General features: G+C 72.3%; 50 protein-coding genes (1 of these 50 running past the window's edge). 25 read left to right on the forward strand and 25 right to left on the reverse strand.

Annotation, left to right across the window (positions count from 1 at the left end; genetic code table 11):
- Positions 1 to 74 precede the first annotated feature (74 nt).
- The 4 genes from IE153_RS25155 to IE153_RS25170 form a co-directional block, all read right to left on the reverse strand.
- A complete protein-coding gene (locus IE153_RS25155) occupies positions 75 to 1,715 on the reverse strand; it encodes a peptide ABC transporter substrate-binding protein (protein ID WP_189592092.1) in 1,641 nt (546 codons plus the stop codon).
- Between the two features lie 605 nt (positions 1,716 to 2,320).
- On the reverse strand, positions 2,321 to 4,228 hold the full coding sequence (typA, locus tag IE153_RS25160; protein WP_189592093.1) for a translational GTPase TypA: 1,908 nt from the start codon (positions 4,226 to 4,228) through the stop codon (positions 2,321 to 2,323).
- A gap of 236 nt (positions 4,229 to 4,464) precedes the next feature.
- Positions 4,465 to 5,139, reverse strand: a complete 675-nt coding sequence (locus tag IE153_RS25165; protein ID WP_189592094.1) for a hypothetical protein — start codon at positions 5,137 to 5,139, stop codon at positions 4,465 to 4,467.
- Positions 5,140 to 5,252: 113 nt separating this feature from the next.
- Positions 5,253 to 7,394, reverse strand: coding sequence for an ABC transporter family substrate-binding protein (locus tag IE153_RS25170; RefSeq protein WP_189592095.1), 2,142 nt, complete (start codon positions 7,392 to 7,394; stop codon positions 5,253 to 5,255).
- Positions 7,395 to 7,682: 288 nt separating this feature from the next.
- Here IE153_RS25170 and IE153_RS25175 point away from each other — a divergent pair, with 288 nt between their 5' ends.
- From IE153_RS25175 to IE153_RS25190, 4 genes are read left to right on the forward strand one after another with little or no spacing between them, the layout of a single operon-like run.
- Positions 7,683 to 7,973, forward strand: coding sequence for an Rv0250c family protein (locus IE153_RS25175; protein ID WP_031103292.1), 291 nt, complete (start codon positions 7,683 to 7,685; stop codon positions 7,971 to 7,973).
- Between the two features lie 57 nt (positions 7,974 to 8,030).
- Positions 8,031 to 8,867: a succinate dehydrogenase subunit SdhC gene (gene sdhC, locus IE153_RS25180; protein ID WP_189592096.1), complete on the forward strand. Its 837-nt coding sequence runs from the start codon at positions 8,031 to 8,033 to the stop codon at positions 8,865 to 8,867.
- 19 nt (positions 8,868 to 8,886) lie between these two features.
- Positions 8,887 to 10,851 (forward strand): fumarate reductase/succinate dehydrogenase flavoprotein subunit, encoded by a 1,965-nt coding sequence (locus IE153_RS25185; protein ID WP_189592097.1) that lies wholly within the window; start codon positions 8,887 to 8,889, stop codon positions 10,849 to 10,851.
- Positions 10,848 to 11,624 (forward strand): succinate dehydrogenase/fumarate reductase iron-sulfur subunit, encoded by a 777-nt coding sequence (locus IE153_RS25190; RefSeq protein ID WP_189592098.1) that lies wholly within the window; start codon positions 10,848 to 10,850, stop codon positions 11,622 to 11,624. The genes IE153_RS25185 and IE153_RS25190 overlap by 4 nt, the downstream gene beginning before the upstream one ends.
- Here IE153_RS25190 and IE153_RS25195 read toward each other — a convergent pair.
- The 9 genes from IE153_RS25195 to IE153_RS25235 all read right to left on the reverse strand — a co-directional run bounded on the left by IE153_RS25195 (position 11,599) and on the right by IE153_RS25235 (position 20,930).
- Positions 11,599 to 12,594, reverse strand: coding sequence for a phosphotransferase family protein (locus tag IE153_RS25195; protein ID WP_189592099.1), 996 nt, complete (start codon positions 12,592 to 12,594; stop codon positions 11,599 to 11,601). The two genes, IE153_RS25190 and IE153_RS25195, sit on opposite strands and share 26 nt — an antisense overlap.
- The gene (locus IE153_RS25200) at positions 12,591 to 13,658 is read right to left on the reverse strand and encodes a glycoside hydrolase family 18 protein (protein WP_189592100.1); all 1,068 of its coding nucleotides are present in this window, start codon (positions 13,656 to 13,658) and stop codon (positions 12,591 to 12,593) included. Before IE153_RS25200 ends, IE153_RS25195 begins: the two co-directional genes overlap by 4 nt.
- A 68-nt stretch (positions 13,659 to 13,726) precedes the next feature.
- Positions 13,727 to 14,302: a GNAT family N-acetyltransferase gene (locus IE153_RS25205; protein ID WP_189592101.1), complete on the reverse strand. Its 576-nt coding sequence runs from the start codon at positions 14,300 to 14,302 to the stop codon at positions 13,727 to 13,729.
- Positions 14,303 to 14,331: 29 nt separating this feature from the next.
- Positions 14,332 to 16,968 (reverse strand): SpoIIE family protein phosphatase, encoded by a 2,637-nt coding sequence (locus tag IE153_RS25210; RefSeq protein ID WP_189592102.1) that lies wholly within the window; start codon positions 16,966 to 16,968, stop codon positions 14,332 to 14,334.
- A gap of 252 nt (positions 16,969 to 17,220) precedes the next feature.
- Positions 17,221 to 17,664 (reverse strand): ATP-binding protein, encoded by a 444-nt coding sequence (locus tag IE153_RS25215; protein ID WP_189592103.1) that lies wholly within the window; start codon positions 17,662 to 17,664, stop codon positions 17,221 to 17,223.
- Positions 17,665 to 17,789: 125 nt separating this feature from the next.
- Entirely contained in the window at positions 17,790 to 18,245 is a 456-nt protein-coding gene (locus IE153_RS25220; RefSeq protein ID WP_189592104.1) for a (deoxy)nucleoside triphosphate pyrophosphohydrolase, read from the reverse strand.
- Between the two features lie 108 nt (positions 18,246 to 18,353).
- Positions 18,354 to 18,548, reverse strand: coding sequence for an SPOR domain-containing protein (locus tag IE153_RS25225; RefSeq protein ID WP_189592105.1), 195 nt, complete (start codon positions 18,546 to 18,548; stop codon positions 18,354 to 18,356).
- Between the two features lie 340 nt (positions 18,549 to 18,888).
- Positions 18,889 to 19,641 carry a GntR family transcriptional regulator gene (locus IE153_RS25230; protein WP_189592106.1) on the reverse strand — a complete coding sequence of 251 codons (753 nt, stop codon included), beginning with the start codon at positions 19,639 to 19,641 and terminating at the stop codon, positions 18,889 to 18,891.
- 146 nt (positions 19,642 to 19,787) lie between these two features.
- Positions 19,788 to 20,930: a DUF4190 domain-containing protein gene (locus IE153_RS25235; RefSeq protein ID WP_189592107.1), complete on the reverse strand. Its 1,143-nt coding sequence runs from the start codon at positions 20,928 to 20,930 to the stop codon at positions 19,788 to 19,790.
- A gap of 83 nt (positions 20,931 to 21,013) precedes the next feature.
- Here IE153_RS25235 and IE153_RS25240 point away from each other — a divergent pair, with 83 nt between their 5' ends.
- Positions 21,014 to 22,297 carry a serpin family protein gene (locus tag IE153_RS25240; protein WP_189592108.1) on the forward strand — a complete coding sequence of 428 codons (1,284 nt, stop codon included), beginning with the start codon at positions 21,014 to 21,016 and terminating at the stop codon, positions 22,295 to 22,297.
- Here the strand turns inward: IE153_RS25240 and IE153_RS25245 are convergent.
- Positions 22,212 to 22,721 (reverse strand): MarR family winged helix-turn-helix transcriptional regulator, encoded by a 510-nt coding sequence (locus IE153_RS25245; protein WP_189592109.1) that lies wholly within the window; start codon positions 22,719 to 22,721, stop codon positions 22,212 to 22,214. The genes IE153_RS25240 and IE153_RS25245 overlap by 86 nt on opposite strands.
- 88 nt (positions 22,722 to 22,809) lie before the next feature.
- On the opposite strand from IE153_RS25245, the gene IE153_RS25250 reads away from it, so the two are divergent.
- The 7 genes from IE153_RS25250 (at position 22,810) to IE153_RS25280 (ending at position 32,827) form a co-directional block, all read left to right on the forward strand.
- Positions 22,810 to 24,921, forward strand: coding sequence for an MMPL family transporter (locus tag IE153_RS25250; RefSeq protein WP_189592110.1), 2,112 nt, complete (start codon positions 22,810 to 22,812; stop codon positions 24,919 to 24,921).
- A gap of 117 nt (positions 24,922 to 25,038) precedes the next feature.
- The gene (locus IE153_RS25255) at positions 25,039 to 26,622 is read left to right on the forward strand and encodes an SDR family oxidoreductase (RefSeq protein ID WP_189592111.1); all 1,584 of its coding nucleotides are present in this window, start codon (positions 25,039 to 25,041) and stop codon (positions 26,620 to 26,622) included.
- 4 nt (positions 26,623 to 26,626) lie between these two features.
- The gene (locus IE153_RS25260; RefSeq protein ID WP_189592112.1) at positions 26,627 to 28,000 is read left to right on the forward strand and encodes a cryptochrome/photolyase family protein; all 1,374 of its coding nucleotides are present in this window, start codon (positions 26,627 to 26,629) and stop codon (positions 27,998 to 28,000) included.
- 122 nt (positions 28,001 to 28,122) lie between these two features.
- The gene (locus IE153_RS25265; protein WP_189592113.1) at positions 28,123 to 29,310 is read left to right on the forward strand and encodes a polyprenyl synthetase family protein; all 1,188 of its coding nucleotides are present in this window, start codon (positions 28,123 to 28,125) and stop codon (positions 29,308 to 29,310) included.
- Positions 29,307 to 30,860: a phytoene desaturase gene (locus IE153_RS25270; RefSeq protein ID WP_189592114.1), complete on the forward strand. Its 1,554-nt coding sequence runs from the start codon at positions 29,307 to 29,309 to the stop codon at positions 30,858 to 30,860. Before IE153_RS25265 ends, IE153_RS25270 begins: the two co-directional genes overlap by 4 nt.
- Complete coding sequence (locus tag IE153_RS25275) at positions 30,847 to 31,830, forward strand: phytoene/squalene synthase family protein (protein ID WP_189592115.1); 984 nt, start codon at positions 30,847 to 30,849, stop codon at positions 31,828 to 31,830. Before IE153_RS25270 ends, IE153_RS25275 begins: the two co-directional genes overlap by 14 nt.
- The gene (locus IE153_RS25280; RefSeq protein WP_229829156.1) at positions 31,823 to 32,827 is read left to right on the forward strand and encodes a Rieske (2Fe-2S) protein; all 1,005 of its coding nucleotides are present in this window, start codon (positions 31,823 to 31,825) and stop codon (positions 32,825 to 32,827) included. Before IE153_RS25275 ends, IE153_RS25280 begins: the two co-directional genes overlap by 8 nt.
- A 58-nt stretch (positions 32,828 to 32,885) precedes the next feature.
- On the opposite strand, the gene IE153_RS25285 is transcribed toward IE153_RS25280, so the two are convergent.
- From IE153_RS25285 to IE153_RS25300, 4 genes are all read right to left on the reverse strand, one after another.
- A complete protein-coding gene (locus IE153_RS25285) occupies positions 32,886 to 34,448 on the reverse strand; it encodes an FAD-dependent oxidoreductase (RefSeq protein WP_189592116.1) in 1,563 nt (520 codons plus the stop codon).
- Positions 34,445 to 35,161 carry a class I SAM-dependent methyltransferase gene (locus IE153_RS25290; RefSeq protein WP_189592117.1) on the reverse strand — a complete coding sequence of 239 codons (717 nt, stop codon included), beginning with the start codon at positions 35,159 to 35,161 and terminating at the stop codon, positions 34,445 to 34,447. The genes IE153_RS25285 and IE153_RS25290 overlap by 4 nt, the downstream gene beginning before the upstream one ends.
- Positions 35,158 to 36,402 carry a lycopene cyclase family protein gene (locus tag IE153_RS25295; protein ID WP_229829157.1) on the reverse strand — a complete coding sequence of 415 codons (1,245 nt, stop codon included), beginning with the start codon at positions 36,400 to 36,402 and terminating at the stop codon, positions 35,158 to 35,160. The genes IE153_RS25290 and IE153_RS25295 overlap by 4 nt, the downstream gene beginning before the upstream one ends.
- Positions 36,403 to 36,544: 142 nt before the next feature.
- A complete protein-coding gene (locus IE153_RS25300; protein WP_189592118.1) occupies positions 36,545 to 37,606 on the reverse strand; it encodes a MerR family transcriptional regulator in 1,062 nt (353 codons plus the stop codon).
- A 162-nt stretch (positions 37,607 to 37,768) separates the two neighbouring features.
- On the opposite strand from IE153_RS25300, the gene IE153_RS25305 reads away from it, so the two are divergent.
- The 3 genes from IE153_RS25305 to IE153_RS25315 all read left to right on the forward strand — a co-directional run bounded on the left by IE153_RS25305 (position 37,769) and on the right by IE153_RS25315 (position 39,956).
- On the forward strand, positions 37,769 to 38,383 hold the full coding sequence (locus IE153_RS25305; RefSeq protein WP_189592119.1) for a sigma-70 family RNA polymerase sigma factor: 615 nt from the start codon (positions 37,769 to 37,771) through the stop codon (positions 38,381 to 38,383).
- Positions 38,384 to 38,479: 96 nt separating this feature from the next.
- Complete coding sequence (locus IE153_RS25310; protein WP_189592120.1) at positions 38,480 to 39,307, forward strand: DUF4397 domain-containing protein; 828 nt, start codon at positions 38,480 to 38,482, stop codon at positions 39,305 to 39,307.
- Positions 39,300 to 39,956: a class F sortase gene (locus tag IE153_RS25315; RefSeq protein WP_229829158.1), complete on the forward strand. Its 657-nt coding sequence runs from the start codon at positions 39,300 to 39,302 to the stop codon at positions 39,954 to 39,956. The genes IE153_RS25310 and IE153_RS25315 overlap by 8 nt, the downstream gene beginning before the upstream one ends.
- Positions 39,957 to 40,234: 278 nt before the next feature.
- Here IE153_RS25315 and IE153_RS25320 read toward each other — a convergent pair whose 3' ends face one another.
- On the reverse strand, positions 40,235 to 40,756 hold the full coding sequence (locus IE153_RS25320) for a hypothetical protein (protein WP_189592121.1): 522 nt from the start codon (positions 40,754 to 40,756) through the stop codon (positions 40,235 to 40,237).
- Between the two features lie 65 nt (positions 40,757 to 40,821).
- A complete protein-coding gene (gene ychF / locus IE153_RS25325) occupies positions 40,822 to 41,910 on the reverse strand; it encodes a redox-regulated ATPase YchF (RefSeq protein WP_030842729.1) in 1,089 nt (362 codons plus the stop codon).
- A gap of 168 nt (positions 41,911 to 42,078) precedes the next feature.
- On the opposite strand from ychF, the gene IE153_RS25330 reads away from it, so the two are divergent.
- On the forward strand, positions 42,079 to 42,672 hold the full coding sequence (locus IE153_RS25330; protein ID WP_189592122.1) for a DUF6542 domain-containing protein: 594 nt from the start codon (positions 42,079 to 42,081) through the stop codon (positions 42,670 to 42,672).
- Positions 42,673 to 42,746: 74 nt separating this feature from the next.
- On the opposite strand, the gene ppgK is transcribed toward IE153_RS25330, so the two are convergent.
- Complete coding sequence (gene ppgK / locus IE153_RS25335; protein WP_189592123.1) at positions 42,747 to 43,493, reverse strand: polyphosphate--glucose phosphotransferase; 747 nt, start codon at positions 43,491 to 43,493, stop codon at positions 42,747 to 42,749.
- Between the two features lie 68 nt (positions 43,494 to 43,561).
- Positions 43,562 to 44,587, reverse strand: a complete 1,026-nt coding sequence (locus IE153_RS25340) for a 4-hydroxy-3-methylbut-2-enyl diphosphate reductase (RefSeq protein ID WP_189592124.1) — start codon at positions 44,585 to 44,587, stop codon at positions 43,562 to 43,564.
- Positions 44,588 to 44,689: 102 nt separating this feature from the next.
- On the opposite strand from IE153_RS25340, the gene IE153_RS25345 reads away from it, so the two are divergent.
- From IE153_RS25345 to IE153_RS25360, 4 genes are all read left to right on the forward strand, one after another.
- Positions 44,690 to 46,084, forward strand: a complete 1,395-nt coding sequence (locus IE153_RS25345) for an APC family permease (protein ID WP_189592125.1) — start codon at positions 44,690 to 44,692, stop codon at positions 46,082 to 46,084.
- A 61-nt stretch (positions 46,085 to 46,145) separates the two neighbouring features.
- Positions 46,146 to 47,354 carry an exodeoxyribonuclease VII large subunit gene (gene xseA / locus IE153_RS25350; protein WP_189592126.1) on the forward strand — a complete coding sequence of 403 codons (1,209 nt, stop codon included), beginning with the start codon at positions 46,146 to 46,148 and terminating at the stop codon, positions 47,352 to 47,354.
- A 9-nt stretch (positions 47,355 to 47,363) separates the two neighbouring features.
- The gene (locus IE153_RS25355; protein WP_189592127.1) at positions 47,364 to 47,609 is read left to right on the forward strand and encodes an exodeoxyribonuclease VII small subunit; all 246 of its coding nucleotides are present in this window, start codon (positions 47,364 to 47,366) and stop codon (positions 47,607 to 47,609) included.
- A 149-nt stretch (positions 47,610 to 47,758) separates the two neighbouring features.
- Entirely contained in the window at positions 47,759 to 48,349 is a 591-nt protein-coding gene (locus tag IE153_RS25360; RefSeq protein WP_189592128.1) for a malonic semialdehyde reductase, read from the forward strand.
- Between the two features lie 67 nt (positions 48,350 to 48,416).
- Here the strand turns inward: IE153_RS25360 and IE153_RS25365 are convergent, their stop codons facing one another.
- Positions 48,417 to 48,941 carry a DUF4245 domain-containing protein gene (locus IE153_RS25365; protein ID WP_189592129.1) on the reverse strand — a complete coding sequence of 175 codons (525 nt, stop codon included), beginning with the start codon at positions 48,939 to 48,941 and terminating at the stop codon, positions 48,417 to 48,419.
- A 126-nt stretch (positions 48,942 to 49,067) separates the two neighbouring features.
- Between IE153_RS25365 and glpX the strand changes: the two genes are divergently transcribed.
- On the forward strand, positions 49,068 to 50,102 hold the full coding sequence (glpX, locus tag IE153_RS25370) for a class II fructose-bisphosphatase (RefSeq protein ID WP_189592130.1): 1,035 nt from the start codon (positions 49,068 to 49,070) through the stop codon (positions 50,100 to 50,102).
- A gap of 171 nt (positions 50,103 to 50,273) precedes the next feature.
- Here glpX and IE153_RS25375 read toward each other — a convergent pair whose 3' ends face one another.
- Entirely contained in the window at positions 50,274 to 50,651 is a 378-nt protein-coding gene (locus tag IE153_RS25375; RefSeq protein ID WP_031103048.1) for a WhiB family transcriptional regulator, read from the reverse strand.
- Between the two features lie 114 nt (positions 50,652 to 50,765).
- The gene (locus IE153_RS25380; protein ID WP_031103047.1) at positions 50,766 to 51,464 is read right to left on the reverse strand and encodes a DUF1707 SHOCT-like domain-containing protein; all 699 of its coding nucleotides are present in this window, start codon (positions 51,462 to 51,464) and stop codon (positions 50,766 to 50,768) included.
- A gap of 166 nt (positions 51,465 to 51,630) precedes the next feature.
- Here IE153_RS25380 and IE153_RS25385 point away from each other — a divergent pair, with 166 nt between their 5' ends.
- The 4 genes from IE153_RS25385 to IE153_RS25400 all read left to right on the forward strand — a co-directional run.
- On the forward strand, positions 51,631 to 53,301 hold the full coding sequence (locus tag IE153_RS25385) for a fumarate hydratase (RefSeq protein WP_189592131.1): 1,671 nt from the start codon (positions 51,631 to 51,633) through the stop codon (positions 53,299 to 53,301).
- A 435-nt stretch (positions 53,302 to 53,736) separates the two neighbouring features.
- On the forward strand, positions 53,737 to 55,140 hold the full coding sequence (locus tag IE153_RS25390; RefSeq protein WP_189592132.1) for a class II fumarate hydratase: 1,404 nt from the start codon (positions 53,737 to 53,739) through the stop codon (positions 55,138 to 55,140).
- An 83-nt stretch (positions 55,141 to 55,223) separates the two neighbouring features.
- Positions 55,224 to 55,916, forward strand: a complete 693-nt coding sequence (fomD, locus tag IE153_RS25395; RefSeq protein ID WP_189592133.1) for a cytidylyl-2-hydroxypropylphosphonate hydrolase — start codon at positions 55,224 to 55,226, stop codon at positions 55,914 to 55,916.
- 322 nt (positions 55,917 to 56,238) lie between these two features.
- Positions 56,239 to 56,914, forward strand: partial view of a SpoIIE family protein phosphatase gene (locus IE153_RS25400; protein WP_189592134.1) — the 5' portion only. It continues 1,469 nt past the right edge of the window; the window shows 676 of its 2,145 coding nt (coding positions 1-676); the start codon lies at positions 56,239 to 56,241; its stop codon lies beyond the right edge, outside the window.

Consider the following 56,914-nt stretch of genomic DNA (forward strand, 5'->3'; position numbering starts at 1 on the left):
GAGGCCTGTGCCTACGGACCGGCGCCGCCGCTCCCCTTGTGCGGGAGGGGCGGCACCGGTCTGCGGTCGTCTGGTTACTTCTGCTTGACCTGGATGGTGTCGAAGATCGGGTCACCGTCCTGGCCGTACTCGATCTTGCCCAGGATGTTCTTGGACTGACCGCTGTTGACCTTGTAGAACCAGAGCGGAATCGCCGGCATGTCCTTGGCGAGGAGCTGCTCCGCGTTCTGGTACAGCTTCACGGTCTCGTCGATCGAGCTGGCCTTGTCCGCCTCGGAGCTCAGCTTGTCGAACTCCTTGTTGGAGTAACCGCTGGTGTTGCCGGCCGCCGTGGAGCCGTACAGGTCGCGCATGAAGTTCGAGTTGACCGGGTAGTCGAGCACCCAGCCACCGCGGTACATGGACTTGACCTGGTCCTTGTCACGGGCGTCGAGGTCGGCCTGGAAGGTCGGCTTCGGGTCGCCGGTGCACTCGACGCCGGTGGACTTGCGGATCGAGTTGCAGACCGCGTCGACCCAGGGCTTGTGGTCCTGGTCGGCGTTGTACTGGATCTGGATCTTGTTGCCCGGGACGCCGCCGTTGTCCTTGATGAGCTTCTTGGCCTGGGCCGGGTCGAACTTGACGATGTCGCCGAGCGCGCCCTTCTTGTAGCCGAGGACGCCCGGGGCGACGTAGGAGTCGGCCGGGGTACGCGTGCCCTGGAGGACGGTCTTGGTGATCGTCTGGCGGTCGATCGCCATGGACAGACCCTGGATGACCTTGGGGTCGATGTCCTTGAACTGCTTGGTGTAGAACGCCGGGACGATCGACTGGACGGCCGAGTACGGCTCGTCGATGGCGCGGTCGCCGAGGTCGGTCTTGTAGTTCGTCAGCGCGGTGGTCGGGACCTGCTCGATCCAGTCCACGTTGTCCGAGCGCAGGTCCGAGTACGCGGCGTCGGCGGTCGTGTAGTTCTTGAAGTCGATGCCGCCGTTCTTGGCGACGTTCGGGCCCTTGTAGCCCGCGAACTTGCGGACCTTGATGAGCTTGTTGTGCTCCCAGGACACGAACTTGTACGGGCCGTTGCCGACCGGCTTCTCGCCGAAGCCCTTCGGGTCCTTGAAGAAGGCCTCGGGCAGCGGAGCCCACACGTCGTAGCCCAGCTTGTACGCGAAGTACGAGACCGGCTGCGTCAGCTTGATCGTGAAGGTGTTGTCGTCGACGACCTTCAGACCCGACATCTTGTCGCTCTTCGGGTCACCCTTCTCCGGGTGCACGTCCTCGAAGCCGACGATGTCCGCGAACCAGCTGGAGTTGGTCTGGTTGTTCTTGATGTTGGCGGACCAGTTCCAGGAGTCCACGTAGGACTTCGCGGTGACCGGGGTGCCGTCGTGGAACTTCCAGCCCGCCTTGAGCTTGACGGTCCACTCCGACGAGTCCTTGTTCGGCGTGACCGACTCGGCGTTGACGTACTCGAGCTTGCCGGTGCCGGGCTCGTAGTCGACCAGACCCGCGAAGATCGTGCGCAGGACACGGCTGCCCTGGCTCTCCTTGGCGTTGGCCGGCTGGAGCGGGTTCTGCGGTTCGCTCAGCTGCGCAGTGACGATGCCGTTCGGGTCGGCCTTCCCCTTGTTCATGTCGTCGCCGGCACTGTCGTCGCCGCCGCCGCAGGCGGTGGCGGCCAGGGCGACGACTATCGCCCCCGCGACCCACTTGGCGCTCTTGGCACCGCGCATGGGTTCCTCCTATGAAGTCATTGGTTCACCGCGAAGGGAGCACACGACACATCACGGCCCCCGCCCGTCGCCGGTGCCGGAATTCGTCGAGTGCCCCCGCGCTCGTGAGTCGCGCCGCTGCCGGCTACTGACCCGTACATCCGAGCTCTACGCGCCTAACTATCTGCCAAACGCCAGGACCGAACCACACTCTCGAGGTCTCGGTTCGATCACAGCTCTCGCCTACATCTTCCAAAATCCGGACAAAGGGTTTGGTGAAAGATCCCTGCGAAACGGACTTGTTACACATCTATCGGTGTCGACTGTCCGCATTCCGGACGCGAGAGTGAGATAAACCGCTTGCGACGTACCGTGGGTCCCGTGCAGGGTGCCACCGGAGTCTGTCGCGCGCTCAAGAAGCTTGCGCGGCAAGGCCGTTACGCGTTCCCCGGGGTCGGGGAGGCGTGGCGCTTCCGGAGCAGGGTAGTGGGAGAAAACCGCCCCTGACGGCTGACACCGGCAAATCGAGGGTTTTCCCTACCCTTCCCCTTCGCGTTCCCCCTCCTTTACACAACGGCACCGGGCACCCCGCTCATGCGGGGTGCCCGGTGCCGTGGTGAAGGGCGTCAGCCGTGCTTGGCGCGGCTCGCGGCGCGGGCGCGCTCGCGGGCGTCCAGGTTCACCTTGCGGATGCGCACGGCCTCCGGGGTGACCTCGACGCACTCGTCGTCGCGGCAGAACTCCAGGGACTGCTCCAGTGACAGCTTGCGCGGCGGGACGATCGCCTCGAACGAGTCGGCCGAGGACGACCGCATGTTCGTGAGCTTCTTCTCCTTGGTGATGTTCACGTCCATGTCGTCGGCGCGCGAGTTCTCACCGACGATCATGCCCTCGTACACCTCGGTGCCCGGGTCCACGAACAGCACACCGCGCTCCTGAAGGTTCGTCATCGCGAAGGCGGTGACGGCACCGGAGCGGTCGGCGACCAGCGAACCGTTGTTACGGGTCTGCAGGGTGCCGAACCAGGGCTCGAAGCCCTCGTGGATGGAGTGGCCGATGCCGGTTCCGCGGGTCTGGGTCAGGAACTCGGTCCGGAATCCGATGAGACCGCGGGACGGCACCACGAACTCCATGCGGACCCAGCCGGAACCGTGGTTCGACATGTTGTCCATACGGCCCTTGCGCACGCCCATGAGCTGCGTGACCGCACCCATGTGCTCCTCGGGTACGTCGATCGTCATGCGCTCGACCGGCTCGTACGTCTTGCCGTCGACGTCCTTGGTGACGACCTGCGGCTTGCCGATGGTCAGCTCGAAGCCCTCACGGCGCATCTGCTCGACCAGGATGGCCAGCGCCAGCTCACCACGGCCCTGCACCTCCCAGGCGTCCGGCCGCTCGGTGTCCAGCACCCGGAGGCTGACGTTACCGATCAGCTCGCGGTCGAGGCGGTCCTTGACCTGACGGGCGGTGACCTTGCGGTCCTTGACGGCCGCCTTGTTGTCGGCGCCCTTGCCGGTGGCGCCTCGGCCGACCAGCGGGGAGGTGTTGGTACCGATGACCATGGAGATCGCGGGCTCGTCGACCGTGATCAGCGGCAGCGCGACCGGGTTCTCCGGGTCGGCCAGCGTCTCGCCGATCATGATGTCCGGGATACCGGCGACCGCGCAGATGTCACCGGGGCCGGCCATCTCCGCCGGCTTGCGGGTGAGCGCCTCGGTCATCATCAGCTCGGAGATGCGGACGTTGCTGACGGACCCGTCGCGCTTCATCCACGCGACCGTCTGGCCCTTGCGGAGCTCGCCCTGCTCGACGCGGAGCAGCGCGATACGGCCGAGGAAGTTGTCGGCGTCCAGGTTGGTGACGTGGGCCTGGAGCGGGGCGGCCTCGTCGTAGGTCGGGGCCGGGATGTGCTCCAGGATCGTGGAGAAGAACGGCTCCAGGCTGGTGGAGTCGGCGGGGACCGTGCCGTTCTCCGGCTTGGTCAGCGAGGCGATGCCGTCGCGGCCGCAGGCGTAGACGATCGGGAACTCGATCTGCTCCTCGTCGGCGTCCAGGTCGAGGAAGAGGTCGTACGTCTCGTTGACGACCTCGTCGATCCGGGAGTCCGGGCGGTCCGTCTTGTTGATGCAGAGGATGACGGGCAGCCGCTGCTGGAGCGCCTTGCGCAGCACGAAACGGGTCTGCGGGAGGGGGCCCTCGGAGGCGTCCACGAGCAGGACGACACCGTCGACCATCGACAGACCGCGCTCGACCTCGCCGCCGAAGTCGGCGTGACCGGGGGTGTCGATGATGTTGATGGTGATGACGTCCCCCCCGTCCTTCGGGTGGTACTTCACCGCCGTGTTCTTGGCCAGGATCGTGATGCCCTTCTCACGCTCCAGGTCGTTCGAGTCCATCATGCGGTCGTCGACGCCTTCGAGCTGGTGCGCGGCGAAGGCGCCGGCCTGCTTCAGCATGCCGTCGACGATGGTGGTCTTGCCGTGGTCGACGTGGGCGACGATAGCGACGTTGCGGATGTCGTGGCGCGTGGCCATATTGCGGCGTACTCCCGGAGTATGAGGAATGCCCTGCGCGGACGTCTGCGGTGCGCGGGCCCTGCCGGGCTCAACATGCCACGGCCGCCTCCCATGGTACGGGGCTGCGGCCGCAGGGGTTAGTCGGGATACGTCGGTGCAGGTCAGGGCAGTTTCGAGGGGCTCGGCGTCGGTGCCGGGGCCCGCTCGGGGGCTGCCGCCCCCAGGCCCCCGCTCTCGGCCTGACGGCCTCGTCCTCAAGCGCCGGACGGGCTGGACGCAGCCGCCCTTTCACAGGAGCGCCGGGCGACCTCCCGGGCCACGGGTGAGTCCGGGCGCACCTCGCAGTCGGTCAGGCCGGCGAAGTCGACCGTCCAGTTCCGGGCGTGACCGGAGACGGTCCTGCCGTCCGGGCAGCGGTAGCGGAAGTCCGCCGCCACCTCCATCACACCGGCGTACTGGATGTACTCGCCCGCGGCGTTGGGCTTGATGCGGTCGGTGTCGAGCTCCGGGGCCGGTTGCCGGACGTCCGTGAACGGCCAGGTCTCGCCCGCCTCCGCCAGGGTGCGCGCGTCGGAGTCGATCTCGCCGGCCTTCTTGCCGAGCGAGAAGAGGATCTCCGCGGGGGACGGGGCGGGCCCGTCGGCGCGCACCGAGGGGCTGGGGGTGTACACCCGCCGCATCGGGTTCCGCAGGGGGCCGCCGCCCTTGCCGAGCCGCTCCAGGTCGGAGACGCCGGTGAGCCGTTCCCGCTCGGTGAGGTGGGACCAGGTGAAGGTGCCGTTCGCGCAGGCCGTCGCCACAGGCTTGTCGGTCTTGCGGCCCTGGTCGGCCTTGGACTCGCCCTCACCCCCCGTACACGCCCCCAGCCCCGTCACCACTATCCCGACGACCAGCCCGGCCATGCAGGCCCGTCCCACCACGTCGCGCATCCCCGGCTCCCGTCCCCCGCGTACGGACGCCCGGCGTCCGTCCCATGATCGTTGCTGGCCTCATGGTGCGGACGCCGGGCGGGGAGCGGCAAGGCGTTTGAGCGTTCTCAGAGCTACCGGGCGGGCGAGCCCTTGGCCGACGGGCCCGACGCGGGCTTCGCGCCCTTCTTCAGGAAGCCCATGTCCTCGTAGACCGGTGTGCCGAAGCCGAAGGCGCCGGTGTTGACCAGGTTCTTGCGGGCCGCGAGGAGCTGGGGGCGCTGGAAGAGGGGGATCGAGCCGGCAGCGGCCCAGATGCGGGAGTCGGCCTTGCGGATCAGGGAGCGGGACTCGCCCTCGTCAAGGGTGGCCACCGCCTCGTCGAAGAGCTGGTCGACCTGGTCGGTGCCGACGCGGGTGTAGTTCTGCTCGACGTTCAGCGAGCCGTCGGCGGCCGGGACGGGCTTGGCGTAGACGGGGCGGGCGTCGGTGGCGGGGAACGCCGTGGCGGGCCAGGAGTACAGGGCGAGGTCGTACTGGCCGGAGGCGATGTGGTCCTTGAAGTAGGACTCGTCGGAGACCTTGGAGATCTCGGTGCCGATGCCGACGCGCTCCAGCATCCGGGAGATACGGTCCGCGACCGTGCGCAGCGTCTGGGAGCCGGGGCCGGAGGGGAGCACGAAGCGGAGCGTGAGGGGCTTGCCGTTCTTGGCGAGCGGGGCGGCCTCCTGGTTGGCCGGGGCCGCGCTGCCCCGGGGGGCGTACGCGCCGGGCGCGCCGCCCTGGTGCGGGGCCTTGTACTGCTTGCCGTCCTGGGCGAGGTGCCCCGCGGGGTCGTGCGCCTTGTTGTCCTCGTCGCCGGTGTCGTCGGACTTCTCGCCCTCGGGGCCGGCGGCCTTCTCCTTCTTCTTCTCCTCCTTGACCGGGCCGCCGCGCACCCACCCGGCGTCCGCGAGCAGCGCCTGGGCCTCCTTGGTGTCCTGGCCGCCGAGGGCGCCGCTGTTGTCGGCGTAGTGGGCCTGGCCGGACAGGGCGAGGTGGCTGCCGACCGGCACGGACGGCAGACCGAGCGGCTTGAGGACGACCTGGGCCAGTTCCTTGCGGTCCAGGGCGCGGGCGACGGCCCTGCGGACGCGCTCGTCGGTGAGCGGGCCCTCGGCGCCGTTCAGGGCGAGCTGGGTGTAGGCCGGCTCCAGGGACTTGCGGACCTCGAAGCCGCCGAGGGCCTGCTGCTGCCGGGCGTACCTGACGGCGGTCTTGCGCAGCTTCTTGCGGGCGACGGTCTCCTCTTCGGCGGCGTCCTCGTCGGAGCCGTTGGCGACGGCCCAGGACTCCAGGGCGTCCGCGGCGGACCGGTCGGCGCCCGGGCCCATCAGCGGGCTGCCGGAGGCGTGGGGGCGGGCGGCGACGGTGATGCGGCGTGCCGCGGCGGGGTCGATCTCGGCCAGGTCGAGGGTGCCGGCGGCCAGCTCGGAAGCCCGCTTGTCGCGCGGGACGGTGCGCAGCACGATCTCGGAGAGCTTTGCGGGCTCGCCCCACCAGCGCGGGTTGCGGGCGAGGGTGATCTCCCCGTCCTCGCGGTCGGTCTTCTTCACCGTGAAGGGCCCGGCGGTGACTTTGAGCTTCTTGCGGGCCCCGTCGTTGAAGGAGTCCGGGGTGCCCATGACGTCCTTCGGGTACAGCGGCGAGAAGAGCGAGCGCCAGTCCGCGTAGGGGCGGCTGAAGGTGACCCGGACCTCCAGGGCGTTGTCGCCGCGCTCGATCTTCTGGATGCGGTCGTAGCCGGCGTTGCGGGCGGTCCAGTACGCGGTGTCCTTGCCGGACAGGGCGCGCCACTGGGCGGCGAAGTCGGCGGCGCCGATCTCCCGGCCGTCGCTCCAGACGGCCTGCTGGTTGAGCTTGTACAGGACGACCTGCTTGGGCTCGGTGTCGACGACCTTGGCGGACTCCAGGTAGTCGGCGTTGCGCTCCGGGCGGCCGGAGGCGTCCATGCGGAACATCGACGGCAGCACGGCCTGGACGACGCGGGTGGTGGTGGCGTCGGCGTCCGACTGGAACGTGTTCAGCGTGTCGGGTACGGAGTCGACGGCCCAGCGCAGGGTGCCTCCGTCGGTGATCCGGTCGCGGGGCGCGGGCTGGATGTCCTGCCCGGCGAGCGGCTTGCCGGACGGGTCCTCGGAACCGCATCCGGCGAGCGCGGGCACCGCGAGCACTCCCGCGGTGAGGAAGGCGACCGAGCGCGTGACCGCACGCGGGCCGACGCCGTGCTGGGACATCTGTGCTACCTCCGGGAAGCCGCGGGCGTTATGATCACTTTTGGCGGTATTTGGATTTCATCTGATGTATGCGGCCACTGAAGAGGAAAGGGTTCGGCAACACAGGGCGACACGGCGGTCACGGGCGGGAAGCCACCCGTGCGGCCCAATGCACCGCACGGTGCACCCATACGCCTCGGCCAATCGATGCACATCCCTTCACAGCACAAGGTGTGACGCGCAACACTCGCAGGCGCATGAACGTTGCCGCCTTGGGCCATGAAGGACCCGCGGAAGTGAGGGCAAGTCATGTCCGTTCACGACGAACTGACGTCAGTCCAGCGCAGTCTCGACGAAGTGTTCCGATCGCTGGGACGCCTGGAGAAGCAGCTCGGCACCGGTGGCCTGGAGATGCGCCGCGTCCGTGCCGACGCCAACCACCTGCGCGAGAGCGTCGCCCTGCTGCGCGACGCCGCCGCGTCACCGGCCGCGCCGAAGCGCCCCGAGCTGGTCACCATCTCGGACACGCCGTACGACTCCGCCCTGTGGAGCGACTCGGACGACGAGGGGCTCGGCGCCCGGGACCGGCGCGCTCCCTGACCCGGGGAGGAGTCGAGCGCGACCGGCACCTCCCCCGAACCCGACCGGAGTCGTCACGTGGCCACTGGTACGGAACCCCCTGCCACTGAACCCAGACCTGAGAGCGGCGGTGTGCGGGGCGCTGCGCGGGCCGCGATCGCCGCCCCGCATCTGCGCACCGACCGCTGGTGGCTGGCCCCGGCCGGCACGGCCGCGGGATTGCTCGCCTTCATCGTCTACTCGACGTGGCGGGCCTTCGCCGACGCCCACTACTACGCGGCGCCCTACGTCTCGCCCTTCTACTCCCCCTGCCTGGCGGAGCGCTGCGAGCCGATGAGGTCCGGCCCGAACTGGGAGATCTTCGGGAGCTGGTGGGGCATCTCGCCCGCGATCATCATCCTGATCTTCCCGCTCGGCTTCCGCCTGACCTGCTACTACTACCGCAAGGCCTACTACCGGGGCTTCTGGGCGTCCCCGCCGGCCTGCGCGGTGGCCGAGCCGCACAAGAAGTACAGCGGTGAGACCCGCTTCCCGCTGATCCTGCAGAACATCCACCGGTACTTCTTCTACGCCGCGCTCGTCGTCGCCGGGATCCTCACGTACGACACCGTGCTGGCCTTCCGCGACGAGACCTACGCGTGGGGCCACATGGGGCTCGGCACGCTCGTTTTCCTGGTCAACATCGTGCTGATCTGGGCGTACACGATCTCCTGCCACTCCTGCCGGCACATCGTCGGCGGCAAGCTCAAGCACTTCTCCAGGCATCCCGTGCGCTACCGGATGTGGCAGTGGGTGGGAAAGCTCAACGCCCGGCACATGCAGCTCGCCTGGGCGTCGCTGGTGAGCGTGGCGCTCGCCGACTTCTACGTCTACCTGGTCGCGTCCGGCGCCTTCGACGATCCGCGCTTCTTCTAGAGGGATGGGGCCTTATCTGATGTCCGTGGTCGACCGGCAGGAGTGGGACGTCGTCGTGGTGGGCGCGGGCGGCGCGGGCCTGCGCGCCGCCATCGAGGCCCGTGAGCGGGGCGCCCGTACGGCCGTGATCTGCAAGTCGCTGTTCGGCAAGGCGCACACGGTGATGGCCGAGGGCGGCATCGCGGCGGCGATGGCCAACGCCAACGAGAACGACTCCTGGCAGGTGCACTTCCGCGACACCATGCGTGGCGGCAAGTTCCTCAACCAGTGGCGGATGGCCGAACTGCACGCCCAGGAGGCGCCGCAGCGGGTGTGGGAGCTGGAGACCTGGGGGGCGCTGTTCGACCGCACCAAGGACGGCCGGATCTCCCAGCGCAACTTCGGCGGCCACGAGTACCCGCGCCTCGCGCACGTCGGCGACCGCACGGGCCTGGAGCTGATCCGCACGCTCCAGCAGAAGATCGTCGCGCTGCAGCAGGAGGACTTCAAGGAGACCGGCGACTACGAGTCCCGGCTGAAGGTCTTCCAGGAGTGCACGGTCACGCGCGTGCTCAAGACGGTGTCCGACGGCGGCTCCGCCGCGGGCGGGAAGGTCTCCGGCGTCTTCGCCTACGAGCGCGAGTCGGGCCGCTTCTTCGTGCTGGAGGCACCCGCCGTGGTGATCGCCACCGGCGGCATCGGCAAGTCCTTCAAGGTGACGTCGAACTCGTGGGAGTACACGGGCGACGGCCACGCGCTGGCCCTCCTCGCGGGCGCTCCCCTGCTGAACATGGAGTTCGTGCAGTTCCACCCGACCGGCATGGTCTGGCCGCCGTCGGTGAAGGGCATCCTCGTCACCGAGTCGGTGCGCGGCGACGGCGGTGTGCTGCGCAACTCCGACGGCAAGCGGTTCATGTTCGACTACATCCCCGACGTCTTCAAGGACAAGTACGCCGAGACGGAGGAGGAGGGCGACCGCTGGTACGACGACCCGGACCACAACCGTCGCCCGCCCGAGCTGCTCCCCCGCGACGAGGTCGCACGGGCCATCAACGCCGAGGTGAAGGAGGGGCGCGGCTCGCCGCACGGGGGCGTGTTCCTCGACGTGTCGACCCGGATGCCCGCCGAGGTCATCAAGCGCCGGCTGCCGTCGATGTACCACCAGTTCAAGGAGCTGGCGGACGTCGACATCACGGCCGAGGCGATGGAGGTCGGGCCCACCTGCCACTACGTGATGGGCGGGATCGCGGTCGAGTCCGACACGGCGGCGGCGCGCGGGGTGCCCGGTCTCTACGCGGCCGGTGAGGTGGCCGGCGGCATGCACGGCTCCAACCGGCTCGGCGGCAACTCCCTGTCCGACCTGCTGGTGTTCGGCCGCCGGGCCGGCTGGCACGCGGCCGAGTACGCGGCGGGGGCGGCCGGGGCGCGGCCCGTGGTGGACGACGTCCAGATCGACTCGGCGGCCGCGGAGGCGCTGCGGCCCTTCTCGGCCGAGGCGGAGATCGAGGAGCCGAAGGGCGGCCCGCCGGAGAACCCGTACACCCTGCACCAGGAACTCCAGCAGACGATGAACGACCTGGTCGGCATCATCCGCCGGGAGCCGGAGATGGAGCAGGCCCTGGAGAAGCTGGCCGAGCTGCGGCTCCGGGCGAGCCGGGCCGGGGTCGAGGGGCACCGGCAGTTCAACCCGGGCTGGCACCTCGCCCTGGACCTCAGGAACATGCTGCTGGTCAGCGAGTGCGTGGCGCGCGCGGCCCTGGAGCGCACCGAGTCGCGCGGCGGGCACACGCGTGAGGACCATCCGGGGATGGACCGCACATGGCGCCGGATCAATCTGCTGTGCGCGCTCACCGACCCCACGGGCGGACTGGCGGCGACGGACCCGGTCCGCGGCCAGATCACCCTCACCCGTGAGACCACCGAACCCGTCCGTGACGACCTGCTCGCCCTGTTCGACAAGGAGGAGCTGGTCAAGTACCTCGCCGAAGAGGAGCTCCACGAATGAGCGGCTATACGGCCCACTTCAAGGTGTGGCGCGGGGACGTGGGCGGCGGCGGCCTGGAGGACTTCAAGGTCGAGGTCAACGACGGCGAGGTGGTGCTCGACATCATCCACCGCCTCCAGGCCACCCAGGCGCCCGACCTCGCCGTGCGCTGGAACTGCAAGGCGGGCAAGTGCGGTTCCTGCTCGGCGGAGATCAACGGCCGCCCGCGGCTGATGTGCATGACGCGCATGTCGGTCTTCGACCGGGAGGAGACCATCACGGTGACGCCGCTGCGGGCGTTCCCGGTCGTCCGCGACCTGGTCACCGACGTCGGCTTCAACTACACCAAGGCCAGGGAGGTCCCGGCCTTCGTGCCGCCGGCCGGGGTCGGTCCCGGCGAGTACCGGATGATGCAGGAGGACGTGGACCGCTCGCAGGAGTTCCGCAAGTGCATCGAGTGCTTCCTGTGCCAGGACACCTGCCATGTGGTCCGCGACCACGAGGAGAACAAGCAGGCGTTCGCCGGGCCCCGTTTCCTGATGCGGGTGGCGGAGCTGGACATGCACCCGCTGGACGCGGCGTCGGAGGCGGGCCTGGACCGCAAGACCACCGCCCAGGACGAACACGGCCTCGGCTACTGCAACATCACCAAGTGCTGCACGGAGGTCTGCCCCGAGGGCATCAAGATCACGGACAACGCGCTGATCCCGCTGAAGGAGCGGGCCGTCGACCGCAAGTACGACCCGCTGGTGTGGCTGGGCTCGAAGATCAGGAGGCGCTCTTCAGCAGGCTGAGCGCCTGGTGGAGGTTGTGTTCCGCGATCTCCCGCATCCGCTCCGGGTGCGGGAAGTCGCCCTCGATCAGGGTCAGCGGGCCCGAGACCAGACCGATGTGCATCGCCAGGCGGTACAGGCGCAGGCGTGCCTCGTCCAGGCCGGGGGCGCGCAGGGCGTCGTAGTGGGGGCCGAAGCGGAGCCGCAGGAAGACGTGTTCGTGCTCCACGTCGAAGTACATCAGGCCCTCGATGTCGATGAGCGCTGGATGCCCGTCGGGCGTGAGCAGGACGTGGTCCGCCCCGAGCTCGCCGTGGACGAGGGTGTGGTGGTCGCGGGGCCGGACCTCCGCGGCCAGGGCCTGGATCTCCTCCTCCAGCTCCCGGCGAGCGGCGGCGGCGCGGGGGTCGCGTGCGGCGGCTTCGGCCACGGCGCGCAGGGCCCCTTCGGTGACGCGCCGCTCGCAGGAAACGCCGTACGAGGAACCGCCCTTGTCGACGACGGCGACCTTCCCGAACCGGGGACCGGTGTGGCTGTGCAGGGTGGCGAGCAGCCCGGCCATCCGCTCCATGGCCCGCGGGGCCTGCTCCGGGTCGCGGGTCAGGGCGTCCTCCAGGCTGCCTCCGGTGAGGTCCTCGACGACGGCCGCGTCCGCGGGCAGGTGCGTGTGCGTGGAGTCGGCGTACCGGAGGCGGGGGGTGCGGACACCGGCGGCGGTGAGCCGGTCGTGGGCCGCCGTGAACAGGCCGAGGCCCGTGCCGTGCGAGAAGACGTCCCGGGGGTCGGGGTCCGGCTGATCCCAGTAGTCCTCGTCGGCGGACCAGATGTAGGCGACGGCGGTGGAGTCGTCGTCGAGGGTGAGGCGGTAGACGCCCTTCTTGGTGCCGCCGCGCAGGCGTTCCACGCCGGTGAGGGCGCGGGAGCGGCCCAGGGCGGCGCGGGCGAGGGGGGCGAGGTCGGCGGTGGTGAGGGTACGCCGGGTCGTGGTCACCGCACCCAGTCTTCCTTGTAGGAACGCCAGTCCGCCTCGGTGGCGGCGAAATCGATGTAGAGCGCGACGCCGAAGCGGGCCCGGTCCGCGTCCGTGCGGGACAGGCCCAGGCGGACGCCCCGGACCGCCGCGGGGACGGTCTCGGCGTGGTTCCAGTGCCCGAAGCGGTTCTCGTGGAAGAAGGGCAGGCCCATCAGCAGGTCGGTGGACGGCGGGGTGACCTCCAGCGCGAGGGAGGTCTGCTGGGCGACGTAGCCGCCGTAGGTGCTCTGCAGGGGCTGCATCGTGTCGTACGACATCACGGCGATCTGGTCGACGCGGCGGGCGACCTGGCCGAAGAACTCCTGTGACCACCACTTGGGGTGGCCGGTGACACTTCCCCACAGGGTGTGGAAGGCCGGGAGCGGGTCGATCTGGTGGGCTGCGACGGAGAGTTGGGCGTCCCGGGAGCGGGTCTCGCGGCGCAGGGCGCCGAGGAGGGTCAGGAAGTTCCGGTCACCGGAGTGCATCGGCTCGAGGTCGAGGTGGATGCCCTCGTAGCCGAGGTCCAGGATCCCGTCGGCGGAGCGCAGGACGGCGGCGCGGGTCTTCGGGTCGTCCAGGCGCATGCCCTCGTCGCTCTCGGTCGCCAGGACGTCGCCCAGGAACGCCTGGACGCGGACGCCGGGGAGTTGGTCGTGCACGGCGTCGATGAACCATCGGGCTCTCGGATGGACAGCCGCGGGGAGCGTGCCGTCGTGCTCCAGCGGGCCCGAGTGGACGTACAGGTCGCGGATGCCGGTGTCGCGCAGGCGCCGGGCCAGGGCGGTGACGTCGGCGTCCTTCTTGCGCCCGTCGACCCAGGCGTGGCCGAGCCAGAGGGCGTCGCGGTTCCTGGTGTACGTGCCGTCCGCCGGGTCGCCGGTGTAGTTGATGCGGAGGGCTGTCAGCACCGTGAGGAGGGGGAGCAGGAGGAGCAGGGGGAGGGCGATGGCCGTGCGTCTGACCCAGCGTCGGCGTCCCCTCCTCTCGGGGGTCGTGCCCTCCGCGTTCGCCGTGCCCTCCGCGTTCTCCGTGTCCTCCATGCCGACTCCCCCCGGTGGTGCGATCGGTGTTGCCGGGGATGACGATCAGCACGCACGTTCGGTTGCGATCACCCTGGGTCTTCGGTGAGGTGCCGTACGTGCAGGTGGCCGTCCCGGGGGTAGGCGGGCGGCAGCGGCGGCAGAACGGCGGTGAGTTCGTAGCGGCTCTTCTCCGCCACGCGGCAGGAGGCCGTGTTGTCCGTCTGGTGGATGAGTTCGAGGCGCGTCAGGCCGTCGCGGGCGAAGGTCGTGGCAGTCCAGTCGGTCAGTGCCCGGAGGGCGCGCGGCGCGATCGCCCGGCCCCGGGCGCGCTGAGCCGTCCAATAGCCGACCTCGGCGGACGCGGCACCGGGAACGACGTTCTTGAGGACCACGTGGCCGGCCACCAGCCCGCCCGTGCCGGAGGGATGGGCTTCCTCGACGGCGAACGCGAAGTGGCCCCGCTCCCATCCCTGTCGCTGCTCCCGCAGCCACCGCACCGCGCTCGACTCGTCGTCGACGGCGAAGGACGTCCAACGGCGCAGGGCCCGGTCCCGGCCCAACGCCACCAGCCCCGGCGCGTCCGAGGCGGTCCAGGGGCGCAGGACCAGAGCCGGGGCCGTCGGTGTCGCGTCCACCTGGAGCCGCGTCGTGATGTCGGGCATGGGGCGATCGTACGGACGGTCGGCCCCTGTCAGAACAGGCTCAGCAACGCCTCCGCCGGGTCCGTCAGGCTCGTGTCGCCTCCGGGCAGGGGCAGTTCGAACCACACCGTCTTGCCCCGAGGGGTGCGGCGGGAGCCCCACGCGGCGCTGAGGAGGCCGACGAGCTGGAGGCCGCGGCCGCCCTCGTCGGTGTCGCGGGCCCGGCGGCGACGGGGCTGGACCAGGCCGGAGTCCCAGACCTCGCAGACCAGGGTGCGGTCGAGCAGGAGGCGCAGCCGGATCTCGCCCTCGCCGTAGCGCAGGGCGTTGGTGACCAGTTCGCTGACCAGGAGCTCCGTGGTGTCGACCAGGGGTTCCATGTCCCAGGCGAGCAACTGGGCGCGGGCGTACTCGCGGGCCCGGCCCACGCTGCGCGGCTCGCGCGGCAGGGTCCAGTCGCCGACGGACTCCGTGGGCAGCCCCTGTACACGTGCCATCAGCAGCGCGATGTCGTCCTCGCCGTGATGGGTGTCGAGGGTGTTGAGGACGTGGTCGCAGACGTCCTCCAGCGGCTGGGTGGGGTCGGAGAGCGCGCTGACGAAGGCCTGGAGACCTTCGTCCAGGGGGTGGTCGCGGCTTTCGACCAGGCCGTCCGTGTAGAGCGCGAGCAGGGCGCCTTCGGGGAGTTCGACCTCGACCTCCTCGAAGGGCTCCCCGCCGACGCCGAGCGGCATGCCCGGCGGCACGTCGAGCATCAGCGCCGGCTCGCCCGGCTCGACCAGGACGGGCGGCAGGTGGCCCGCGTTGGCGAAGGTGCAGCGCCGGGTGACGGAGTCGTAGACGGCGTAGACGCAGGTGGCGAGGTACACCTCCGAGAGGTCCGCCTCGCGGGGGCGTCGGGCCGCCCGGGTCGCCTGCGTGACACCTCCGGGGGCGCCGAGGCCGCGGGCGATCTCGTCCAGCTGGGAGAGCACCTCGGCCGGTTCCAGGTCGAGCTGGGCCAGGGTGCGCACCGCCGTGCGGAGTTCGCCCATGGCGACGGCGGCGCGCAGCCCGCGGCCCATGACATCGCCGACGACCAGCGCGGTGCGGTGCCCGGGCAGTTCGATGACGTCGAACCAGTCGCCGCCGACCTCGCTGGGCCGGCCGGTGTTGACGTTGCCGGGCAGATAGCGGCAGGCGATGTCGAGGCCGGAGGCCTCCGGGTCGCCGGGCGGGAGCAGGGACCGTTGCAGTATCAACGCGCGTTCGTGCTCCCGGCGGTAGAGGCGCGCGTTGTCGATGCAGACCGCGGCCCGCGCGGCCAGTTCCACGGCGAGGTCGCGGTCCCGGTCGCCGAACGGCTCGCTGCCCTTCGTACGGGCGAACTGCACGAGCCCGACGACCGTGTCGTGGGCGACCATCGGCACCGCGAGCGTGGACTGCACGAGCCCGCCGTCCTCGCCCGGGACGGTCTGCGGTCGGGCCGTGCGCAGCGCGTCCGCGCAGGGCGAGTTGAACGGATAGTGGTGGACGGCGCCGACCGCGACGGGCACGCCGGTGCCGGTGAAGGGCGCGTCGGAGACGGCGCTGGCGAAGGCCACGCGTCGCAGCTCGGCGCTGCCGTCGGCGAGCCCGGGCGGGGTCTCGTCGCCGGCCAGCAGGCCCTGGTAGAGGTCGACCGTGGCCAGGTCGCAGAAACCGGGGACGACGACGTCGAGGAGCTGGCGGGCCGTTGTCTCCAGGTCGAGGGAGTTGCCGATGCGGGCGCCCGCCTCGTTCAGCAGGGCGAGGTTGCGCCGGGCGGCGGCGGCCTCGCGGGCGGCGGCTCGGCGGGCGGTGATGTCGATCCCGAGCCAGGCGATCCCGATGGGACGGCCCGAACCGCTGTGCACGCGGTAGAGGTTGACGGACCAGTGGCGGCGCTCGTCGGAGCCCGGCACGAAGCCCGTGACGTGCATGTCGGTGATGGAGCTGCCGGTTTCCAGCACCCGGCGCAGCGTGGCGGCGACCCGCTCGGCCTCGCCGCGCTGGAGGTAGTCGTGGACGCCCTTGCCGTGGTGGTCGTCGGGCGCGCCGCCGAAGATGGACGCGAACCGCTGGTTGACGCGGCGGACCCGCAGGTCGGGGTCGATCAGCAGGAATCCGAACGGGGATTGACTGAAAATGGCCTGCGAGGCGGCGAGGTCGGTCTCGATGCTGCGCAGGGTGCGCACGTCGACGACGATGCAGACGGCGGCCTTCTCGCCTTCCTCGGTGCGCGTCGGCATGACGTACACCTCGGCGAGCCCCTCGTGGCCGCACTCCCCCTCGACACCCCTCGGCATCCGGAAGGGCACCACGCCGGTCCACTCGCGGCCGTCGAGGATCTCGGCCATCTTGCGCATGCCGCGCTCGCGGTGGCGCGGGTCGATGAACGCCTCGATGGGGTCCATGCCGACGGCGCGGTCGGCGGGGATGCCGAAGAGATGCTCGGCACGCAGGCTCCACTGCTCGACCAGCCCGTCGGGGCCGATGGAGAAGGACGCGACCTTGATGTAGTCGTAGATGGATCCGGGGGGACTGCTCTGCCACAGGGCGTCCCCGGTCCGCACCCCGTCGGCCGCGAGCGCACCTCCCACCGCGGAGGCCAGGCCGTCGGCAGCCCTCGCCCTCGCGCCCTCCGACGGGTCCTCGGACTCCGTGGCCTTCGCTGGTATCTCGCTCACGCGAACCGTCCCCTCCAGCTCACCGCGTCCGGCACCGGTCACCGGGGGCGGCTGCCCGCAGTATCCAGCACTACGGTGCCGCACAACACGGTGTTCACGATCACAGCACGGTCCCGATGGTTTTCGGTCCGGACCGTGACAACACTTCCAGTCTTCTAACCAGGGGACACGTCGTCGAATCCCGTCGGCCGACAACCGCCACTGGCCTGAACCATTCGCTCTACAGCGGCAGGACGTACGTACACCGGATTTTCACTCCGGCACCGCGAGTTCGAACCACACGGTCTTGCCCGCGGCACCGGGCCGGGTACCCCAGCGGCGGGAGGAGGAGGCCACCAGATGGAGTCCGCGGCCGCTCTCGTCCTCCAGGCGGGCGGGGCGCTCGCGGGGCGGGTCCGGCAGCGGGTCGGAGACCTCGACCAGGAGGACGCCGCCCAGGCCCGACGGGCGTACCAGGCGGACCCCGATGGGGCCTGTGGCATGCCGCAGGGCGTTGGTGACCAGCTCACTCACCAGCAGGGCGGCGAGGTCGGCGAGGCTGTCGAGGCCCCAGCGACGGAGTTGGCCACGCACGGCCTGGCGGGCGGTGCGCACGGCACCCGGGTCGGCGGGAAAGCTCCAATCGGCGCAGTCACCTTCGGTGTCGATCACGCCGATCACTTCCCAGGCAGAAGCCCCGCCCATGTCCGGTTTCATGGGGTTAATGGGCACATACCCGATATCTGGGGTGGAGTACCGCGCGGGGCGGCGCACTGTGGCACGAAAGGCGTAGGGAGCGCCCCTACGGCAGTGCGATGAGGGCCGCACGCCCCCGGCCGGCTTCAGACGCCAGGCGCTTGCGGCCCGCCGGAGCCGGGGCCGTGCGAGGCGAGGCCCTCCACGGCTCCCAGGTGCGCGAGGGCCTGCCGTACGGCCGGGACGTCCTGATCGAGCCAGGGCACGTCCCAGATCTCGTCGGGGCCGAGCCAGCGCAGTTCGTCGTGGTCCTGGAGGGGTTCGGGGGCGGCGGAGCCGGGTCGCAGCCTGGCGGTCCACACATGCAGGACGTACGGCGCCCTGAGGGGCCACTCGCCCGGGACCCGCCCGCACATCTCGGCGTCGACGCCGAGTTCCTCGCGCAGCTCCCGCGCGAGCGCCGCGTCGGCCGTCTCCCCGGGCTCGACCTTGCCGCCGGGCAGCTCCCAGCGCCCGGCCAGCTCGACGGGCGCGCTGCGCCGGGCGGCCAGCAGCCGCCCGTCCTCGACCAGCGCGGCCCCCACGACGATCCGCTCACTCATGCGGGGAGCCTACGGGAGCCCCGCCGGCTAGCCGGGATCCCCCGGGGCCCTTCACGATGGTCGGTCGTACGCCCCTCACGACGGTCGGTCGTGCGCCTTTCACGACGGTCAGTCGTGCGTCACGGCCGACCCGTTCTGGCCGAGCCGCTCGACCCAGTACAGCTGTTTGTGGCCGCGACCGTCGAGGCTGTCCGCGATCTTCTGGGCCTCGGCCCGGGTCGCGTACCGGCCCACGCGGTAGCGGTTGCCGTTGCCGTCCTCTCGTATCACGAGCCAGGGAAGAGTGACCGTGCTGTCGTTCATCGCGCCCCTCCACTTCCCACCCGCGGCCTGTGCCGTGCCCCACCCGCTAAGGAAACCGCAATGCGCATATGCCCGAGCCTACGCCTAACCTTTACGCAGCGAACACGGCTTTTCACAAAGAGGTACGCAACCAGCCAGAACACAGGGGGCGCACGCCGACGAACGCGCCGTCGGCGCACCTCGGCGCAACCGGTCCGGGGCATACCGCAGAGGCGAGCGCCGACCTGCGCAAACGACGGCGGGTCGCGGGGCACGCGCCGCCCCGCCCATGACCATCCGCACGGCGACCGTGTGAGCGGGGCGCGCGGGGTGCGCGCCGCGGGGCGGATGTGAGCGTTCGCTACTTGACCGGAAGGTGGTAGGCGACCCGGTACCGATCGGCCGGAACCACCACGTCGGCCGTCTCGACGGGGCGGCCGGAGGCGTAGAACGTGCGCTGGATGGCCAGGACGACATGGCCCGGTACGCCGCCCAGGACGAGCAGCTCCTCGGCGAGGCCGGGGCGGGCGCCGACCTCCTCCGTGACGTTGTCCACGATCACGTCGATGGCGCGCATGCGCTCGACGACGCCCATGCCGCCGACCGGGCCCTCCTCCGGCAGCATCACGGGCGTACGCCCCGTGACGGTGAGGGGCTCCCAGGACGTGGAGAGCATCATCGCCTCGCCGCCCTCGCGGTAGAGGTACCGCGTGCACATGACCCGCTCGCCCGGCTCGATGCCCAGCCGCTCGGCGACCGCGACGCTCGCCTCGGACTGCTCGCTGCTGGACTCCCAGGTGCCGCGGCCCTCGCCGTCGGCCTGCTCCTGGCGGAACGGGGTGGCGCCTCCGGTCGGGCGGTAGCCGGAGCGGGAGATGCGCCGGGGCACGGGCCGCTCGCGCACATACGTCCCCGAGCCGGAGCGGCCCTCGACCAGGCCTTCCGCCATGAGCACCTTGCGGGCCTCCAGCGCGACCGTGTCCGAGACCCCGTACTCCTGGCGGATTCTGGCCTGGGAGGGGAGGCGGGTGTGCGGTGGCAGCTGACCGTCGACGATCTTCTTGCGGAGATCACCCGCGACGCGCAGGTACGCCGGCTGCTCACCGAATGTCACTGGCCGCTCCCATCAGGTTGTACAGACAGCAACAGCGTGGCAACCGTAGATTGTGCGGTGCAAGCAAAGGCCAGAGAATCACTCGATGTGATGACAGAAGGGCCCTGAGGGCTTACGCAGGCACTTTCTCCCCGCTATGGCCGCCGTCACACCTGTGCTTCGGAGGTGCCTCTCTCGTTCTCCCCGGAGGCGGGCGGCGTCGCCCCCAGCGCGAGGGCCTTGCGCGCCGTGACGGTCGCCGGGCCGTCCACGGATCCGTACGCCTCGTCGTAGTGCGCGAAGTAGGTGTCCACGTCGCGTGCGGTGCTCGCCCTGCGCCACTCCTCCCGGGCGCCCTCCATGTCCTCGACCAGGTCGGCGACGGGCTTGCGGGAGCCGGCCGGCCAGGAGTGCCCGCGCAGGGCCTCGATCTGCTCGCCGAGCACGTCGTGGACCTGGCCGGCCCAGGCCCGGTGGGCGGCGAGGTCGTCCTCGGGGCTCTTCTCGGGCTCCTCGTAGAGCGCCGTGTCGAGGGCGTTGGCCGTCGAGAGGAAGACGACCTGGTCGGTGTCGAGGGTGGTGGGGTCGGCGCGCAGGGAACCGGTCAGCTCGGCCTTCCCCTCGGTGTCGCCGAAGAGGCAGGTGATCGCGCGGTCGCCGAAGCGCCAGCTCACCCGGGACGGCAGCAGGTAGTACACGTCGACATCGGCCGGCATCGCCCAGGTGTCCATCGCGTACTGGTCCTGGAGGGCGTAGCACTTCTCGTCGGCGACATCGGTGATCTTCGCGTCGCCCGGGAAGGCGCCGCCGGGCAGGGTGACGACCGCGAACACCTCGGCGTCGTGCCGTCCCTCGCACGGCACCCGGTCGACGTCGTAGGTGTCCCCCTCCAGCCCGCCGGGCGCGTCGAAGCAGTCGCCCTTGTCCAGCGACAGAACCTCGTTGCCCCGTCGCGCGCCGTCCTTGAACCCCTCCCAGACCTCGGACGCGGCGCCCGTGGACAGCACGGCCACCCACAGCACGATCCCGACGGCCGACAGCACGGCCCCCGCGATCGCCAGCCCCCTCCCGCTCTGCCCGGACCGCCGGATCCGCCACAACGCGATCAGCCCCAGCACGAGCCCGGCGGCGGGCAGGAAACAGAGCACGCCGAGCACGAGGGCGGCGACAGCCAGGGCGTTGACCGAGACCGGGGTGCCGTACGGACGCCCTGCGGGGTCGTACGGGCCGTGTGTCCGCGGCCCGTTGGCCGGGGGCGGGCCGTACGGGTCCGGGGGCCGCTGGTTCCCGGGGGGCGGGGGTATCGACACGGGTACGGTGCTCCTGGCTGTGGCGGTGGGCGGGTCCGTCGTACGGCTGGGCGCATCGTAGGGGGCGGAGCGACGGGAGCGGAATGCGGTCGATGCACGCGGCGGTACGGGCGGCGAACCGGTTGACGGCCCGCTGGGCGTCGGAGGCCCGCGCGGGCACGGTGTTCTCGGCGGCGGGAGTCTGGCCACTGCTGGCGCTCCTCGCGGACGGGGCGGCGGGCGCGGCCCGCGAGGAGCTGGAGGAGGCGCTGGGCCTGCCGGCCGGTCAGGCGGGCGCGGCGGCGCGGGAGTTCCTGGCGATGCTGTCCGGGATCGACGGCCTGTCGTCCGCCCTGGGGTTGTGGACCGCGCGGTTCGTGGAGCTGCGCGAGGAGTGGGCGGCGCGGTTGCCGGTGGGGGCACACGGGGTCCTCACCGGGGATGCGGCGGCGGACGGGCGGGCGCTGGACGCGTGGGCCGCCGAGCGGACCGGTGGGGCGATCGGGCGGGTGCGGGTGGAGCCGGTGCCGGACACGTCGCTGGTGGTGGCGAGTGCGCTGGTCCTGGGGGCGGACTGGGAGGTGCCGTTCGAGGGGCATGTCGGCAGCTGGCTCGGCCGCCACGACCGGGCGGGGCTCGTGCGGGAGGTTCCGGGCCTGGACGGCGTCGCCGTGGCTCGCACCGGAGTGGGAACCGTCACGCGGGTGGTCGTGCGTGGCGTGACGGGGGTCGACGTCCATCTGCTGCTGGGCACGGAGCGGATGGGGCCGGGCGAGGTGCTGGGCGCCGGCACGGGCCTTCTGTCCGGCGCGCTGGACGCGGTGCCGGGGAGCCGGCTGCCGGAGGGTGAGGCCGGCCCGGGGCTGCTCGTCTTCAAGCGGCGCACCCACACGCCCGAACCGCCGTCGCTGTCGCTGTTCACCGTGGAGTTCACCCTGCGGGCCGAGCACGACCTGCTGGCCTCGCGCGGCCTCTTCGGTCTGACGACGGCCGCCCGCGACACCCCGGGCGCCGCGCCCTTTCCCGGCGTGAGCCGCACGCCGCTCGTCCTGGACCGCGCGCGCCAGACCATGACGGCCACGTTCGGCGCCGAGGGTTTCAGGGCGGCGGCGGTGGCGACGTTCGCCGCGGTCTACCGGGGCCGGTCGCCGGAGGAGCCGCCGTACGAGACGACCCGGGCGATGGCCTGTTTCGACCGTCCCTTCGGGTTCCTGACGGTCCACCGTGGGAGCGGGCTGGTCCTCGCGGCCGGGTGGGTCAGCGATCCCACGCCGTTCGCGAGGGACGAGGGCGGTCGAGCTCTCAGCCGGAGCCCCGGCGCAGCAGGACCAGTTCCGCGTTCATCTCGGCGAGGAACCGGACGACCACCTCGAGTTCGCCGGGGCTGAACCGGCCCCGGGCCGCGTCGGTGCTCCGGGCCAGGGGCCGGAAGTAGTCCCGCGCCACGCCCCGGGCCGTGTCGGCGTAGTGCAGGTGCACCACGCGGCGGTCGCCGGCGTCGCGGACCCGGCGGATGTGCCCGGCCCGCTCCAGCCGGTCGAGGCAGGCCGTGACCGCTCCGGACGTGAGGTTGAGCTGCCCCCGCAGGCGGCCCGGCGTCATGGGCTCGCCCCCCGCGTCCGGGTCGGAGTCGGCGTCGAGGATCGCGATCAGGGCCTGCATGTCGGTGAGGTGCAGGCCCTGCTCCTGGGCGAACTCCTGGGCGATGCGGTTGAACTCGCTGTTCATCCGGCGCAACAAGACGGCGAAGGTCTGCAACCCGGTGGGGTCGTCCGCCGGAAGGGATGCCGTGGGTGCACCGGAGCCGCTCATGCCCCCAGCCTAGTATCTCTCAATGATTGAGATACTTTATGAATGAGTTACTTCTCCCGTGGCTCACTTCCTACGGCTTGGGATGCGCATGAGAACCGCACAGCGTCGGGCCCGGTGGCTCGTACCGCTCGTCCTGCTCCTCGTCTGGCTGGGGGTGGGCGGAACGCTCGGCCCCTACGCGGGCAGGCTCGGCGAGGTCGCCACCGACGACCAGGCCGCCTTCCTGCCGCGGAGCGCCGAGTCCACCCGGGTGCTGGAGGCCCGCGCGGCCTTCGACCAGTCCGAGACCGTGCCGGCCATCGTGGTCTGGACGGCGGACGGGGCACGGTTCACCGAGGACCGGCAGGCCGAGGCCACCCGGGCCGTCGCCGCGCTCGCCGGGAAGCCCGGCGTCGTGGGCCGCCCGTCGCCCGCCCTGCTCTCCGACGACCGCGGGGCGATACAGGCCGTCGTCCGGCTGGAACCCGACCTGGGCGACGAACTGCCCACCGTCCTCGACGCGGTGCGCGAGGCGGCCCGGGCCGTGCCGGACACGACGGCGCAGATCGCCGGGCCCGCGGCCAGTCAGGCCGATCTGTCGGACGCGTTCGCGGGCATCGACGGACTGCTGCTCGGCGTGGCCCTCGGCGCCGTGCTGCTGATCCTGCTGCTGGTGTACCGGAGCGTGTTGCTGCCGTTCCTGATCATCCTGGGGTCGGTCTTCGCGCTGGGCCTCGCCTGCGCGGTGGTCTACGCACTGGCCGACCGGGACGTGGTCCGGGTCGACGGACAGGTCCAGGGCATCCTGTCGATCCTGGTGATCGGCGCCGCCACCGACTACGCCCTGCTGCTGGCCGCGCGCTTCCGTGAGGAACTCGCCCTGCGCGGGGACCGCTTCGGTGCCGCGGTGGCCGCCGTACGCCGCTCGTTCGGCGCGATCACCGCCAGCGCCGCCACCGTCGCGCTCGGACTGCTGGCCCTGCTCGCGAGCGACCTCACCAACAACCGCGCCCTCGGACCGGTCGGCGCCATCGGCATCGGCTGCGCCGTGCTCGCCACGCTCACCTTCCTGCCGGCCGCGCTGGCCCTGCTGGGCCGCACCGCCTACTGGCCGTCCCGGCCGAAGCCCCCGGAGGAGTCCGGGGAGGGGACCCGCGTGTGGCGCCGGGTCGCGAGGACGGTGAACGGCCGGCCGCGGCGGACCTGGGCGGTGACGGCGCTCGTGCTGGCCGTCTTCGCGGCCTTCTCGCCCTCCCTGTCCTCCAAGGGCGTGCCGCTCGACGAGATCTTCGTGAACGACGCGCCCTCGGTGGCCGCGCAGACGACGCTCGGCGCGCACTTCCCCGGCGGGTCCGGCAACCCGGCCGTCATCATCGCCGACGCCGGTCGCACCGCCGAGGTGACGGCCGCCGCGCGCAGCACCGAGGGCGTGGCCTCCGCCGGCGCCGTCTCCGCCTCCGGCCGTCCCGGGGCGGGCGAGCCGCGCGTCGTCGACGGACGCGTACGCATCGACGCCACCCTGAAGGCCGCGGCGGACAGCGACACGGCCAAGGAGACGGTCGAACGGCTGCGCACGGAGGTGCACGCGGTCTCCGGGGCCGACGCCCTGGTCGGCGGGTACACGGCGCAGCAGTACGACACCCAGCAGACCGCCGTCCGGGACCGGACGGTCATCGTGCCGATCGTGCTCGCCGTCATCCTGCTGATCCTGATGCTGCTGCTGCGTTCCCTGCTCGTGCCGGTGCTGCTGGTCGCGACCGTGGGGCTCAACTTCCTGGCGACGCTGGGGGTGTCGGCGCTGGTCTTCCAGCACTTGCTCGGATTCAGCGGCACGGACGCCTCGGTGCCGCTGTACGGGTTCGTGTTCCTGGTGGCGCTCGGCGTCGACTACAACATCTTCCTCATGTCGCGGGTCCGGGAGGAGGCGCTGGTGCACGGCAACCGGCAGGGGGTGCTGCGCGGGCTGACCACCACCGGCGGGGTGATCACCTCGGCGGGTGTGGTGCTCGCCGCGACGTTCGCGGCCCTGATGGTGATCCCGCTGGCGTTCCTGGTGCAGATCGCGTTCATCGTCGCCTTCGGGGTGCTGCTCGACACGCTCGTGGTGCGCTCCCTGCTGGTGCCCGCGTTGATGATCGACATCGGGCCCCGGGCGTGGTGGCCGAGCACTCTGGCCCGCCGGACCCCGGAAGGAGCCGGAACCAGTACTCCCTCCGGCTGAACCGCCGGCGGCGCCCGTGTCGTGCATCCGCCGAGGGCCCCGGGCGGGAAGTGTTCGCGTCAGGGTCGGCCGTGACCCGACAGCACGGCGACGGCGTCGGCGGACGGAGGCACGACCATGACGACGGACGGGCAGCGGCTGCACTGCCTGGTCACCGGGGCGTCCGGCTACATCGGCGGACGCCTGGTGCCGGAACTGCTGCAGGAGGGCCACCGCGTCCGGTGCCTCGCCCGCTCCCCCGGCAAGCTCCGCGACCACCCCTGGGCGGCGCACGCCGAGGCGGTCCAGGGGGATGTCACGGACCCGGAGTCGGTCGCCGCCGCGATGCGCGGGGTGGATGTCGCCTACTACCTGGTGCACGCCCTCGGCTCCGGCTCCGGGTTCGAGGACACCGACCGCGCAGCCGCCCGGATCTTCGCCGAACAGGCCCGGGCGGCCGGCGTACGGCGGATCGTCTACCTCGGCGGGCTCACGCCGCGTGGCGTCCCCGAGGGGGAGCTCTCCCCGCACCTGAGGTCCCGGGCCGAGGTGGGGCAGATCTTCCTCGACTCGCCCGTGCCCGCGACCGTGCTGCGCGCGGCCGTCGTCATCGGCTCGGGCTCGGCGTCGTTCGAGATGCTGCGCTACCTCACCGAACGCCTGCCCGTCATGGTCACCCCCAGCTGGGTGCACACCCGCACCCAGCCCATCGGCGTACGGGACGTGCTGCGCTACCTCGTCGGGTCGGCCACCATGCCGGACGACGTCGACCGGGCCTTCGACATCGGCGGCCCGGACGTCCTCACCTACCGGGACATGATGCGGCGCTACGCCGCCGTCGCCGGACTGCGGCGGCGGTTCATCGTGCCGGTCCCGGTCCTCACCCCGCGGCTGTCCAGCCACTGGGTCGGCCTGGTCACGCCGGTGCCCGCCTCGCTCGCCCGTCCGCTGACCGAGTCGCTGCGGCACGAGGTCGTCTGCCACGAGCACGACATCGCCCGGTACGTGCCCGACACCCCGGGCCGGCCGCTGCCGTTCGACGAGGCGCTGGGCCTGGCGCTGCGCCGGGTGCGGGAGGCGCAGGTCTCCACGCGCTGGTCCTCCGCCTCGGTGCCCGGGGCGCCCAGCGACCCGCTGCCCACCGACCCCGACTGGGCGGGCGGCAGCCTCTACCAGGACGAGCGGCAGCGGCCGGTCGACGCGTCCCGGCCCGCGCTGTGGAAGGTGATCGAGGGCATCGGCGGCGACAACGGCTGGTACTCCTCCCCGCTGGCCTGGGCGGTCCGGGGCTGGCTGGACCGGTTCGCGGGCGGGGTCGGGCTGCGCCGCGGCCGACGGGACACCGAGCGGCTGAGGGTCGGCGACTCGCTGGACTTCTGGCGGGTCGAGGAGATCGAACCGGGGCATCTGCTGCGGCTGCGCGCCGAGATGCGGCTGCCCGGCCTCGCCTGGCTGGAGATGTACGCCGAGACCGACGACGAGGGCCGCACCCGCTACCGGCAGCGCGCCCTGTTCCACCCGCGCGGCCTGCTGGGCCACGCCTACTGGTGGAGCGTCGCCCCGTTCCACTCCGCCGTGTTCGGCGGCATGGCGCGCAACATCGCGCGGGCGGCGGCCGAGGGCACGAGCGGACGCCGGAGCGCCTCGCGCATCCGACGGGCCCGCAAGCGGCGAAGTCTCCGGGAGCAACGAACGGAATCCGCATCCCCGCACCAGGAGTGACGCCATGACCGTCGCGGTCGTCCTGTTCACCTCGGACCTGCGTCTGCACGACCATCCGCCCCTGCACGCGGCGCTGAAAACGGCCGACGAGGTGGTGCCCCTGTTCGTCCGCGACCCCGCCGTCCACGCCGTGGGATTCGACGTGCCCAACCGGGCCGCCTTCCTCGCCGACTGCCTGGCCGACCTGGACTCCTCGCTGCGCCGGCGCGGCGGGCGGCTGGTCGTGCGCACCGGGCCGGTCACCCGGGAGGTCCGCGCGGTCGCCGCCGCGTGCGGTGCCGCGGAGGTGCACATGGCCGCGGGAGTCACCGGCTTCGCCCACCGCCGTGAGGAGCGGCTGCGCAAGGAACTCGACGCGGACGGTGTCGCGCTGCGGGTGCACGACCGCGTGATCACCGCCGTCGCGCCGGGGGCCGTGACCCCCCAGGGCTCGGACCACTTCGCCGTCTTCACGCCGTACATGCGCCGCTGGTCCAAGGAGCCGCTGCGCGACCCCCTGCCCGCCCCGCGTGCCGTGCGGGTCCCCGAGGCGGTGCGCGGCGAGGAGCTGCCGTCCCGCGCGGGGGTGGCGGACGTGTCGCCGGACCTCCCGGCCGGCGGCGAGTCGGCGGGCCGCGACAGGTTCGCGCGGTGGGCGGACACCGGCCTGGCCCGGTACGAGGAAGGGCACGACGACCTGGCCGGTGACGCGACCTCACGCCTGTCGCCCTACCTGCACTTCGGGGCGCTGTCGCCGGTGGAGGTGGTCCGGCGGGCCCGGTCGAAGGGCGGCCCCGGGGCGGAGGCGTTCGTCCGTCAGCTGTGCTGGCGCGACTTCCACCATCAGGTCCTCGCGGCCCGGCCCGAGGCGTCGGTCCGGGACTACCGCTCCCGGGGCGACCGGTGGCGGGGCGAGGAGGACGCCGCCGAGGAGATCGCCGCGTGGCGGGAGGGACGCACCGGCTACCCGGTGGTCGACGCGGGCATGCGCCAGCTGCGCCACGAGGGCTGGATGCACAACCGGGCCCGGCTGCTGGTGGCGAGCTTCCTCACCAAGACGCTGTACGTGGACTGGCGGATCGGCGCCCGGCACTTCCTGCGGTTCCTCGTCGACGGCGACCTCGTCAACAACCAGCTGAACTGGCAGTGGGTCGCCGGCACCGGCACCGACACCCGCCCCCACCGCGTCCTCAACCCCGTGCTCCAGGGCAAGCGCTACGACCCGGACGGCGCCTACGTACACCGCTGGGTGCCCGAACTGGCCGGTGTCGGCGGCGCCGCGGTGCACGAGCCCTGGCGGCTGCCGGAGGACGAGCGGGCCCGGCTGCGCTATCCGGCGCCGCTCCTCGATCTCGGCGAGGGCCTGGCCCGCTTCCGGCAGGCCCGGGGCCGCGACTGAGAGCGCGGTTCACGACCGAGGGCCCGGTTCACGGTCGAGAGCCCGCCATCCGGCGCATCCGAAACGCCTCTGTCCGGGGAAGCACTGATGTGCGGATGACCGGAAGCGAGAAGGGGTTGCGCATGCTTGGACCGCGGCCGACGGTGGCCGGACCGGCGGAGACGAACCACGCCCCGCTCACCGCTCCCGGGGCCACCCGCGCCATGGAGACGGTCCTGGAGCGGGTGCTGGAGGCGCGGCTGCGGCAGGCCCGCGACACCGACGCGGTGTTCGCCGCCGACATGGCCGACCGTCTCGCCGCGTACGTCCGGCGGGGCGGCAAGCGGTTGCGTACGGCGTTCGTGTGGTGCGGCTGGCGGGCCGCGGGCGGTTCGGGCGACGCGAGCGCGGTCCTGCGCACGGGGGCCGCCCTCGAACTGCTCCAGGCCTGCGCCCTCATCCACGACGACGTGATGGACGGGTCACCGCTGCGCCGGGGCGCCCCCGCGATGCACGTGGACTTCGCCCGCGGGCACCCGGCCGACCGCACGGGCGGGGCCGCCGAGCCGGCCCACGGGCACCCGGCCGGCCACACCGGCGCGGCCCCCGAGTCGTTCGGGACGTCGGCGGCCGTGCTCGCGGGTGATCTGGCGCTGGCGTGGGCGGACGACCTGCTCGCGGAGACGGCGCTCGCCTCGCCGCACGGCCCGCGGTTGTTCGAGGAGTGGCGGGCCATGCGCACCGAGATGGTCGCCGGGCAGTACCGCGACCTGCGCGCGCAGGCGAGCGGCTCGTCCGGAGCCGAGGAGGCGCTGACCATCGCCGTCCTGAAGAGCGCCCGGTACACGGTCGCGCGGCCCCTGGCGCTGGGCGCGTCGCTGGCCGGCGCCGACGCCCGCACCCTGGGCGCGCTGCGGGCCGCCGGCCGGTGCGCGGGCCTGGCCTTCCAACTGCGCGACGACCTCCTCGGGGCGTTCGGGGACCCGGCGCTGACCGGCAAGCCGGCCGACGAGGACCTGCGCGCCCGCAAGCTCACTCCGCTCCTCGCCGTCGCCGTCCGGCTCGCGGAGACCACCGGCGACCGGGACGCCGCCGCCGTGCTCGCCCCCGACGCGGACGCCCGGCCCGGGCACTCCGTCGAGCGGATGCGGGCGGCGCTGGAGCGCACGGGTGCCCGGGCCGAGGTGGAGGCGAGGATCGCCGACCTGGCGGCCTCCGGCCTGCGGCATTTCGAGGCGACCGGCGCCGCCCCCGGCGTACGGCGGGAGTTCGCCGCGCTGGTCGAGCGGGCCTCGGGCGTCGCCCCGCAGCAGGCGGAGGAGCTCGTATGAGGACGGTGACGGGGCCGACGGACCATGTCGTCGTGGTGGGCGCCGGCCTGTCCGGGCTCGCCTGCGCCCTGCATCTGCTGGGCGCCGGCCGCAGGGTCACCCTCGTCGAACGGGACGACGGCCCGGGCGGAAGGGCCGGGCGGCTGCGGCTCGGCGACTACCTGGTGGACACCGGACCCACCGTGCTGACGATGCCTCATCTGGCCGATGAGGCGTTCGCGGCCGTCGGCGAGAACCTCGACCGGCACGTCGAGCTGCTGCCTCTGCACCCCGCCTACCGGGCGGGCTTCGCGGACGGGACCTCGCTCGACGTGCACACCGACGGCGACGCCATGGAGGCGGAGGTGCGGCGTTTCGCCGGACCGGCGGAGGCGGCGGGCTACCGCAGGCTGCGGGAGTGGCTGGAGCGGCTGTACCGGGCGCAGATGCGCCGCTTCATCGACACCAACTTCGACTCGCCGTTCCAGCTGGCGCACCCGGACCTGGCCCGGCTGGCGGCGCTCGGCGGTTTCGGGCGCCTCGACGGCGCGATCGGCCGCTTCCTCTCCGACGCCCGCCTGCGCCGCGTCTTCTCCTTCCAGGCCCTGTACGCCGGGGTGGCACCGGCCCGGGCGCTGGCGGCCTACGCGGTGATCGCCTACATGGACACCGTGGCCGGCGTCTGGTTCCCCAGGGGCGGCATGCACGCGCTGCCCCGCGCGATGGCGGACGTGGCCGCCGGGGCCGGTGCCGAACTGCGCTGGTCGGCCGAGGTGAGCGCGCTGGAACGCTCGGCGGGCCGGGTGCGGGCCGTCCGCCTCGCCTCGGGCGAGCGCATCCCGTGCGACGCGGTGGTGCTGACCTGCGAACTGCCCGCCGCGCACCGGCTGCTGGGCCGGGCACCCCGGCGTCCGGTACGGCTGCGGCACTCGCCGTCCGCGGTGGTCCTGCACGCGGGGACCGACCGCACCTGGCCCCACCTCGCCCACCACACGCTGTCCTTCGGCGGCGCCTGGGAGCGCACCTTCGACGAACTGACCCGCTCGGGAACGCTGATGAGCGACCCGTCCCTGCTGATCACCCGCCCGACCACGCACGACGCCTCCCTGGCACCGCCGGGCCGCCACCTCCACTACGTCCTGGCACCCTGCCCCAACACCGACGTCGGCCCGTCCGCCACGGCCTGGCGCGACCTGGGCCCGCGCTACCGCGACACCCTGGTCGCCGAGCTGGAGCGCCGCGGCCTCGACGGGTTCGGCGACAGCATCCGGAAGGAACAGCTGGTGACCCCCCTCGACTGGACGGCCCAGGGCCACGCGGCGGGCAGCCCCTTCTCCGTCTCCCACACCTTCGCCCAGACCGGTCCCTTCCGGCCGCGCAACCTCGTCCGCGGCGTGGACAACGTGGTGCTCGCCGGCTGCGGGACCACACCCGGTGTCGGCGTACCGACCGTGCTCATCAGCGGAAAACTCGCCGCCGCCCGCGTCACCGGGGGCCGCACCCGGGCGAGCCGGCCCCCGGACCGCCGCCCGACCACCCCGACCGGAGCAGGTGCCCATGACCCGTCGTGAACTGGACGCCGCCGGGATCACCGACCCAGGCCTGCGCACCGACTACGGCGTGTGCCGGCGGCTCAACGCCCGGCACGGCCGGACCTACTTCCTGGCCACGCGCCTGCTGCCGCTGGAACGCCGTTCCGCGGTGCACGCGCTGTACGGCTTCGCCCGCTGGGCCGACGACATCGTCGACGACCTGGACCGGCGTCTGACCCCCGACGAGCGGGACCTGCTGCTGAAGCGGCTGGAGGGCGACCTCGCGCACGCGCTGCGCACCGGCGGCGGGACCGAACCGGTGGTCCGGGCCGTGGCCGACACCGCCGACCGTTACGGCATCGACGTGGACCTGTTCGCCGACTTCCTCGCCTCGATGCGCGCCGACCTGACCGTCACGGACTACCCGACCTACGCCGACCTGCGGGCCTACATGCACGGCTCGGCCGCGGTGATCGGCCTGCAGATGCTGCCCGTGCTCGGCACGGTCGTCCCGCGCGCGGAGGCGGCACCGCACGCGGCGGCCCTCGGGGTCGCGTTCCAGCTGACCAACTTCCTGCGGGACGTGGGCGAGGACCTCGACCGCGGTCGCGTCTACCTGCCCGCCGACCTGCTCGCCGCCCACGGCGTGGACCGGCCGCTCCTGCAGTGGAGCAGGCGCAGCGGCCGCGGCGACCCGCGCATCCGGGCGGCACTCGTCGCCGCCGAGGCCCTGACCAGGGACGTGTACCGGGACGCGGAACCGGGCATCGCGATGCTCGACCCGCGGGTACGCCCCTGCATCAGGACCGCGTTCACGCTGTACGGCGGCATCCTCGACGCGATCGCCCGGCACGACTACACCGTGCTGCACCGCCGGGCGGTGGTACCCCGCCGGCGGCGGGCGGCCACCGCCGCGGCCGGTGTCCTCAAGGTGGCCCGCGCCCGGTGGCAGGCGCCGCCCGCGGCGGACCGCGCAGCACTGGAACGGAAAGGACCGGGCCGTGGCTGACCGGGCGGACAAGGCACGCTGGACCTCACCGCTGCGGCGGCGCCGCGGCCCCGGCTGGGCGGAGCAGACACCGACCTGGCGCGCGGCCCGGCCGGCGCTGATCGCCGACACCCTCAAACGCGCGTCCGCCCGGCCCTCCGGCAACTGGTTCGTGGCCGGCGCCTCCCGGGAGGTGCGCCCGGGCAGCCCCTATGGGAGGACCGTCGGCGGTGTCGAAGTGGTGCTGTGGCGCTCGCGGTCGGGCGGCCTCCGGGCCGGCCCCGGGGCATGCCCGCACCTCGGCGCACCCCTGCGGGACAGCCGGGTGGTGTGCGGCACGCTGGTGTGCCACTGGCACGGACTGGCCCTGGACGGCTCCGCGTTCGCCGACTGGCAGCCGTACCCGGCCCACGACGACGGGGTGCTGGTGTGGGTACGGCTGGACGCGGTCGGCGGTGAGGAGCCGACGGAGCGGCCCGTGGTCCCGGACCGTCCCGCACCGGGCAGCGGGGTGGACGCCGTGTACACGGCGGTCGGGCGGTGCGAACCGCAGGACGTGGTGGCCAACCGGCTCGACCCGTGGCACGGCTCCTGGTTCCACCCGTACTCCTTCGTCGATCTGACGGTCGTGAGGGAGCCGCGGGGCGACGAGGACGACGCCTTCGAGGTGGACGTCTCCTTCCGGGTGGCGGGCCGTCTGGTGGTGCCCGTACGGGCCGAGTTCACCGCGCCCGAGCCGCGCACCGTCGTCATGCGCATCACCGACGGCGAGGGCGCCACGTCCGTGGTGGAGACCCATGCCACGCCGCTGACCGCCGGGGACGCGCAGCGGCCGCGGACCGCCGTGATCGAGGCGGTCGTCGCCGCCTCGGACCGGCGCGGCTTCGCCCTGGCCCGGGCCGCAGCCCCCGTCCTGCGCCCCCTGATGCGGCGCACCGCCGGGCGCCTGTGGCGCGACGACCTCGCCTACGCGGAGAGGCGCTGGGAGTTGCGCAGCAGCGGGCGGTTTCCCGGCTGACACGACCCCGCCGGACGGGCCTGCGCGGAGCGGCCCGGGCCCGTCCGGCGGCCCTGCGTCACCGGCGTACCCGACGCTCCGCGAGCCCGGCGAGTGCCCGCAGCACCCGGGAGCGGCCCGCCCGTGGCACGGTCCACAGCACCTGGCCGCGGACACCCCATCCGGCGAGCAACGCGTTGGACGCCAGGAAGCCGGTGGTGGCGGCGCGTTCCATCAGGGCCACGGGCAGGTCGCAGCGCAGCCCGTCGCCGGCCAGCGTCAGCCACGGGTGCGGGGTCCGCACGGTGGGGCGCCGGTGGTGGGTGCCGACCGGGAAGAGCGGGCAGTCCGAGCGCCACTCGTGCCGGGCGTCGACGACGCGCGCCTCCCGGGTCTCCGGGTAGATCCGCCGCAGCTGACCGAGCAGCGCGTCCTGCACGCCCTCCCGGTCCGCGTCGGGGCCGACGGCGTAGGCGTGCAGTTCCACGACCGAACCGGTGTTCTTCGCGGCCCAGCGGGCGGCCTCGCCCTCGTAGCGTTCCAGGACGCTGATGTTGTCGAGGCCGTCGTAGCCGCTGGTGCCGAGGAAGCCGGGGCGGTCGGCGTGGACGGGCCGGTCGAGCCAGAGCCGCGAGACGAGGAACGGCGGTGCGGTGCGCAGGGCGGCGATGCCGTCGCGCCAGGGGGCGGTGCCCAGGCCGGGCGAGGCGGCGACGACCCCGCGCAGTCCCCCGGTGTCGAGGGCGAGCACCACCGCGTCGTGCCGGTCGGTGCCGGTGCCGGTGCGCACCTCGGCGCCGCCGGTGCCGACGGGCACCACACCCAGGACGGCCGTGCCGGTGCGGACGGTCGCGCCGAGGCGCTGGAGGTAGTCTCCGAGCGGCTCCCACAGGGCCTGGGGGAAGGGCTCGTCGGGCACGTCGAAGAGCAGCCCCTCCGAGGAGCCGAGGAAGTAGATGTGGAACATCAGCATCAGTTCGGCGGCGGACAGTTCGCGCGGGTCGGCGAAGAAGCTGCGCGAGAACACCTCGAAGGCCAGGTGGTGCGCGGCCTCGGGGAAGCGGATGCGCTCCAGGAACTCGGTCGCGCTGACCTGGTCGAAGCGCGCGTACACATCGGGCACGCGCACGTCCGTCAGCGGCAGTGCCGCCCGCGCGTCCAGGGCGGCGAGGTCGCGGCGGCCGAAGGTGGGGCTGAGGGCGACGAAGCCGAGGGCGCTGAGGGGCGGAGTGCGCGGGACGCGGGCGAAGCTGTCGGTCAGTCCGCCGCTGTGCCGCAGGGGGTAGTCGGGCAGCGGCGTGAGGCGGCTGAGGGCCGGGTCGGTGCGCCGTAGCAGGCCGCGCAGGTTGTAGTACTGGCGGAAGAAGGCGTGGAAGCCGCGGCTCATGGTCACCTCGGTGCCGTCGGCCAGCCGGGTGGGGTGCCCGGCGAGGCGACCGCCGAGGGCGTCCTCGCGTTCGTAGAGGGTCACCCGCGCGCCGCGTTCGGCCAGTCCGGTGGCCGCGGCGAGTCCGGCGATGCCGCCGCCCACCACGGCGACGGACGGCGCGTCCCCCGGCGCGAACCGGTCCCGGCCGGGCGCGGGCATCAGGACCTCGGCCTTGCGGTCGCGGCCGCGGCGGGCGGCCTCACGGGTGCTCATCGGGTGGCCTCCCCGGCCGTGGCCACGAACGTGTGCGTGATGCCGGTCTGCCATCCGGCGAGGGGCAGGGCCCGCGCGCCCGTGAACCCGGCCCGCGTCAGCCGCCCGGTGAACTCGGCGGCGGTGTCGAAGTCGAGCACGCTGTGCCACAGGTGCCGGTACAGGGACCTGTCTCCGGTGAGCGTGCCCGCCGGGATGATCACCCCCTGGCACACGGCCGTCCACAGCGCCCGGTGCGCGGGCGAGCCGCCGAGGCTGTACTCGTGGACGGCGAGGCGCCCGCCCGGCCGCAGCAGGGTCCGCACCGTGCCGAGGACGCCGTCCGGGTCGGAGACGTTGCGGAACAGATAGGCGGCGAAGACCGCGTCGAAGGGGCCTTCGCCGGCCGCGTCGAGTTCCTCGGCGCTCAGGTGCAGGAACCGCACGCTGTCGGGCCACGGCTTGGCCAGCGCCCGGCGCAGCATGCCCGCGGAGGCGTCCACGGCGGTGATCCGCGCCCGGGGTGCGGCCCGCAGCAGGGCCCGGGTGGAGGCACCGGTGCCGCAGCCCAGGTCGAGCAGGTGCAGTCCGGCCCCCTCCCCGGGGAGCCGCAGCCGGCGGGCCGAGCGCAGCAGGTCGGCGCGGTACCCCGGGTTGAGGCCGGTGAGGCGGTCGTAGGTGCGGGACGCGTGGTCGAAGGCGTGGGCCAGGTCGCGGTCGCGCAGCAGGGTCATCGGGGGCTCTCTCCGGTTCCTGGGGCGGGGTGGGGGCGGCGGGGCAGGAAGGGCACTTCGAGTGCGGTGCGGAGCATCGGGCCCACGGGGGTGCGCAGTCCGATGCCCCACTCCTCCCGGACCGAGGTGGCTCCGTCGAGGAAGCGCAGCAGGCGCTGTGGGGGCGTACGGCGGAACAGGCCGGTGAAGAACGCGGGGCCGTCGATCCGCCCGGTGTCCAGGGCCCGCAGCAGCACGGCGTCCATGGCGAGCGCCCGGCGCCCGTGCGGTGCGGGCACGCTGCCGCGGCCGTCCCGCAGGGCGGCGGCGATGGCACGGCTGTGCCGCTGCACGGCCGCGAAGGTGTAGCCGGTGGCGGGGCGGGTCGCACCCCCGGCCGTCCCGATGCGGAAGACGGCCGCTCCGGCCCGCCTGGGGAAGCGGGCGTCGGTCATGGGGATGACGCCCTGCTCGGCCGTGTCCACGGTGAACTCGCCCAGGCGCAGCACCTCGCGGGCGTAGTGGCCGAGCGCCGCCTCGTAGGCCGCGGTGGTCAGTGGGGTCCGGGAGAACTCGGTGTACTCGACCAGCGCCCGGTCCGGGGCCAGCGGCAGGACGTAGCCGAAGGCGAGCCCGTGCCGCGGCTGGGGGACCCGGAAGTCCATGAGGTCGGCCACCGCCGGGTCGAACCGGTCGGTGCGGGTGCGCACGAACCAGCCGCGGAAGTGCTGCAACAGCCGCGTCCGGGCCGGGGGCAGGGCGCGCAGGGGCCGTGAGTCGAACACGTACCGGGAGCGCAGCGTCAGCGGGCGGCCGTCGGCCGCGGTGCAGCGGACCTCCGCGCCGCCGGGTACGTCGCGCACCGAGTCCGCCGTGGCCCGAAGGAGCCGCCCGCCGGGCGAACGCTCCAGCCGGGCGTGCACCAGTCGCTCGAACGCCGTGGACCGCACCATGCGGTAGCGCGAGGGGGCCGGGTCGACGGTGATCGGGCCGCCGTCGGGGCCGTGCACCCGCAGCAGGGGCCAGGTGGCGGTGACCGCCTCGTCGAAAGCGTCGTCACCTCCGCCGGCAGCGTCGTCGCCATCATCGCCGTGGTCCCAGTAGCACCAGGTCCGCTCCGCAGGGCGCGCGGGACCGTCCGGCGGCTCCACCACGGTCACGGTCGCCACGCCGGTCTCGACCAGACGGTGCGCGAGGCTGAGACCGGCGGCTCCGCCCCCGACGACCACCACGTCCGACGTGCCGACGGGCCCCTGGCTCACCGGGCCCACCACGCGCCGCTCATCTCCGTACCCCGCTCCCGGCCACCCGGCCGGTCGACTGTGTGTTGTGTTCCGTGACCGCTTCGGGCCGACGGCCGTCTTCGGATGCAGCGGGGCCCCGTTCGGACGCAACCGGCCGGAGCTACCGCGACACCACCGATTCCAGAACCGCGACGGCCTCGGCCAGCCCTGTCGGACGCGGCAGGCCGGTGACGGTCCGGCCGCTCCAGCCGGGCCCGATCGTCAGGACCACCGGCTTGCGGCGGGCGCCCCGCACCCCCCACTCCATCGCGGCCACGTGCTGGGCCAGCGGCCGGCTGGCGGTGGTCCGGGACTGCGCCCACAGCCCCACGGCCGCCGGCCCGGTCCTGCGTACGGCCGTGACCAGGGACTCCACGGGCAGGGCCCCGCCGAACATGCGCACCGGCAGCCCGCGTTCGGCCAGCGCGGCGGCCAGCACCTCCAGGGGCAGCGTGTGGTTCTCCCCCGGCACACAGGCGAGCACGATGGTCGCGCCCGGGCGGTCGGCGGCCGAGGGCGGGGCACCGCGCCGCAGCGCGCCGGAGACGTGCCAGGACAGGAAGTGCTCGACCTCGACGTATCTCTCGCCCGAGCTCTCCCACTTGCGGCCGACCGCCTGGAGGGTCGGCATGATCACCTCGGTCCAGGCGGCGACCAGCCCGTGCTCGAGGATCGCGGCCTCGAGCAGCTCGTCCAGCGCGGCGGCGTCGAGGCGCAGAGCGGCACGGGCGATGCCCTTGCACTCCTGACGGACGTCACCGAGGCGCAGTCCGCTGCCCGCGCGGCTGCGGGTGTGAGCGGGCGGCAGCGGTGGCGCGTCGGAGGGCCGGCGGGCCGGGGGCTGCGCCTGTGGGGGCGTGTCCGGTGATGCCGGGGCGGTCATCGCAACCGATTCGGCCACCTGCGTCGCTTCGCCGAGCACCGTGCGCGCCGCCTCGGCGGGCGGTATCCCGGTCGCCGTCAGGGCGCACATCCGCTCCAGCCGTGCCACGTCCGTCGCCGTCCACCGCCGGTGCCGGCCACCGGTGTGGGCGTCGGGGCCGAGGCCGTAGCGGCGGTCCCAGGTGCGGACGGTGGTGGGTGCGACTCCCAGCCGCCTGGCCACCTCGCCGGTGGTCAGCCCGCCGCCGAGCGGGACGCCCCCGCGTCCGCGGTCCTCACGGTCCCGTTCGTGTGTACCCATACCTCCGACTGTACGACGCACAAACGACGCATGTTGAGATGCGTCGTTTGTGCGCCGAACACTGGCTTCGAGCGCATGGTCGCGGCTCCGCACAGCGCGACCGGTGCGGTTCGGCAGACGGCCTTCCGTCCCCGCGCGACGCACTGCAGGAGGAACCAGGCCATGATCACGAACACGCGACTCACCACCCCCGCCGCGTCCACCGCGCCCGCGGAGGAGACGCGGTACGAGGAGGAGCTGGCCCGTGGCCTCGTCGCCGCCGACGAGGAGGCGTTCGCCGCGATCTACCGGCGCTGGGGCTCGCTCGTCCACACCATGGCCACCCGACTGCTCGGTGACACCTACGAGGCGGAGGACGTGACCCAGCAGGTCTTCCTCGGCGCCTGGCACGGCCGGGGCGGATTCCGTCCCGAACGGGGCCCGCTCGGCGCCTGGCTGGTCGGCATCACGCGCCGCAAGATCGTCGACGCCCTGGCGGCGAGGACGCGGCGGCTGACGCTGATCGACTCGGCCGGCCGCGCCGCGGACACCACCGGGCCCGACGAGGCGGCACCGGACCGCGTCCTGGACCGGGTGCTGCTGGTCGACGCCCTGGCCCGGCTGCCGCGGCACCAGCGGGAGGTGCTGTGCATGGCCTTCTACGAGGACCTGACCCAGGCGCAGATCGCGGAGCGGACCGGCATGCCCCTGGGGACGGTCAAGAGCCACGCCCGTCGCGGCCTGCACCGGCTGCGCCTGGTGATCGAGCAGCCCCCGGTCCTCGGCGCGGACCTGTAGCGGTGACGCCGTACGCGCATCCGCGGCGGCCCCCACACCTGAAACAGGACTGAGACTCCGCACCGTACGGAGACTCCGTTCGAAGGGATGATTCCCATGACCTCTCACACCCGCATCGCCCTCGCCGCCTCCGCCGGTGCCTGCGCCCTGGCCCTCGGCGTCACCGCGCCCGCCTTGGCCGACCAGGAGGACAAGGCCATGGTGTCCGTCTTCCACGGCATCCCCGGCATGACCGTGGACGTGTACGCCAACGGCGACGAACTGATCGGCGACTTCAAGCCCGGCACGGTGACGGACCCCACGTCCCTCGACGCCGGGACCTACGACATCCAGATCTTCGAAGCGGGTCAGGGTCCCGACGGAACCCCGGCCCTGGAGAAGAAGATCGAGGTGCCCGACGGCGCGAACGCCACGGTCGCCGCCCATCTCTCGGCCGACGGCAAACCGCAGTTGACGGCCTTCACCAACGACGTTTCCCAGGTCGACGCGGGCAAGTCCCGTCTGACGGTCCGCCATGTCGCGGCAGCGCCCGCCGTCGACGTCCGGGCCGGCGGACAGCCGGTCTTCAGCAACCTGACCAACCCGAAGGAGGACACCGCCGAGGTCGACGCGGGCACGATCAACGCCGATGTGGTGCTCGCCGGTACGGACACCGTGGCCATAGGCCCGGCCGACCTGAAGCTCGGCGAAGGCACCAGCAACGTCGTCTACGCCTGGGGCAGCGCCGAGGACAAGAACCTGGCCCTGGCGACCCAGACGTTCAGCGGCATGGCGTCCTCGCCCCGTGGCGTCCCCGCGGGCGGCAGCGGTGCCGCCGTCGCGCCGAACTCCTCCGACCTGGGGCCGGCTTTCGCCGCCGGGGCCGGAGCGGTCGCGGTGACGGGCCTGCTGGTGGCCCGCCGGGTCGCCCGCCGACGTGGCTGACGGCACGCGGCGGCTGACCGGACCGATGGTGGCGGCTGCCGCTCTGGCAGCCGTCCTCGGTTTTCCGCCCACGCCGTCGGACCCGGCCGCGCCTCCGGCCGACTTCGCGGCGGAGCCGCTGGAACACGGGCCGACGGCGGCCCCGACGACACCCCCCGACGCACCGGCCGCTGTCCCGGCGCAGGACCCACCGCCCCGTAGCGTGCTCGCGCCCCGCGTGGGCCTGGACGCCCGGATCAGTCCGGTGGGCGTGACGGCCCGAGGGGACATGGCCGTCCCCGACGACCCGTCCGTGGCCGGCTGGTACCGCCACGGCCCCGCGCCGGGCAGTGCCCGGGGTTCGGCCGTCCTCGTCGGGCACGTCGACACCGACACCGGAGCCCTCGGCGAGTTCCTGGCGCTGTACGACGTGCGGCGCGGAGACCGGATCGAGGTGCGCCGCGCGGGGGACGAGCCGGTGACCTACCGAGTCGTCTCCCGGCTCACCGTGCCGAAGGAAGCCCTGCCCCCTTCGACGTTCCGCCGCTCCGGCCCCCCGGCCCTCACCCTCATCACCTGCGCACCGCCGTACGTCCCCGAGCAGGGCGGCTACGCATCGAACCTCGTCGTCACGGCGGAACCCGTCGGGAGGACGCAGTGGCCCACGTAGAGTCCGCACTCCTGGTGGAACTGGCGCTGAACAACGCCACCCCGACCGACGCCGACCCCGAGGCTCTGCGCCACATCGAACACTGCCCCCGCTGCCGCGACGAACTCCGAAGCCTGACCCGCTTGGTGACGGCGGCCCGCACCGCCCAGCTCGTCGACCTGCCGACGGCGCCCCCGGACCGCGTCTGGCAGCGGATCAGCCGGGACGTCTCCGGTGCCCCGGGCACCCCCCGGCCGCCCGCACCCGCCCCGGACACCAGAAGGCGAGTGCTCCTCGCCCTACTGGCTCTCGCTGCCGCCGCCGGCATCGCCGTCGCCCACCGGTACCTGCACGAGCGCGCGGAGCTCGTGCAACGCGGGGTTGTCCGCCAGGGCCGGATAGCGCAGTCCGAGGTACTCCACACCGTCGGTGACGAATGACCGGACCCCGGAGATGTATGCGTCGAACGAGCATCGGGGACGGGGCGTCGGAGCGTTGTACGTAGAGGTGAACTGCACCTGATCGCCCACGAGTTCCAGCCGGATGACGTAGGTGTTCTCCGTGAAGTCGATCTCCGCCGACCCAGCGGCCCGCAGGCTGTGCAGCGAGTGCGCCGAAGTGAACATGATGTCGGTCAAGGGAGGCCGAGCAGCCGAAAGGAAGGCGTGGCCTTCCACGATGAAGTCGACCGGGTACTCGAAGAATCCGTAGCGCAGATCCGTCGCGCTGAGAGCCGCCAGGTCGACGCGGCCGGCCTGCCAGGCCCGCTCCCAGCCGGACCCGATGTCCGAGCGGCTGTCGGGCGTGAACTTGATCTCCAACGACCGGGAACGCGGAAGGGGTCCGCTCGCCGGAGCCCGACCCCCTCCGTCCTGCCGGCGAACGGTCATACGTTGAAGCGGAACTCCACCACATCCCCGTCCTGCATCACATACTCCTTGCCCTCCATCCGCGCCTTCCCCTTCGCGCGGGCCTCCGCCACCGAACCCGTCTCCACCAGGTCGTCGAAGGAGATGACCTCCGCCTTGATGAAGCCCTTCTGGAAGTCGGTGTGGATGACACCGGCCGCCTCGGGGGCCGTGGCGCCCTTCTTGATGGTCCAGGCGCGGGATTCCTTGGGGCCGGCTGTGAGGTACGTCTGGAGACCCAGCGTGCGGAAGCCGACGTGGGCCAGGGTCGCGAGGCCCGGCTCCTCCTGGCCGACGGACTGGAGGAGCTCCAGCGCCTCGTCCTCGTCGAGCTCGGCGAGGTCCGCCTCCAGCTTGGCGTTGAGGAAGATCGCCTCCGCCGGGGCGACCAGGGCCCGCTGCTCGTTCTTGAAGTCCTCGTCGGTCAGCTCGTCCTCGTCGACGTTGAAGACGTAGAGGAACGGCTTGGTGGTGAGCAGGTGCAGGTCGTGCAGGAGCTCCTCGTTGCCGGAGCCCTGGACGATGCCCGCGGAGAACAGCGTGTCGCCCTTCTCCAGGATCTCCTTGGCCTCCTCGACGGCCTTGACCTTCGGCGCGATGTCCTTCTTGATGCGCGACTCCTTCTGGAGGCGCGGCAGGACCTTCTCGATGGTCTGCAGGTCCGCGAGGATCAGCTCGGTGTTGATCGTCTCGATGTCGTCCTTCGGCGAGACCTTGCCGTCGACGTGCACGACGTTCTCGTCCTTGAAGGCGCGGATGACCTGGCAGATCGCGTCGGACTCGCGGATGTTCGCGAGGAACTTGTTGCCCAGGCCCTCGCCCTCGGAGGCGCCGCGCACGATGCCGGCGATGTCGACGAAGTCGACCGTGGCCGGAAGGACCCGCTGCGAGGAGAAGATCTCCGCCAGTTTCGTCAGGCGGGGGTCGGGGACGCCTACCACGCCCACGTTGGGCTCGATCGTGGCGAACGGGTAGTTGGCCGCCAGCACGTCGTTCTTGGTCAGGGCGTTGAACAGGGTCGACTTGCCGACATTCGGCAGACCGACGATTCCGATCGTGAGCGACACGTTGCGACTTCCCGTGAGTGGAGGGCCAGGGGGCCAGGGGACCGGCCGATCCACCAGTCTACGGCGTGTCCGGAACCACCCGGGCGACGTATCGAACGCTTGGCCAAGCCGTGGCCGACGGCGTGTCTGACGGCCTATTCGGCATATTGAACGACCTAAGTTGGTGCGGTGGAGCAATACAGGACGCGATCTCCCCAGTACGGACCGCGACGGGACCGGCCCAGGCCGCCCCGGCAACCCGTGCCGTCACAGGCGGGACGGGGAGCGGGGGGCGAGCCCGTGCGCGCGGCCCGGCCGCCGGGGCCGCGGCGCCGCCCGGTGCCGGTACGACGGCCCGCGCCCGCTCCGGCACCCGCCGCGGGAGGGCTGCCGAACCCACGGCTGACCGGCCTGGGCAGCGGGCTGTTCTGCGCGGTGGTGATGTTCCTGCTCGGCGCGCTCTGCTCGGCGCTGTTCGGGGCGTCCCTGACGGCGTACGGCGTGCTGTTCCTGCCGGTGAGTGTGCTGACCGCCCTCTGGGTGCGCCGGGGGGACCTGATGACCGCGCCCGTGGTGGTGCCGATCGCGTTCGCCGTGGGGCTGCTGCCCGTGGCCGACGGCGAGGACGGGACCGGCGGCACGCTGATGGGCTTGGTCACGGCACTCGCCACGCAGGCCGGCTGGCTGTACGGAGGCACTCTCGTCGCCGGGCTGATCGTGATCGTGCGGCGGATCCGGCTGGTGCACCGGCGGCGAACGGCAGGGAGCCGGCCGCCGGTCTGACCTCTCCTGGTTCGAGGGGGCGCCGGCCCCAGGCCCGGCCCCGTCCCCGGGGCGGGCGGCCCGCGCGGATACCGCTAGTGCCCGGCCGCCCGCATCGCCGCGCCGACGATCCCCGCGTTGTTCTGCAGCTGCGCCGGGACGATCTCCGCCTTGATGCCCTCGATGTGGGGGAGGAACTTGTGGGCCTTGCGGCTGACGCCGCCGCCGATGATGAACAGCTCCGGCGAGAACAGCATCTCGACATGGGCGAGGTACTTGGTCACACGGTGCGCCGCCCAGTGCTCCCACGTCATGTCGTGATCCTCGCGGGCCTTGCTGGAGGCCCGCTTCTCCGCGTCGTGCCCGTCGAGCTCCAGGTGGCCCAGCTCGGTGTTGGGGACGAGCACGCCGTCGACGAAGAGCGCGCTGCCGATGCCGGTGCCGAGGGTCAGCAGGATGACCGTGCCCCGGCGGTCGCGGCCGGCGCCGAAGTGCATCTCGGCGACGCCCGCCGCGTCCGCGTCGTTGACCACCGTCACCGGCAGTCCGCCCAGCCGCTCGCCGAGCAGCGCGCGGGCGTCGGTGTCGATCCAGCTGTCGTCGACGTTGGCCGCCGTGCGGATCGTGGCTCCATCGGTGACCACGCCGGGAAAGGTGACCCCGATCGGGCCCGTCCAGCCGAAGTGGTCGACGACCTGCTTGACGCCGTCGGCCACCGCGTCGGGCGTGGCCGGATGCGGGGTGAGGACCTTGTGGCGCTCCTGCGCGAGGTCGCCCTTGTCCAGGTCCACCGGGGCACCCTTGATCCCGGATCCGCCGATGTCCACTCCGAAGATCTGCATGGCCCTACGTTACGACGAACGACTGACAGTCACAGGCCGGACAGCGGTGCTGCCCGGCCTGTCCCCGATCACTCCCCGGAATTTTCACCGGTCCCGGCGCCACCGCGCTCGGCGGCCAGGGTCGCGGCCTCCTCGCGCAGGTCGCGGCGGAGCTCCTTGGGCAGGGAGAACGTGATGGACTCCTCGGCCGCCTTGACGATCTCGACGTCCTCGAAGCCGCGCGTGGAGAGGTACTCCAGGACCTGCTCGACCAGGATCTCCGGGACGGAGGCGCCGGAGGTGACGCCGACCGTGGTCACGCCCTCCAGCCAGGCCTCGTCGATCTCGTCGGCGAAGTCCACGAGGTAGGCCTCGCGGGCGCCGGCGATCTTGGCGACCTCGACGAGCCGCTTGGAGTTGGAGGAGTTGCGCGAGCCGACGACGATGACCAGCTCCGACTCGGCGCCCATCTGCTTCACGGCCAGCTGGCGGTTCTGCGTGGCGTAGCAGATGTCGTCGCTGGGCGGGGAGATGAGCTGCGGGAACTTGTCCTTCAGGGCGTCGACGGTCTCCATGGTCTCGTCGACGGACAGGGTGGTCTGGGAGAGCCAGACGACCTTGGAGGGGTCGCGGACCTCGACCTTCGCCACATCGCCCGGGCCGTCGACGAGCTGGATGTGGTCGGGGGCCTCGCCGGAGGTGCCGATGACCTCCTCGTGGCCCTCGTGGCCGATCAGGAGGATGTCGTAGTCCTCGTCCGCGAAGCGGACGGCTTCCTTGTGGACCTTGGTGACCAGGGGGCAGGTGGCGTCGATGGTGGCGAGCTTGCCGCGCTCGGCCTCCTCGTGGACGACGGGGGCCACGCCGTGCGCGGAGAACATGACGATGTTCCCCGGGGGCACTTCCTCCGTCTGCTCGACGAAGATCGCGCCCTTCTTCTCCAGGGTCTGCACGACGTACTTGTTGTGGACGATCTCGTGCCGGACGTACACCGGAGCGCCGTACTGCTCCAGGGCTTTCTCGACGGCGATCACGGCGCGGTCCACACCCGCGCAGTAGCCACGGGGGGCGGCGAGCAGGACACGGCGGCCAGGCGAAGCAGACATGCGTCCCATCGTAAGGCCGCGTTCGGCGGGTCAAAGATCGCGTGCGTGTGGAGTCGCCGGGAAGACTGACATCGCGCGGCGCGAGTGATGTACAGCGGGAGCGGAGGCGCGATGTCCGAGTCCGGCGCTCAGGCCCGTACGGCCGAGGGGGAGCCCGCGCTGCGGCGCAGTCTCGGCTTTCGTGACCTGGTCGTCTACGGGCTGCTGTTCATCGCGCCGATGGCCCCGGTGGGGGTGTTCGGCACGCTGGACGCCAAGTCGCACGGCGCGGTCGCGCTGGTCTACGTCGTCGCCACGGTCGCGATGGCGTTCACCGCGTTCAGCTACGCGCAGATGGTCCGGGTGGTCCCCCAGGCGGGTTCGGTGTTCGCCTACGCGCGTGCCGGGCTCGGGAACGGGGCCGGGTTCGTGGCGGGCTGGATGGCGATGCTCGACTACGTCCTGATCCCGGCGGTCGCCTATCTGTTCTCCGGGGTCGCGATGAACGCGCTGGTCCCGGAGGTGTCGCGGTGGGTGTGGACGGCGCTGGCGGTGGTCGTGACGACGCTGCTGAACCTGTGGGGCGTACGGGCCGCCGCCCGGGTGGGCTTCCTGGTGCTGGCGATGGAGGTCGTGGTCCTGGTCGTGTTCGTGGCGTCGGCGCTCGTGGTGCTGGCCCGGGACGGCACCGAGCGGGACTGGCTGTCGCCGCTGACGGGGGACGGTTCGCAGGGGGCGTTCGCGCTGTCGGCGGTGCTCGGGGCGGTGTCGGTGGCGGTGCTGTCGTATCTCGGGTTCGACGCGATCGCCTCCTTCGCGGAGGAGGTCACGGGCGGCTCGGCGAAGATCGCGCGGGCGCTGCTGTTCTGCCTGGCGCTGGCGGGTGTGCTGTTCATCGCGCAGACGTACCTCGTGGCACTGCTGGAGCCGGTGTCGTCGGCGCGGCTGGCGGCGGAGCCGGGGCGGCAGGGGTCGGCGTTCTACGACACCCTGGACGCCTCGGTCGGCACCTGGCTGCACGACCTGGTCGCGGTGAGCAAGGCGATCGGTGCGGCGTTCGCGGCGCTGGCGGGGCAGGCCGCCGCGGGCCGGCTGCTGTTCGCCATGGGACGTGACCGGCGGCTGCCGCGCGTGCTGTCCCGGACGAGCGACGGGGTGCCCCGGGTGGCACTGCTGTGCGCGGCCGTGGTGACCCTGGTGGCGGCGGTGTGGGCGGCCCGCCACGACGACGGCATGGACCAGCTGGTGTCGGTGGTCGACGTCGGCGCGCTGACGGCGTTCACGCTGCTGCACGCGAGCGTGGTGGGCTGGTTCGCGGTCAAGCGCCGGGACGGCCCGGTGATCTGGTGGCGCCATGTGCTGGCTCCGGCGGCGGGAGCGGCGATCACGATCGCCGTGATCGTGGAGGCGTCGGGAACGGCCCAGGTGGTGGGCGCGGTGTGGCTGGTGGTGGGGTTGGCGGTGCTGGCGGTGCTGGCGGTGCTGGCGGTGCAGGGAAGCCGGCGGGCGGTGCCGCCGCCCCCGTGAGGTGCCGGTGCCGGCAGGGCGGTTGAGCCGGGTTGCCGGTGCCGCCCACTACCCTCGCGGCATGGCTGTGAACACGACTCCGGAAGCACCGCTGCCCGTCGGCGAGGTGTCGCGGCTCATCGGGGGCTGGATCGACCGGCTCGGGGCGGTGTGGGTCGAGGGGCAGATCACGCAGTTGTCGCGGCGGCCGGGCGCGGGTGTGGTGTTCCTGACACTGCGGGACCCGTCGTACGACATCTCCGTCGGCGTCACCTGCTACCGGCAGGTGTTCGACGCCGTCGCGGACGTGGTGAGCGAGGGCGCCCGGGTCGTCGTCCTCGCGAAGCCCGAGTGGTACGCCCCGCGCGGCCAGCTGTCACTGCGGGCCGCCGAGATACGGCCCGTCGGGGTCGGTGAGCTGCTCGCGCGCCTGGAGCAGCTGAAGAAGGCCCTCGCGCGCGAGGGGCTGTTCGCGGCGGAGCGCAAGAAGCCGCTGCCGTTCCTGCCGCAGCTGGTCGGGCTGGTCTGCGGACGGGCCTCGGCCGCCGAGCGGGACGTCCTGGAGAACGCCCGGCACCGCTGGCCCGCCGTCCGCTTCGAGGTGCGCAACGTCGCGGTGCAGGGCGTGCACGCCGTGCCGCAGGTCGTGCAGGCCGTGAAGGAGCTCGACGCGATCGACGACGTGGACGTGATCATCGTCGCCCGGGGCGGGGGCAGCGTGGAGGACCTGCTGCCGTTCTCCGACGAGCAGCTGATCCGGACGGTCGCGCAGTGCCGTACGCCCGTGGTGTCCGCCATCGGGCACGAGCCGGACAACCCGCTGCTGGACCAGGTCGCCGACCTGCGCGCCTCCACCCCCACCGACGCCGCGAAGAAGGTCGTGCCGGACGTCGGCGAGGAGTACGAGCGGGTGCGGCTGCTGCGGGACCGGGCGCGGCGGTGTGTGGCGGCGCTGGTGGAGCGGGAGGAGCGCGGGCTGGCGCACGCGCTCGCGCGGCCGTCGATAGAGGATCCGCACCGGATGATCGACGCGCGGGCCGACCAGGTGGCGGACCTGCTCGACCGGGGCCGGCGCTGTCTGCGGCACCAGCTCGACCGGGCGGACTCGGAGCTGGCGCACACGCACGCGCGCGTGGTGGCCCTCTCCCCCGCCGCGACCCTGAAGCGCGGGTACGCCGTGTTGCAGAAGGCGGACGGGCACGCGGTCCGCGACCCGGGCGAGGTGGAGGCAGGCGAGGCCCTGCGCGCGCGGGTCTCCGAGGGTGAGATCTCCGTACGAGTGGACACATAGGGTGGGTGGATGACCAGCGAGGTTGATGAGACACCGGGCGCCGGCGAGGCGCTCGGGTACGAGCAGGCGCGGGACGAGCTGATCGAGGTCGTCCGGCGCCTGGAGGCGGGCGGTACGACGCTGGAGGAGTCCCTCGCGCTCTGGGAGCGCGGCGAGGAGCTCGCCAAGGTGTGCCGGCGCTGGCTGGACGGGGCCCGGGCGCGGCTGGACGCGGCGCTGGCGGAGGAGGCCGCGGGGGACGGGGATGCCGAGTAGCCCTCCGGCTGACCCTGCGTGATCCGCTGGACGTTCCACTGTGAAGCGGATCACCATGCCCCGAGTTTGGTTGAACGTTGAACTTCATTCGCGTACGGTCGAAGACGTCAACCGATCTTCCGGACCGACCGTCGCGAGAAAGTGCATTCATGTCCCTCGTTCTTGACCCCGCCGCCCAGGACCTGCTGTTCCGCGAGGCCCGATCCGCCAACACCTTCACCGACGAGCCGGTGACCGACGAGCAGGTGCAGGCGATCTACGACCTGGTCAAGTACGGTCCGACCGCCTTCAACCAGACCCCGCTGCGCATCACCCTGGTCCGCTCCCCCGAGGCGCGTGAGCGCCTGGTGGCGCACATGGCCGAGGGCAACCAGCCCAAGACGGCGAGCGCCCCGCTGGTGGCGATCCTCTCCGCGGACAACGAGTTCCACGAGGAGCTTCCGCAGCTGTTCCCGGCCGCCCCGCAGATCAAGGACATCTTCTTCGCCGAGCGCCCGGCCCGCGAGAACGCCGCCGCGCTGAACGCCGCCCTCCAGGCCGCGTACTTCATCGTCGGTGTCCGTGCCGCCGGTCTCGCCGCCGGCCCGATGACCGGCTTCGACTTCGAGGGCGTCCGCAAGGAGTTCCTGGACGACGACCACACCCCGCTGATGGTCGTCAACATCGGCCGCCCCGGACCGGACGCCTGGCACCCGCGCTCCCCGCGCCTGGAGTTCGACCAGGTCGTCACGACGGTCTGAGCCGCCCCCGCGGACGCACATGAGGAAGGCCCCCGGCATCGACGCCGGGGGCCTTCCTCACGTGCGTTCACTTCGTCTGCAGCGCCTCGGCCATCTTCGTCAGCTGCGCGAACGACGCGGTGCCCGTCACGACCGTCGTCGAGCCCTTGGTGCCCTCCAGGACCAGCGCGTCGTACCGGCCGCCCTCGTAACGGGTCCAGGTGCCGTCGCCGATCTTCTCGGTCTTCCCGGTCTCCTGAGCGCCCTGCGTCGCCTCGTCGAGGAAGACGGGTCGCCGCTGAGTGGACTGCTCGACCGCCACGTACTCCCCCTCGGGATCGTGGAAGCCGAGGTGCCAGGCGTCGAACTTGTCGCCCCGGAAGCGGACGGAGGTGGCCTTCCATGCGTCGGGCAGGCCCTGGGGCGCGGCCACGGGGTAGGAGGCCGCACGGCGTGCCGTGAGCAGCTCGACGCGGTAGTCGACGGCCTTCACATCGGGCGCGCTGTCGTCGTGCGGGATGAAGAGGTACACGAAGCCCGCTACGAGGACGATGATTCCCATGGAGAGGATCATGTCCCGCGCCGTCTTCTGCTTGCCGTTCTCGCCTGCCACGCCCCCTATCGTCGCAGGTCCCTGCCGCGCTCATCCGTGGGGGCCCCTGCTCATTTTGCGGACTCGGAGATATATTCGGGCGACACACCCTCATCCGGCCGTCGTCGTACAGAAAGGTGCGCTCCGATGACCGAGCACCATCACTTGCCTTCCGAGCTCGATGTGCCCTCCGAGGCCCCCGACCGCAACCTCGCCCTGGAGCTCGTCCGGGTCACCGAGGCGGCGGCGATGGCCGCGGGCCGTTGGGTCGGGCGGGGTGACAAGAACGGCGCCGACGGTGCCGCGGTGCGCGCCATGCGCACCCTCGTCTCCACCGTCTCGATGAACGGCGTCGTCGTCATCGGCGAGGGCGAGAAGGACGAAGCCCCGATGCTGTTCAACGGGGAGCGCGTGGGCGACGGCACCGGGCCCGAGTGCGACATCGCCGTCGACCCGATCGACGGCACCACGCTGACGGCGAAGGGCATGACGAACGCGATCGCGGTGCTGGCCGCCGCCGAGCGCGGGTCCATGTTCGACCCGTCCGCCGTCTTCTACATGGACAAGCTCGTCACCGGGCCGGAGGCGGCCGACTTCGTCGACATCAACGCCCCGGTGGCGGTGAACATCCGCCGGGTCGCCAAGGCGAAGCGGTCCGCGCCGGAGGACGTGACGGTGGTGATCCTCGACCGGCCGCGGCACGAGGGCATCATCAAGGAGATCCGGGAGACCGGGGCGCGCATCAGGCTGATCTCCGACGGCGACGTGGCCGGCTCGATCCTGGCGCTGCGCGAGGGCACGGGTGTCGACCTGCTGCTCGGCATCGGCGGTACGCCGGAGGGCATCATCTCGGCCTGCGCGGTGAAGTGCCTGGGCGGCACGATCCAGGGCAAGCTGTGGCCCAAGGACGACGAGGAGCGGCAGCGGGCGATCGACGCGGGGCACGACCTCGACCGCGTGCTGACGACCGAGGACCTCGTCACCGGCGAGAACGTGTTCTTCGTGGCCACGGGCATCACCGACGGGGAGCTGCTGCGGGGGGTTCGCTACCGGGCGGAGACCGCCACCACCGACTCGATCGTGATGCGGTCGCGGTCGGGCACGGTCCGCCGGATCTCCTCCGAGCACCGGCTGAGCAAGCTGCGTGCTTACAGCGCGATCGACTTCGACAAGGGCAAGTAGCCCCGGGGCGAAGCAGGCCGGGCCCGCGAGCGGAGCGCCGGCACGACGAAAGGGCGTCCCCGGTGCGGTGGGGACGCCCTTTTTCGTCGCGCTCGTTTCGGGGTGCTCGGGTGGTGATGCTCGTGTTGTGGTGCCCGTGTCGTGGGGTGCCTGTTTCGTGGCGCCGGGCCGTCAGCCTGCCGCCGCTATCTGGTTCGCCGGGCGGGCCGTCTTCTTCAGCTCCATGTCGCGGCGGCGGCGCCGGGCCAGGACCACGCGGCGCTCGGCGGCGGTGAGGCCGCCCCAGACGCCGTAGGGCTCGGGCTGGAGCAGGGCGTGTTCGCGGCACTCGACCATCACCGGGCAGCGGGCACAGACCCGTTTCGCCGCTTCCTCCCGGGACAGCCGCGCGGCGGTCGGCTCCTTGGAGGGGGCGAAGAACAGTCCGGCCTCGTCACGTCGGCACACCGCCTCGGTGTGCCACGGGGCGTCTTGGTCCCTGTCTCGCGCTGGCACCCGCGGGGCCGGAACGGCAGCTACCTGCACGGACGAATGCGGCGGTTGCAGCACGGTCTACTCCTGACGACGGCTTCGCGAGCGAGAGACGATGCAGCAAGGCCTACCCGCTGTACGCGCGCCTATGCACTGAGTTCCGAACCGCCGGATTCGGGGGATTCGCGACTGTCAATGCCCCAGGTGTTTGCGCAAACTCCTGTCGACCTTGCGGTGCACCCGGTCCAGGATGTCCGCCACGACCTTGCCCCGCTTCGGCCGCGCCTCGACGCTGCCGAGGACGGCCCAGCCGTCGACATAGACGATGGGGGCCTGCGGTTCGCCCGAGTCGAGGGTGGCCACCTCGAAGCTGCCGAGGACGCCGCCGCCCGTGCCGCGCAGCGACACGTTCTCCGGGACGCGGATGTCGACACTGCCGAAGATCGCGAACGACTTGACGACGACCTGCTGGTGGTCGAAGAGGGCCTCGCTGAGGTCTATCTCGACACTGCCGAAGATCGCGTACGCGTGGATCCGGCGGCCCGCGCGCCAGCGGCCCTTGCGGACGGCGCTGCTGAAGACCGCGACCACGTTGTCGTCCGCGTCGATCGGGATGGCGCCGGCCGTGGGGCGCAGGGGGGCCGGGGCGTGGGCGGGGCCGGGGCCCTGGCGGTGGGCCGCGGGCAGATCCCGGATGAAGACCTCCAGCTCGCCGACGGTCTTGGCGCGCAGGACCCCCTCGACGCGCTCGGCGTGCTCGTCCGCGGTGAGGCGACCCTCGGCCAGGGCGTCGTGCAGGATGTCGGCGATGCGGTCGCGCTCGGCGTCGGAGGCGCGGAGCTCGGAGCCGGCGGGCTCCTGCTTCTGAAGGTCCTGCTTCGAGAGGTCCACGGCAGCAGCGTACCGAAACACGATAGATCGCGACACCCCTGGTTCGCGGCCGAGTGTGACGAACTGAGCCTTACCTCACAAGCTCGCCGTCAGCGGCAGGTTCTACGCTGGTTGGCGCCCGCCAACGGAGGCGGGCCGTCGTCTGCCGAGTGAGGAATGGGCTGAGATGCCTGAGTTCGCGTACACCGATCTGCTCCCCCAGGGAGAGGACACCACCCCGTACCGGCTGGTGACCTCCGAGGGTGTCTCCACGGTCGAGGGGCCGGACGGGCGGACCTTCCTCCAGGTGGAGCCGGAGGCGCTGCGCAAGCTCGCCGAGGAGGCCATCCACGACATCCAGCACTACCTGCGCCCGGCCCACCTCGCGCAGCTGCGCCGCATCATCGACGACCCCGAGGCGTCGTCCAACGACAAGTTCGTGGCGCTGGACCTGCTGAAGAACGCGAACATCGCGGCTGCGGGCGTGCTGCCGATGTGCCAGGACACGGGCACGGCGATCGTGATGGGCAAGCGCGGGCAGAACGTGCTGACGCAGGGCCGTGACGAGGAGGCCCTGAGCCGCGGCATCTACGACGCGTACAAGAACCTGAACCTGCGCTACTCGCAGATGGCCCCGCTCACCATGTGGGACGAGAAGAACACCGGCTCCAACCTGCCCGCGCAGATCGAGCTGTACGCGGCCGACGGCGGCGCCTACAAGTTCCTCTTCATGGCGAAGGGCGGCGGCTCGGCCAACAAGTCGTTCCTGTACCAGGAGACGAAGGCCGTCCTGAACGAGTCCTCCATGATGAAGTTCCTGGAGGAGAAGATCCGTTCGCTGGGTACGGCGGCCTGCCCGCCGTACCACCTGGCGATCGTGGTCGGCGGCACGTCCGCCGAGTACGCGCTGAAGACCGCCAAGTACGCCTCCGCGCACTATCTGGACGAGATCCCGGCCGAGGGTTCCGAGCTCGGGCACGGCTTCCGGGACAAGGAGCTGGAGGAGAAGGTCTTCGAGCTGACGCAGAAGATCGGCATCGGCGCGCAGTTCGGCGGCAAGTACTTCTGCCACGACGTGCGCGTGGTGCGCCTGCCGCGGCACGGCGCGTCCTGCCCGGTCGCCATCGCCGTGTCCTGCTCCGCCGACCGCCAGGCCGTCGCGAAGATCACCGCCGAGGGCGTCTTCCTGGAGCAGCTCGAGACGGACCCGGCGCGCTTCCTGCCGGAGACGACCGACGAGCACCTCGACGAGTCCTCCGACGTGGTGAAGATCGACCTCAACCAGCCGATGGACACGATCCTCGCCGAGCTCACCAAGTACCCGGTGAAGACCCGCCTGTCCCTCACCGGCCCGCTGGTCGTGGCCCGCGACATCGCGCACGCCAAGATCAAGGAGCGGCTGGACGCGGGCGAGGAGATGCCGCAGTACCTGAAGGACCACCCGGTGTACTACGCCGGTCCGGCCAAGACGCCCGAGGGCTACGCGTCGGGCTCCTTCGGCCCGACCACGGCCGGCCGGATGGACTCCTACGTGGAGCAGTTCCAGGCGGCGGGCGGCTCCAAGGTGATGCTGGCCAAGGGCAACCGCAGCAAGCAGGTCACGGCCGCGTGCGACGCCCACGGCGGTTTCTACCTCGGCTCCATCGGCGGCCCGGCCGCCCGCCTCGCCCAGGACTGCATCAAGAAGGTCGAGGTCGTCGAGTACGAGGAGCTCGGCATGGAGGCCGTCTGGAAGATCGAGGTGGAGGACTTCCCGGCCTTCATCGTGGTCGACGACAAGGGCAACGACTTCTTCCAGGACCCGGCGCCGGCGCCGACGTTCACGTCCATTCCGGTGCGGGGGCCCGGGCTGGCGTAGTCCTTGCAGGCGGGGCGGGGACGAATTCGCCCCCGCCGCCCCTACCCGTCCCATCCCCCGGGGGCTGCCGCCCCGTCGACCCCGCCCGGAGGGGCTCCGCCCCCTGGACCCCCGATCGGCCCGAAAGGCCTCGTCCTGAAACGCCGGACGGGCTGAGCGGTGCCGTCGGACGGACAAGTCGAACGACGTCTTCCAGGACCCGGCGCCGGCGCCGACCTCACCTCGATCCCGGTGCGGGGGCCTGGGCCGGCGTAGTGCCTCGGGCGCGGCGGGAGGAGGATGTCGCCCCCCCCCGCCGCCCCTGCCGGTTCCCCTCCCCCTTCACGTCCATTCCGGTACGGGTCCCGGACTCGCCCGACGACGGCGGTGATGATTCGCCTCCACGGGGAACAGTGGTCGCGGCGCGGACGCTGTGACACGTGGAGGTGATCGTCGATGACCGACGAGCAGGACAGGACCGAGTACCGCACCGAGCACGACTCCATGGGCGAGGTGCGGGTGCCCGCGCACGCCAAGTGGCGGGCGCAGACCCAGCGGGCCGTGGAGAACTTCCCCGTCTCCGGGCAGCGCATCGAGCGCGCGCACATCGAGGCGCTGGCCCGGATCAAGGGGGCGGCGGCCAAGGTCAACGCCGAGCTGGGGGTCCTGGACAAGGACATCGCCGGGGCGATCCAGGAGGCGGCCGGGGAGGTCGCCGAGGGGAAGTGGGACGAGCACTTCCCGGTCGACGTGTTCCAGACCGGGTCCGGCACCTCGTCCAACATGAACACCAACGAGGTCATCGCCACCCTCGCGACCGAGCGCCTGGGCAGCGGCGTGCACCCGAACGACCACGTCAACGCCTCCCAGTCGTCCAACGACGTCTTCCCGTCCTCGATCCACATCGCCGCCACGGCCGCCGTGACGCGCGACCTCGTCCCGGCGCTGGAGCACCTCGCCGCCTCCCTGGAGCGCAAGGCCGAGGAGTTCGCCGACGCCGTGAAGTCCGGGCGGACGCACCTCATGGACGCCACGCCCGTGACGCTGGGCCAGGAGTTCGGCGGGTACGCGGCCCAGGTGCGGTACGGCATCGAGCGGCTGGAGGCCTCCCTCCCCCGGCTCGCCGAACTGCCCCTCGGCGGCACGGCCGTCGGCACCGGCATCAACACCCCGCCCGGCTTCTCCGCCGCCGTGATCGAGGAGGTCGCCCGCACGACCGGGCTGCCCCTCACCGAGGCCCGGAACCATTTCGAGGCACAGGGCGCCCGGGACGGCATCGTCGAGACCAGCGGGCAGCTGCGCACCATCGCGGTCGGGCTGACGAAGATCGCCAACGACCTGCGCTGGATGTCCTCCGGACCGCGCACCGGTCTCGCGGAGATCGCCCTGCCCGACCTCCAGCCCGGCTCGTCGATCATGCCGGGCAAGGTGAACCCGGTCATCCCGGAGGCCGTGCTGATGGTCGCCGCCCAGGTCGTCGGCAACGACGCCACCGTCGCCACGGCGGGCGCCGCCGGGAACTTCGAGCTCAACGTGATGCTGCCGGTCATCGCGAAGAACGTGCTGGAGTCGGTCCGGCTGCTCGCCAACGTGACCCGGCTGCTCGCCGACCGGACCGTCGACGGCATCACCGCGAACCGCGAGCGGGCGCGGGAGTACGCCGAGTCCTCCCCCTCCGTCGTCACGCCGCTCAACAAGTACATCGGCTACGAGGAGGCCGCGAAGGTCGCCAAGAAGGCCCTGGCCGAGCGGAAGACGATCCGTCAGGTCGTACTGGACGGCGGATACGTGGAACGCGGCGACCTGACCGCGGACCAGCTCGACGAGGCCCTGGATGTCCTGCGGATGACACACCCGTGACGAGGGGACGCGTTCGTGTGCCCGGCGCGTGAACCGTGACACGCACCGCAGCGTCGTATGCCTACGGCACCTAATATCTGTTCATGGCAGACGGTGGAGCGATGAGACGCGTGGAAACGGGTGGTGCGGCAGGCTTCTGGGCGCCCGGGAGCCGGATCCTGTGGCGGTACCGGGAGAACGGCGGCACGCAGGTGCACATCGCGCGCCCCGTCACCGTCGTCCGGGACGACGCCGACCTGCTCGCCGTGTGGCTGGCGCCCGGCACCGAATGTGTGAAACCCGTGCTCGCCGACGGCACGCCCGTGCATCTGGAACCGCTGGAGTCGCGCTACACCCGACCGCGGACCGTACAGCGCGACCGGTGGTTCGGCACGGGTGTGCTGAAGCTGGCCCGGCCCGGCGAGCCCTGGTCGGTGTGGCTGTTCTGGGAGCCGGGCTGGCAGTTCAAGAACTGGTACGTGAACCTGGAGGAGCCGCTGGCCCGTTGGGCGGGCGGCGTCGATTCCGTCGACCACTTCCTGGACATCTCCGTGCATCCCGACCGCAGTTGGCACTGGCGGGACGAGGACGAGTTCGCCCAGGCCCGGCGGGACGGGCTGATGGACGACCAACAGGCGGAAAAGGTACGGGCGGCGGGGCGGGACGCGGTGGAGGTGATCCGCGCCTGGGGGCCGCCGTTCTCGGAAGGCTGGCAGCACTGGCGCCCGGATCCGTCCTGGGCGGTACCGTCACTGCCGGAGGACTGGGATCGTACGCCCGCGCATGTGTCCTCATGAGACCCTTGATGCGCCCCCGGGCAAGAAACGTAGGATCGTCCTCCGCAAGGGCGCGCGGCGGCAACTACCGGAGCACGCGCTGGGCTTGACCGATCGTCACCGAGGGGCGGCAGGACGTGAGCGAGGGGTACGAGGGCAACACCGGCAGGGCCTGCGCCACGGGCCACTGGGGCCGTCAGACGGCCCCAGTGGGCCGCAGACGGTCCGCCGGCGGCACAGGAACAACCTCTGACCACGCGGGAATTCCGTTCCTGGGGCACGTAATCCGGGTATCGGAGTTTCGGCGGGACCAACTGCGCGCGCGGCGCGCAGCCCCGGACGGATGGATTCGACACGCGTGACGGAGCAGCCGACCTCGTTCGAACGCCCCCAGACGGGCGTGGACCCCGTGGATCCCCGCGGGGCGTTCGTGCATACCCCGACACCGGCGCGTGCGCCCGGCGCCGGCGCCTTACCGGTACAGGGCCGCCCCGGCGGCGATGTCACCGTTCCGGTCACGACGGCACACAGCACGCCGGGCACGTCGGAGCCCGGCACCTCCACGCCGTTCGGCAAGGGCAAGGACACCGTGAGCGATCCCGCCTTCGAGCACTCCCAGCCGGGTGCCGAGCAGACCGCCGAGCGCGACACGCCTCGGCCGCGCCCCGCCCCCGAGGGCATTCCGGTCCAGCCGGCCGACGAACAGGACCGGCCCGGGATGAACACCGACGGGCAGGAGCGCCGCAGCGGCCAGAGCCTGCCGCCCGGCCGGCCCACGCCCATGCGGCGGGACGGCGACCGGCTGAGGTTCGTGGGGGCCGCCACCCGGCGGATCGCCCGCGGCATCGACCTCGACGAGATCGTGATGGGGCTGTGCCGGGCGACCGTGCCCACCTTCTCCGACGCGATCCTGGTCTATCTGCGCGACCCGCTGCCCGTCGGCGACGAGCGGCCCACCGGCCCGCTGGTGCTGCGGCTGCGCCGCACCGACCGGATACCGGCGGAGCGCGACACCGAGA

It is taken from the genome of Streptomyces massasporeus (assembly GCF_014648995.1).
Classification (GTDB): domain Bacteria; phylum Actinomycetota; class Actinomycetes; order Streptomycetales; family Streptomycetaceae; genus Streptomyces; species Streptomyces massasporeus.

Bases quoted from the DNA above. Each gene is read 5' to 3' on its own strand.
- IE153_RS25155 (WP_189592092.1), bottom strand. From the start codon at position 1,715: ATGCGCGGTGCCAAGAGCGCCAAGTGGGTCGCGGGGGCGATAGTCGTC.
- typA (WP_189592093.1), bottom strand. From the start codon at position 4,228: ATGGCCACGCGCCACGACATCCGCAACGTCGCTATCGTCGCCCACGTC.
- IE153_RS25165 (WP_189592094.1), bottom strand. From the start codon at position 5,139: ATGCGCGACGTGGTGGGACGGGCCTGCATGGCCGGGCTGGTCGTCGGG.
- IE153_RS25170 (WP_189592095.1), bottom strand. From the start codon at position 7,394: ATGTCCCAGCACGGCGTCGGCCCGCGTGCGGTCACGCGCTCGGTCGCC.
- IE153_RS25175 (WP_031103292.1), top strand. From the start codon at position 7,683: ATGTCCGTTCACGACGAACTGACGTCAGTCCAGCGCAGTCTCGACGAA.
- IE153_RS25185 (WP_189592097.1), top strand. From the start codon at position 8,887: ATGTCCGTGGTCGACCGGCAGGAGTGGGACGTCGTCGTGGTGGGCGCG.
- IE153_RS25190 (WP_189592098.1), top strand. From the start codon at position 10,848: ATGAGCGGCTATACGGCCCACTTCAAGGTGTGGCGCGGGGACGTGGGC.
- IE153_RS25200 (WP_189592100.1), bottom strand. From the start codon at position 13,658: ATGGAGGACACGGAGAACGCGGAGGGCACGGCGAACGCGGAGGGCACG.
- IE153_RS25205 (WP_189592101.1), bottom strand. From the start codon at position 14,302: ATGCCCGACATCACGACGCGGCTCCAGGTGGACGCGACACCGACGGCC.
- IE153_RS25215 (WP_189592103.1), bottom strand. From the start codon at position 17,664: ATGAAACCGGACATGGGCGGGGCTTCTGCCTGGGAAGTGATCGGCGTG.
- IE153_RS25220 (WP_189592104.1), bottom strand. From the start codon at position 18,245: ATGAGTGAGCGGATCGTCGTGGGGGCCGCGCTGGTCGAGGACGGGCGG.
- IE153_RS25225 (WP_189592105.1), bottom strand. From the start codon at position 18,548: ATGAACGACAGCACGGTCACTCTTCCCTGGCTCGTGATACGAGAGGAC.
- IE153_RS25240 (WP_189592108.1), top strand. From the start codon at position 21,014: ATGCGGTCGATGCACGCGGCGGTACGGGCGGCGAACCGGTTGACGGCC.
- IE153_RS25245 (WP_189592109.1), bottom strand. From the start codon at position 22,721: ATGAGCGGCTCCGGTGCACCCACGGCATCCCTTCCGGCGGACGACCCC.
- IE153_RS25250 (WP_189592110.1), top strand. From the start codon at position 22,810: ATGAGAACCGCACAGCGTCGGGCCCGGTGGCTCGTACCGCTCGTCCTG.
- IE153_RS25255 (WP_189592111.1), top strand. From the start codon at position 25,039: ATGACGACGGACGGGCAGCGGCTGCACTGCCTGGTCACCGGGGCGTCC.
- IE153_RS25260 (WP_189592112.1), top strand. From the start codon at position 26,627: ATGACCGTCGCGGTCGTCCTGTTCACCTCGGACCTGCGTCTGCACGAC.
- IE153_RS25265 (WP_189592113.1), top strand. From the start codon at position 28,123: ATGCTTGGACCGCGGCCGACGGTGGCCGGACCGGCGGAGACGAACCAC.
- IE153_RS25270 (WP_189592114.1), top strand. From the start codon at position 29,307: ATGAGGACGGTGACGGGGCCGACGGACCATGTCGTCGTGGTGGGCGCC.
- IE153_RS25275 (WP_189592115.1), top strand. From the start codon at position 30,847: ATGACCCGTCGTGAACTGGACGCCGCCGGGATCACCGACCCAGGCCTG.
- IE153_RS25285 (WP_189592116.1), bottom strand. From the start codon at position 34,448: ATGAGCACCCGTGAGGCCGCCCGCCGCGGCCGCGACCGCAAGGCCGAG.
- IE153_RS25290 (WP_189592117.1), bottom strand. From the start codon at position 35,161: ATGACCCTGCTGCGCGACCGCGACCTGGCCCACGCCTTCGACCACGCG.
- IE153_RS25300 (WP_189592118.1), bottom strand. From the start codon at position 37,606: ATGGGTACACACGAACGGGACCGTGAGGACCGCGGACGCGGGGGCGTC.
- IE153_RS25305 (WP_189592119.1), top strand. From the start codon at position 37,769: ATGATCACGAACACGCGACTCACCACCCCCGCCGCGTCCACCGCGCCC.
- IE153_RS25310 (WP_189592120.1), top strand. From the start codon at position 38,480: ATGACCTCTCACACCCGCATCGCCCTCGCCGCCTCCGCCGGTGCCTGC.
- ppgK (WP_189592123.1), bottom strand. From the start codon at position 43,493: ATGCAGATCTTCGGAGTGGACATCGGCGGATCCGGGATCAAGGGTGCC.
- IE153_RS25340 (WP_189592124.1), bottom strand. From the start codon at position 44,587: ATGGGACGCATGTCTGCTTCGCCTGGCCGCCGTGTCCTGCTCGCCGCC.
- IE153_RS25345 (WP_189592125.1), top strand. From the start codon at position 44,690: ATGTCCGAGTCCGGCGCTCAGGCCCGTACGGCCGAGGGGGAGCCCGCG.
- xseA (WP_189592126.1), top strand. From the start codon at position 46,146: ATGGCTGTGAACACGACTCCGGAAGCACCGCTGCCCGTCGGCGAGGTG.
- IE153_RS25355 (WP_189592127.1), top strand. From the start codon at position 47,364: ATGACCAGCGAGGTTGATGAGACACCGGGCGCCGGCGAGGCGCTCGGG.
- IE153_RS25360 (WP_189592128.1), top strand. From the start codon at position 47,759: ATGTCCCTCGTTCTTGACCCCGCCGCCCAGGACCTGCTGTTCCGCGAG.
- glpX (WP_189592130.1), top strand. From the start codon at position 49,068: ATGACCGAGCACCATCACTTGCCTTCCGAGCTCGATGTGCCCTCCGAG.
- IE153_RS25385 (WP_189592131.1), top strand. From the start codon at position 51,631: ATGCCTGAGTTCGCGTACACCGATCTGCTCCCCCAGGGAGAGGACACC.
- IE153_RS25390 (WP_189592132.1), top strand. From the start codon at position 53,737: ATGACCGACGAGCAGGACAGGACCGAGTACCGCACCGAGCACGACTCC.
- fomD (WP_189592133.1), top strand. From the start codon at position 55,224: ATGGCAGACGGTGGAGCGATGAGACGCGTGGAAACGGGTGGTGCGGCA.